The organism is Streptomyces sp. NBC_00210 (assembly GCF_045160975.1).
GTDB lineage: Bacteria > Actinomycetota > Actinomycetes > Streptomycetales > Streptomycetaceae > Streptomyces.
This window is the reverse complement of record NZ_CP108120.1, coordinates 6,031,821-6,086,073: the sequence shown is the minus strand read 5'-3', so window position 1 is coordinate 6,086,073 and position 54,253 is coordinate 6,031,821. Positions and strand designations below refer to the sequence as shown.

63 protein-coding genes, 1 tRNA gene and 1 pseudogene (2 of these 65 only partly in view) are annotated in these 54,253 nt (G+C 69.1%); 41 read left to right on the top strand and 24 right to left on the bottom strand.

What is annotated here, in order from left to right:
- The 5 genes from OG729_RS27555 to OG729_RS27535 all read left to right on the top strand — a co-directional run.
- Positions 1–268, top strand: partial view of an HNH endonuclease family protein gene (locus tag OG729_RS27555; RefSeq protein WP_360874671.1) — the final stretch only. 386 nt of this gene lie to the left of the window's left edge; the window shows 268 of its 654 coding nt (coding positions 387–654); its start codon lies off the left edge, out of view; its stop codon occupies positions 266–268.
- An 83-nt stretch (positions 269–351) separates the two neighbouring features.
- Complete coding sequence (locus OG729_RS27550; RefSeq protein ID WP_405808512.1) at positions 352–2,187, top strand: alkaline phosphatase D family protein; 1,836 nt, start codon at positions 352–354, stop codon at positions 2,185–2,187.
- A 114-nt stretch (positions 2,188–2,301) separates the two neighbouring features.
- On the top strand, positions 2,302–4,380 hold the full coding sequence (locus tag OG729_RS27545) for an FAD/NAD(P)-binding protein (protein WP_405808511.1): 2,079 nt from the start codon (positions 2,302–2,304) through the stop codon (positions 4,378–4,380).
- Positions 4,381–4,454: 74 nt separating this feature from the next.
- Entirely contained in the window at positions 4,455–4,916 is a 462-nt protein-coding gene (locus OG729_RS27540) for a DoxX family protein (protein ID WP_405811312.1), read from the top strand.
- Positions 4,917–5,235: 319 nt separating this feature from the next.
- Positions 5,236–5,895, top strand: a complete 660-nt coding sequence (locus tag OG729_RS27535; protein WP_405808509.1) for a DedA family protein — start codon at positions 5,236–5,238, stop codon at positions 5,893–5,895.
- Here OG729_RS27535 and OG729_RS27530 read toward each other — a convergent pair.
- Complete coding sequence (locus OG729_RS27530) at positions 5,849–6,115, bottom strand: DUF2277 domain-containing protein (RefSeq protein WP_405808507.1); 267 nt, start codon at positions 6,113–6,115, stop codon at positions 5,849–5,851. The genes OG729_RS27535 and OG729_RS27530 overlap by 47 nt on opposite strands.
- A 199-nt stretch (positions 6,116–6,314) precedes the next feature.
- Positions 6,315–7,469, bottom strand: coding sequence for a serine hydrolase domain-containing protein (locus OG729_RS27525; protein ID WP_405808505.1), 1,155 nt, complete (start codon positions 7,467–7,469; stop codon positions 6,315–6,317).
- Between the two features lie 78 nt (positions 7,470–7,547).
- Between OG729_RS27525 and OG729_RS27520 the strand changes: the two are divergent.
- Positions 7,548–7,640 (top strand): annotated as a pseudogene (locus tag OG729_RS27520) (LysR family transcriptional regulator); the annotation flags it as partial.
- 209 nt (positions 7,641–7,849) lie between these two features.
- Positions 7,850–8,428, top strand: coding sequence for a hypothetical protein (locus OG729_RS27515; RefSeq protein ID WP_360874651.1), 579 nt, complete (start codon positions 7,850–7,852; stop codon positions 8,426–8,428).
- Between the two features lie 95 nt (positions 8,429–8,523).
- Here the strand turns inward: OG729_RS27515 and OG729_RS27510 are convergent, their stop codons facing one another.
- Complete coding sequence (locus OG729_RS27510; protein WP_405808503.1) at positions 8,524–9,234, bottom strand: glycoside hydrolase family 75 protein; 711 nt, start codon at positions 9,232–9,234, stop codon at positions 8,524–8,526.
- 172 nt (positions 9,235–9,406) lie between these two features.
- Here OG729_RS27510 and OG729_RS27505 point away from each other — a divergent pair, with 172 nt between their 5' ends.
- The 5 genes from OG729_RS27505 (at position 9,407) to bla (ending at position 12,639) form a co-directional block, all read left to right on the top strand.
- Positions 9,407–9,757, top strand: a complete 351-nt coding sequence (locus tag OG729_RS27505) for an ArsR/SmtB family transcription factor (RefSeq protein WP_405808501.1) — start codon at positions 9,407–9,409, stop codon at positions 9,755–9,757.
- Positions 9,741–10,244, top strand: coding sequence for an SRPBCC family protein (locus OG729_RS27500; RefSeq protein WP_405808499.1), 504 nt, complete (start codon positions 9,741–9,743; stop codon positions 10,242–10,244). The genes OG729_RS27505 and OG729_RS27500 overlap by 17 nt, the downstream gene beginning before the upstream one ends.
- Positions 10,245–10,275: 31 nt before the next feature.
- On the top strand, positions 10,276–10,659 hold the full coding sequence (locus OG729_RS27495; protein ID WP_405811310.1) for a winged helix-turn-helix transcriptional regulator: 384 nt from the start codon (positions 10,276–10,278) through the stop codon (positions 10,657–10,659).
- Between the two features lie 51 nt (positions 10,660–10,710).
- A complete protein-coding gene (locus OG729_RS27490; protein WP_405808498.1) occupies positions 10,711–11,658 on the top strand; it encodes a ketopantoate reductase family protein in 948 nt (315 codons plus the stop codon).
- Positions 11,659–11,805: 147 nt separating this feature from the next.
- Complete coding sequence (bla, locus tag OG729_RS27485) at positions 11,806–12,639, top strand: class A beta-lactamase (protein ID WP_405808496.1); 834 nt, start codon at positions 11,806–11,808, stop codon at positions 12,637–12,639.
- A gap of 53 nt (positions 12,640–12,692) precedes the next feature.
- Here bla and OG729_RS27480 read toward each other — a convergent pair whose 3' ends face one another.
- Entirely contained in the window at positions 12,693–14,060 is a 1,368-nt protein-coding gene (locus OG729_RS27480) for a pyridoxal phosphate-dependent decarboxylase family protein (protein WP_405808495.1), read from the bottom strand.
- A gap of 160 nt (positions 14,061–14,220) precedes the next feature.
- Between OG729_RS27480 and OG729_RS27475 the strand changes: the two genes are divergently transcribed.
- Complete coding sequence (locus OG729_RS27475; protein ID WP_360874631.1) at positions 14,221–15,078, top strand: endonuclease/exonuclease/phosphatase family protein; 858 nt, start codon at positions 14,221–14,223, stop codon at positions 15,076–15,078.
- A 1-nt stretch (position 15,079) separates the two neighbouring features.
- Here OG729_RS27475 and OG729_RS27470 read toward each other — a convergent pair whose 3' ends face one another.
- From OG729_RS27470 to OG729_RS27460, 3 genes are all read right to left on the bottom strand, one after another.
- On the bottom strand, positions 15,080–15,337 hold the full coding sequence (locus OG729_RS27470) for a hypothetical protein (RefSeq protein ID WP_405808493.1): 258 nt from the start codon (positions 15,335–15,337) through the stop codon (positions 15,080–15,082).
- A gap of 66 nt (positions 15,338–15,403) precedes the next feature.
- Entirely contained in the window at positions 15,404–15,805 is a 402-nt protein-coding gene (locus OG729_RS27465; protein ID WP_405808492.1) for a hypothetical protein, read from the bottom strand.
- Between the two features lie 187 nt (positions 15,806–15,992).
- Positions 15,993–16,217 carry a cold shock domain-containing protein gene (locus OG729_RS27460; protein WP_360874624.1) on the bottom strand — a complete coding sequence of 75 codons (225 nt, stop codon included), beginning with the start codon at positions 16,215–16,217 and terminating at the stop codon, positions 15,993–15,995.
- A gap of 210 nt (positions 16,218–16,427) precedes the next feature.
- Between OG729_RS27460 and OG729_RS27455 the strand changes: the two genes are divergently transcribed.
- Positions 16,428–16,943, top strand: a complete 516-nt coding sequence (locus tag OG729_RS27455) for a hypothetical protein (protein ID WP_405808490.1) — start codon at positions 16,428–16,430, stop codon at positions 16,941–16,943.
- 112 nt (positions 16,944–17,055) lie between these two features.
- Here the strand turns inward: OG729_RS27455 and OG729_RS27450 are convergent, their stop codons facing one another.
- Complete coding sequence (locus OG729_RS27450) at positions 17,056–17,403, bottom strand: DUF4145 domain-containing protein (protein WP_405808489.1); 348 nt, start codon at positions 17,401–17,403, stop codon at positions 17,056–17,058.
- Positions 17,404–18,161: 758 nt separating this feature from the next.
- Between OG729_RS27450 and OG729_RS27445 the strand changes: the two genes are divergently transcribed.
- Positions 18,162–18,953 carry an NUDIX domain-containing protein gene (locus OG729_RS27445; RefSeq protein WP_405808488.1) on the top strand — a complete coding sequence of 264 codons (792 nt, stop codon included), beginning with the start codon at positions 18,162–18,164 and terminating at the stop codon, positions 18,951–18,953.
- Here the strand turns inward: OG729_RS27445 and OG729_RS27440 are convergent.
- A complete protein-coding gene (locus OG729_RS27440) occupies positions 18,937–20,070 on the bottom strand; it encodes an XRE family transcriptional regulator (RefSeq protein WP_405808486.1) in 1,134 nt (377 codons plus the stop codon). The two genes, OG729_RS27445 and OG729_RS27440, sit on opposite strands and share 17 nt — an antisense overlap.
- Positions 20,071–20,421: 351 nt before the next feature.
- Between OG729_RS27440 and OG729_RS27435 the strand changes: the two genes are divergently transcribed.
- The 13 genes from OG729_RS27435 (at position 20,422) to OG729_RS27375 (ending at position 27,331) form a co-directional block, all read left to right on the top strand.
- On the top strand, positions 20,422–20,763 hold the full coding sequence (locus tag OG729_RS27435) for a hypothetical protein (RefSeq protein ID WP_405808484.1): 342 nt from the start codon (positions 20,422–20,424) through the stop codon (positions 20,761–20,763).
- A gap of 5 nt (positions 20,764–20,768) precedes the next feature.
- Complete coding sequence (locus OG729_RS27430; RefSeq protein WP_405808482.1) at positions 20,769–22,130, top strand: FtsK/SpoIIIE domain-containing protein; 1,362 nt, start codon at positions 20,769–20,771, stop codon at positions 22,128–22,130.
- Between the two features lie 81 nt (positions 22,131–22,211).
- Complete coding sequence (locus OG729_RS27425; protein ID WP_405808480.1) at positions 22,212–22,406, top strand: hypothetical protein; 195 nt, start codon at positions 22,212–22,214, stop codon at positions 22,404–22,406.
- Between the two features lie 2 nt (positions 22,407–22,408).
- On the top strand, positions 22,409–23,080 hold the full coding sequence (locus OG729_RS27420; RefSeq protein WP_405808479.1) for a DUF2637 domain-containing protein: 672 nt from the start codon (positions 22,409–22,411) through the stop codon (positions 23,078–23,080).
- Between the two features lie 19 nt (positions 23,081–23,099).
- A complete protein-coding gene (locus OG729_RS27415; RefSeq protein WP_405808477.1) occupies positions 23,100–23,291 on the top strand; it encodes a mobile element transfer protein in 192 nt (63 codons plus the stop codon).
- Positions 23,292–23,304: 13 nt separating this feature from the next.
- Complete coding sequence (locus OG729_RS27410; RefSeq protein WP_405808475.1) at positions 23,305–23,460, top strand: hypothetical protein; 156 nt, start codon at positions 23,305–23,307, stop codon at positions 23,458–23,460.
- A gap of 18 nt (positions 23,461–23,478) precedes the next feature.
- Positions 23,479–23,805 carry a SpdD-like protein gene (locus tag OG729_RS27405; RefSeq protein WP_405808474.1) on the top strand — a complete coding sequence of 109 codons (327 nt, stop codon included), beginning with the start codon at positions 23,479–23,481 and terminating at the stop codon, positions 23,803–23,805.
- A 93-nt stretch (positions 23,806–23,898) separates the two neighbouring features.
- Positions 23,899–24,099: a hypothetical protein gene (locus tag OG729_RS27400; protein WP_405808473.1), complete on the top strand. Its 201-nt coding sequence runs from the start codon at positions 23,899–23,901 to the stop codon at positions 24,097–24,099.
- Positions 24,096–24,305 (top strand): hypothetical protein, encoded by a 210-nt coding sequence (locus tag OG729_RS27395; protein WP_405808471.1) that lies wholly within the window; start codon positions 24,096–24,098, stop codon positions 24,303–24,305. Before OG729_RS27400 ends, OG729_RS27395 begins: the two co-directional genes overlap by 4 nt.
- On the top strand, positions 24,302–24,517 hold the full coding sequence (locus OG729_RS27390) for a hypothetical protein (RefSeq protein WP_405808470.1): 216 nt from the start codon (positions 24,302–24,304) through the stop codon (positions 24,515–24,517). The genes OG729_RS27395 and OG729_RS27390 overlap by 4 nt, the downstream gene beginning before the upstream one ends.
- Before the next feature lie 143 nt (positions 24,518–24,660).
- Positions 24,661–25,980 carry a replication initiator gene (locus OG729_RS27385; RefSeq protein ID WP_405811308.1) on the top strand — a complete coding sequence of 440 codons (1,320 nt, stop codon included), beginning with the start codon at positions 24,661–24,663 and terminating at the stop codon, positions 25,978–25,980.
- Positions 25,977–26,165: a helix-turn-helix domain-containing protein gene (locus OG729_RS27380; protein WP_405808468.1), complete on the top strand. Its 189-nt coding sequence runs from the start codon at positions 25,977–25,979 to the stop codon at positions 26,163–26,165. Before OG729_RS27385 ends, OG729_RS27380 begins: the two co-directional genes overlap by 4 nt.
- Positions 26,165–27,331 carry a tyrosine-type recombinase/integrase gene (locus OG729_RS27375; RefSeq protein WP_405808466.1) on the top strand — a complete coding sequence of 389 codons (1,167 nt, stop codon included), beginning with the start codon at positions 26,165–26,167 and terminating at the stop codon, positions 27,329–27,331. The genes OG729_RS27380 and OG729_RS27375 overlap by 1 nt, the downstream gene beginning before the upstream one ends.
- A 55-nt stretch (positions 27,332–27,386) precedes the next feature.
- Here the strand turns inward: OG729_RS27375 and OG729_RS27370 are convergent.
- A tRNA-Val gene (locus OG729_RS27370) sits at positions 27,387–27,461 on the bottom strand.
- A 210-nt stretch (positions 27,462–27,671) separates the two neighbouring features.
- Here OG729_RS27370 and OG729_RS27365 point away from each other — a divergent pair.
- The 4 genes from OG729_RS27365 to OG729_RS27350 all read left to right on the top strand — a co-directional run bounded on the left by OG729_RS27365 (position 27,672) and on the right by OG729_RS27350 (position 30,979).
- Positions 27,672–28,454, top strand: coding sequence for a DUF4097 family beta strand repeat-containing protein (locus OG729_RS27365; RefSeq protein WP_405808465.1), 783 nt, complete (start codon positions 27,672–27,674; stop codon positions 28,452–28,454).
- A gap of 71 nt (positions 28,455–28,525) precedes the next feature.
- Positions 28,526–29,917 carry a hypothetical protein gene (locus OG729_RS27360; protein WP_405808463.1) on the top strand — a complete coding sequence of 464 codons (1,392 nt, stop codon included), beginning with the start codon at positions 28,526–28,528 and terminating at the stop codon, positions 29,915–29,917.
- Between the two features lie 243 nt (positions 29,918–30,160).
- Positions 30,161–30,745, top strand: coding sequence for a DUF4383 domain-containing protein (locus OG729_RS27355; RefSeq protein ID WP_360874558.1), 585 nt, complete (start codon positions 30,161–30,163; stop codon positions 30,743–30,745).
- Between the two features lie 9 nt (positions 30,746–30,754).
- A complete protein-coding gene (locus OG729_RS27350) occupies positions 30,755–30,979 on the top strand; it encodes a zinc ribbon domain-containing protein (protein ID WP_360874554.1) in 225 nt (74 codons plus the stop codon).
- A gap of 86 nt (positions 30,980–31,065) precedes the next feature.
- On the opposite strand, the gene OG729_RS27345 is transcribed toward OG729_RS27350, so the two are convergent.
- From OG729_RS27345 to OG729_RS27335, 3 genes are all read right to left on the bottom strand, one after another.
- Complete coding sequence (locus tag OG729_RS27345; RefSeq protein ID WP_360874551.1) at positions 31,066–31,965, bottom strand: HAD family hydrolase; 900 nt, start codon at positions 31,963–31,965, stop codon at positions 31,066–31,068.
- On the bottom strand, positions 31,962–34,394 hold the full coding sequence (locus OG729_RS27340) for a phosphoribosyltransferase (protein WP_405808461.1): 2,433 nt from the start codon (positions 34,392–34,394) through the stop codon (positions 31,962–31,964). The genes OG729_RS27345 and OG729_RS27340 overlap by 4 nt, the downstream gene beginning before the upstream one ends.
- A gap of 61 nt (positions 34,395–34,455) precedes the next feature.
- Positions 34,456–35,619: an HpcH/HpaI aldolase/citrate lyase family protein gene (locus OG729_RS27335; protein WP_405808459.1), complete on the bottom strand. Its 1,164-nt coding sequence runs from the start codon at positions 35,617–35,619 to the stop codon at positions 34,456–34,458.
- A gap of 187 nt (positions 35,620–35,806) precedes the next feature.
- Here OG729_RS27335 and OG729_RS27330 point away from each other — a divergent pair, with 187 nt between their 5' ends.
- A complete protein-coding gene (locus OG729_RS27330; protein ID WP_405808457.1) occupies positions 35,807–36,688 on the top strand; it encodes a TerD family protein in 882 nt (293 codons plus the stop codon).
- Positions 36,689–36,693: 5 nt separating this feature from the next.
- Here the strand turns inward: OG729_RS27330 and OG729_RS27325 are convergent, their stop codons facing one another.
- The 6 genes from OG729_RS27325 to OG729_RS27300 form a co-directional block, all read right to left on the bottom strand.
- A complete protein-coding gene (locus OG729_RS27325; protein WP_360874540.1) occupies positions 36,694–37,431 on the bottom strand; it encodes a Tellurium resistance in 738 nt (245 codons plus the stop codon).
- A gap of 97 nt (positions 37,432–37,528) precedes the next feature.
- Positions 37,529–38,671 carry a DUF475 domain-containing protein gene (locus OG729_RS27320; RefSeq protein WP_360874538.1) on the bottom strand — a complete coding sequence of 381 codons (1,143 nt, stop codon included), beginning with the start codon at positions 38,669–38,671 and terminating at the stop codon, positions 37,529–37,531.
- 132 nt (positions 38,672–38,803) lie between these two features.
- On the bottom strand, positions 38,804–39,379 hold the full coding sequence (locus OG729_RS27315) for a TerD family protein (protein ID WP_360874535.1): 576 nt from the start codon (positions 39,377–39,379) through the stop codon (positions 38,804–38,806).
- Positions 39,380–39,467: 88 nt separating this feature from the next.
- Entirely contained in the window at positions 39,468–40,043 is a 576-nt protein-coding gene (locus OG729_RS27310) for a TerD family protein (protein ID WP_360874532.1), read from the bottom strand.
- A gap of 139 nt (positions 40,044–40,182) precedes the next feature.
- Positions 40,183–40,641 carry a peroxiredoxin gene (locus OG729_RS27305; protein WP_360874529.1) on the bottom strand — a complete coding sequence of 153 codons (459 nt, stop codon included), beginning with the start codon at positions 40,639–40,641 and terminating at the stop codon, positions 40,183–40,185.
- A 114-nt stretch (positions 40,642–40,755) separates the two neighbouring features.
- The gene (locus OG729_RS27300) at positions 40,756–41,184 is read right to left on the bottom strand and encodes a DUF3052 domain-containing protein (RefSeq protein ID WP_360874526.1); all 429 of its coding nucleotides are present in this window, start codon (positions 41,182–41,184) and stop codon (positions 40,756–40,758) included.
- 446 nt (positions 41,185–41,630) lie between these two features.
- On the opposite strand from OG729_RS27300, the gene aceE reads away from it, so the two are divergent.
- Together aceE and OG729_RS27290 are read left to right on the top strand one after the other, a co-directional pair.
- Positions 41,631–44,378, top strand: a complete 2,748-nt coding sequence (aceE, locus tag OG729_RS27295) for a pyruvate dehydrogenase (acetyl-transferring), homodimeric type (protein WP_405808453.1) — start codon at positions 41,631–41,633, stop codon at positions 44,376–44,378.
- 80 nt (positions 44,379–44,458) lie between these two features.
- Positions 44,459–45,250 carry a potassium channel family protein gene (locus tag OG729_RS27290; protein WP_405808452.1) on the top strand — a complete coding sequence of 264 codons (792 nt, stop codon included), beginning with the start codon at positions 44,459–44,461 and terminating at the stop codon, positions 45,248–45,250.
- A 90-nt stretch (positions 45,251–45,340) separates the two neighbouring features.
- Here OG729_RS27290 and OG729_RS27285 read toward each other — a convergent pair whose 3' ends face one another.
- Both OG729_RS27285 and OG729_RS27280 read right to left on the bottom strand, forming a co-directional pair.
- Positions 45,341–45,649 (bottom strand): small hydrophobic protein, encoded by a 309-nt coding sequence (locus OG729_RS27285; protein ID WP_405808450.1) that lies wholly within the window; start codon positions 45,647–45,649, stop codon positions 45,341–45,343.
- 49 nt (positions 45,650–45,698) lie between these two features.
- Complete coding sequence (locus OG729_RS27280; RefSeq protein WP_360874861.1) at positions 45,699–46,067, bottom strand: peptidase inhibitor family I36 protein; 369 nt, start codon at positions 46,065–46,067, stop codon at positions 45,699–45,701.
- 559 nt (positions 46,068–46,626) lie between these two features.
- Here OG729_RS27280 and OG729_RS27275 point away from each other — a divergent pair.
- Together OG729_RS27275 and OG729_RS27270 are read left to right on the top strand one after the other, a co-directional pair.
- Entirely contained in the window at positions 46,627–47,841 is a 1,215-nt protein-coding gene (locus OG729_RS27275) for an alpha/beta hydrolase (RefSeq protein WP_405808449.1), read from the top strand.
- 75 nt (positions 47,842–47,916) lie between these two features.
- A complete protein-coding gene (locus tag OG729_RS27270) occupies positions 47,917–48,786 on the top strand; it encodes a DUF4429 domain-containing protein (RefSeq protein WP_360874511.1) in 870 nt (289 codons plus the stop codon).
- Between the two features lie 94 nt (positions 48,787–48,880).
- On the opposite strand, the gene OG729_RS27265 is transcribed toward OG729_RS27270, so the two are convergent.
- Complete coding sequence (locus OG729_RS27265; protein WP_405808447.1) at positions 48,881–49,897, bottom strand: aldo/keto reductase; 1,017 nt, start codon at positions 49,895–49,897, stop codon at positions 48,881–48,883.
- A 6-nt stretch (positions 49,898–49,903) separates the two neighbouring features.
- Positions 49,904–50,359: a MerR family transcriptional regulator gene (locus OG729_RS27260; protein WP_405808445.1), complete on the bottom strand. Its 456-nt coding sequence runs from the start codon at positions 50,357–50,359 to the stop codon at positions 49,904–49,906.
- Positions 50,360–50,445: 86 nt separating this feature from the next.
- On the opposite strand from OG729_RS27260, the gene OG729_RS27255 reads away from it, so the two are divergent.
- Both OG729_RS27255 and OG729_RS27250 read left to right on the top strand, forming a co-directional pair.
- Complete coding sequence (locus tag OG729_RS27255; protein ID WP_405808443.1) at positions 50,446–50,937, top strand: GNAT family N-acetyltransferase; 492 nt, start codon at positions 50,446–50,448, stop codon at positions 50,935–50,937.
- A gap of 3 nt (positions 50,938–50,940) precedes the next feature.
- Entirely contained in the window at positions 50,941–51,753 is an 813-nt protein-coding gene (locus tag OG729_RS27250) for a serine hydrolase domain-containing protein (RefSeq protein WP_360884734.1), read from the top strand.
- Between the two features lie 89 nt (positions 51,754–51,842).
- Here OG729_RS27250 and OG729_RS27245 read toward each other — a convergent pair whose 3' ends face one another.
- On the bottom strand, positions 51,843–52,496 hold the full coding sequence (locus OG729_RS27245) for a pirin family protein (protein WP_405808441.1): 654 nt from the start codon (positions 52,494–52,496) through the stop codon (positions 51,843–51,845).
- Positions 52,497–52,795: 299 nt separating this feature from the next.
- Between OG729_RS27245 and OG729_RS27240 the strand changes: the two genes are divergently transcribed.
- Complete coding sequence (locus tag OG729_RS27240) at positions 52,796–53,980, top strand: helix-turn-helix domain-containing protein (protein WP_360884728.1); 1,185 nt, start codon at positions 52,796–52,798, stop codon at positions 53,978–53,980.
- Positions 53,981–54,069: 89 nt separating this feature from the next.
- Positions 54,070–54,253, top strand: the start of a protein-coding gene (locus OG729_RS27235) for an ACP S-malonyltransferase (protein WP_405811305.1). Its footprint extends 728 nt past the window's final position; the window shows 184 of its 912 coding nt (coding positions 1–184); it begins with the start codon at positions 54,070–54,072; its stop codon lies off the right edge, out of view.

Genomic DNA, 54,253 nt, shown 5'->3' with positions numbered 1-54,253 from the left:
CTCCGAGGCCTGGAAGTCCGGCGCGAGCAGCTGGACCACCGCCAAGCGGCAGTCCTTCGCCAACGACCTCACCCGTCCGCAGCTGATCGCCGTCACCGACAACGTCAACCAGGCCAAGGGCGACAAGGACCCGGCGGAGTGGCTGCCCTCGCGCACCTCGTACCGCTGCATGTACGCGCGCATGTGGGTGGACGTGAAGCACTACTACGCGCTGACCGTGGACTCGGCCGAGAAGAGTGCCCTCCAGGGCATCCTGAACGGCTGCTGACCAGCGGCTGACGGTTCCTGCAGGAACCTGGTGGCCCTCCCCTGTCGTTCCGTACCGTACGGGGCGACAGAGGAGGGCAACACATGGCCGGGCTGCGCGTGGGACCACTGCTGCGGTACGTCGACTGGGAGTCCGGCGGGAGCGCGACCGTCTGGGTCGAGGCCGACCGGCCGTGCACGGCCGAGGTGCGCTGCGAGGACGGCGCGCAGGGCACGGCGCGTACGTTCCAGATCGCCGGCCACCACTATGCGCTGGTCCAGGTCACCGGCCTGACACCCGGGACGACGACCGCGTACGAGGTGCTGCTCGACGGCCGGCGGGTCTGGCCGCTGGAAGGAAGCCCGTTCCCGGCGAGCACGATCCGTACTCCCGACGTCCCCTCCGACGGCGTCACCGTCTCCTTCGGCTCGTGCCGCTGGTCGGCCGCGCCACGCGGTGGGCACGACCCGGTGGGACCGGACGCGCTCGACACCCTCGCCGCGAAGCTCGCCGCCGACCCCACGGCCGTACGCCCCGATGTGCTGCTTCTGCTGGGCGACCAGGTGTACGCGGACGAGACGTCCACAGCGACCAGGACCTGGCTCGCCGCGCGCCGCGATCTGCGCGAGCCCCCCGGCGCGGAGGTCGCGGACTACGAGGAGTACACCCGGCTCTACGACGAGTCCTGGCTGGACCCCGAGGTCCGCTGGCTGCTCTCCACCGTGCCCAGCTGCATGATCTTCGACGACCACGATGTGATCGACGACTGGAACACCTCCGCTTCCTGGCTGGCGGAGATGCGCGAGACGGCGTGGTGGCAGGAGCGGATCCTCAGCGGGCTGATGTCGTACTGGGTCTATCAGCACCTGGGCAACCTCTCCCCGGCGGAGCTGGAGTCGGACAAGCTGTACGCGGCGGTGCAGGCGTCGCCCGACGGGACGGATGCGCTGCGGCGGTTCGCCGCCGAGGCGGACTTGGACCCGGCGTGTGTGCGCTGGAGTTACCGCCGCGACTTCGGGCGGACCCGGCTGCTGATGGTGGACACACGCGCCGGCCGGGTCCTGGAGGAGCAGCGGCGGGCGATGCTGGACGCGGACGAGGCGCGCTGGCTGCGCGACCAGGTGCGGGACGGGCGGGGGTCCGCGACGGGATCCGGACACGGGTCCGCCGCGGGGTCCGGGCACGGGTCCGCGACGGGGTCCGGGCACGGGTCCGGGAAGTTGCCAGGGACAGGGACAGGGCCGGCGGCAGATTCGCTGCCCGGATCCGGTTCGGGGCCGTACGACCATCTCCTGATCGGAACCTCGCTGCCCTGGCTGCTGCCGCCGCTCATCCATGACGCGGAGAGCTGGAACGCCGCGCTCTGCCGCGGCGAGCGCGGCGACCGCTGGGCCCGCTTCGGCGAGGATCTGCGCAGACGGGCCGACTTGGAGCACTGGGCGGCCTTCCCCGATTCCTTCGCGAAGCTGGCCGCGCTGATCGCGGAGGCGGGCAGCGGGGACGACGCTCCGGCGACGGTGTGTGTGCTGTCGGGCGATGTACACCATGCGTACGTCGCCGAGCCCGAGTGGCCCGGCCCGGCACCGGAGGCCAGGGTGCTCCAGCTGACCTGCTCGCCCGTGCACAACTCCATTCCCCGCCCCATACAGCTGGGCTTCCGCTTCGGCTGGAGCCGCGCCGGACGGCGGCTCGGGCACGCCCTGGCTCGCCACGGCAGGACGGGCAGACCGCCCGTCCACTGGGAGCGGACGGGCGGCCCGTGGTTCGGCAATCAGCTGATGACATTGGCGCTGCGAGGCCGTTCGGCGGTGCTGCGGCTGGACCAGGCGCAGACGGTGGCGGGCGCGGCCCGGTCCGCGAGCGGCGCGGGTACGCGGCTGGTGACGGCGGATGAGCGGGAGTTGACTGCGAACGGTGATCCATCCCACAGCGGAGGGTGATCCTCGCCCCCTGGGGTTCGACTCCGGCGCCTCCCCCGGCATGATGAGCCGAACATTCCGCTGCCAAGCACCCCACATGCCCCGGGAGTTCCCGTTTTGTCCGACGTAGGCGATGTGCGATCAGCAGTAGCCCCCCACTCCCACGCCGTCGCAGTCGTCGGGGCAGGCCCCCGCGGCACCTCTGTCCTCGAAAGACTCTGCGCCTCGGTCCCTGAGCTGATCCCCGGCACGTCGCTGACGGTCCACCTCGTCGACCCGGCGCCGCCGGGCCCGGGCCGGGTCTGGCGGACCGACCAGCCGGCCGAGCTGCTGATGAACACGGTGGCCTCACAGGTCACTTTGTTCACGGACGGCAGCGTTGTCTGCGAAGGTCCGATACGTCCGGGGCCGAGCCTGTACGAGTGGGCGGCAGCGCACACCGACGAGCGGCTCGGCCCCGACGACTATCCGACGCGGGCCTGCTACGGGCGCTATCTGGAGTGGGTTTTCCGGCAGACGGTGGACGCCGCGCCGGACACGGTGACGGTGCGGGTCCACCAGGCGCGGGCGATACGGCTGGAGGACGAACTGGACACGCCCCCGCAGGCCGGACCGGTGGCCGGCCCCCTCAGCGGCGCGGCGGCACTCACCGGCGCCCTCAGGTCCACCGCGGCACGGACCGGGGCCCTGACCGGCTCGGTGCCGCGGGCCCGCGTGGCGCTCGACGACTCCCTCGGCAGGGCGCCCGTCTCCCCGACGCAGAGCCTCACCCTCGACGACGGCACCACGATCGCCGGACTCTGCGCGGTGATCCTCGCGCAGGGCCATCTGCCCGCGGTCTCGCGCCAGACGCAGGCGCATCTCGCCGAGTACGCGGCCCGCCACCCCCCGCTGCGTTTCTTCCGGCCCGCGAACCCGGCCGACCTCGACCTCTCGGCCGTAGCCCCCGGCGAATCGGTCCTGCTCCGCGGCCTCGGCCTCAACTTCTTCGACCATATGGCGCTGTTGACGACCGGCCGCGGCGGAACGTTCGTACCCGACGGCAACGGCGCCCTCGTCTACCGCCCCTCCGGCCGCGAACCGCGGCTCCACGCGGGCTCGCGGCGCGGCATCCCGTACCAGGCGCGCGGCGACAACGCGAAGGGCGCCTCGGGCCGGCACGAGCCCCTCGTACTCACCCCGGACGCGATCGCCGTCTTCCGCAAACGCGCGGACGACGGCGATCCGCCGGACTTCCTCACGGAGATCTGGCCCCTGGTGGCCAAGGAAGTGGAGACGGTCCACTACAAGGCACTGCTGTCACATCCGGCCGGCTTCCAAGACCGCTATCTCGCGGCGCCCCACGGCAGCCCCCAAGAGGCCGCCGTACTGGACGAGTTCGGCGTCGCGCAGGCGGATCGCTGGTCCTGGGACCGGATTTCGCGCCCGTACGGCGGCGAGAGCTTCGGCTCGCCCGCCGAGCACCGCGCCTGGCTTCTCGCCCATCTGCGCCAGGACGCCGCGCAGGCCGCGCTCGGCAATGTCGCGGGTCCCCTGAAGGCCGCGCTCGACGTGCTGCGCGATCTCCGCAACGAACTGCGTCTGATCGTGGACCATGCCGGGCTCTCCGGCACCTCCCGGCGCGACCATCTGGACCGCTGGTACACCCCGCTGAACGCCTTCCTCTCCATCGGCCCGCCGCGCCGCCGGATAGAGGAGATGACGGCGCTGATCGAGGCGGGCGTCCTGGAGGTGGTCGGCCCGCGCACGAGCGTCGGGATGGCGGACGGGGTGTTCACCGCCGAGTCGCCCGACGTGCCCGGCTCCTTCGTCACGGCGACGACGCTGATCGAGGCGCGGCTGCCGGAGCCGGACCTCAGGCGGACCTGTGACGAACTGCTCGGTCGGCTGCTGAAGACGGGCCAGTGCCGACCGCACACGATCGACGGTTACGAAACCGGAGGACTGGACGTAACGCAGCGCCCTTACCGTCTGATCAACCGTCAAGGGCGCCCACACCCACGGCGCTTCGCGATCGGCGTGCCCACCGAAGGCGTCCACTGGGTGACCGCGGCCGGGGCCAGGCCCGGTGTCGACTCGGTGACGCTCGCAGACGCGGACGCGGTGGCGCGCGCCGCGCTGCGCACGGTGGGCACGCTCGGACCGGAATCCACGGCGAATACCGGGGCAAAGGCCGACCGTTGGTCAAATGTTGAACTTGCAAGCATCGATTAGGTCTGCCTAACCTAGGGCCCCCCTCGTCGGTTCACGTCCCCAGACCGAAGGAGTCCCCCATGGCCAATCCCTCGCTGTCCACCCGTCTGAACAAGGCCCAGCCCTATGCGCTCGGCCTGTTCCGCATCGTCGTCGGCCTGCTCTTCACCTGCCACGGCGCCGCCTCGCTCTTCGGCGTACTCGGCGGCACGGGAGGCAGCGGCGGCACCATCCCGGCCGGCGCCTGGCCCGGCTGGTACGCGGCGGTGATCGAGCTGGTCGCCGGCGCACTCGTACTGGTCGGCCTCGGCACGCGCAGTGCAGCCTTCATCGCCTCGGGCTCGATGGCGTACGCATACTTCACCGTTCACCAGCCGGAGGGCCTCTTCCCCCTGCAGAACAGCGGCGAGGGATCCGCGCTGTACTGCTGGGCCTTCCTGCTGCTGGTCTTCACCGGCCCGGGCGCACTGGCGCTGGACCGGGTGTTCGGCCCTCGTAGTGAGAACTGGACCGCGCAGGACGAGCGCAAGGAGCAGACCGCGGCGGTAACCGCCTAGCCCTGTCCTGGTTCATTCAGCTGCCGCCGGAGCTTTCGGAGCGCCCGGGCCCTCGTTCACAAAAGAGGACCTGGGCGCTCCGCTTTTTCGCCTGCCACCCACTTCGCCGCCCCCCACTCCGTTTTTCACTTCGCCCACTCCCAAATCCCGTCCCTATTCCCGCCCGTATTCCCAAATCCCGCCAGACGTGAGGCTTACTACATCAACGCCCCCTGGCGATCTCGAGGTATACGCCAGGCGTACGCTGTACAGCTGTAGTGCCGCCCCTGCCGCTCCCCTGCGACGTCGCGGCGTTATTCACGAAACCGGGGAGTTAAGGGTGCTAGAGAGTGTGGGGTCGCTGACCGGCAGCCCATGGATTTACGCCGTCGTGGCGCTTTCCGTACTTCTCGATGTATTTCTGCCCGTACTGCCGAGCGGCGTGCTGGTGATCACGGCGGCGACCGCGGCCGCGGCCGGCTCGACCACTGCCACCGCCGCGCCCGTCGAGACCGCGGCCGGTGGCGTCCCGCACCAAGTGCCCTCGCTGCTCGTCCTGGTGCTGTGCGCGGCCACCGCCTCCGTACTCGGCGACCTCGTCGCGTACCGGCTGGCCTGGCGCGGCGGCGACCGCCTGGACCGGGCGATCGCCCGCTCGCGCAGACTGACCCGCGCGCAGGAACGTCTCGGCACGGCCCTAAGCCGGGGCGGCGGCGCACTTGTCGTGATCGCACGCTTCGCCCCGGCCGGCCGCTCGGTCGTCTCCCTGGGCGCGGGCGCGGCCCACCACAAGGTGAGGGATTTCCTGCCCTGGTCCGCCCTGGCGGGCGTGGCCTGGGCCGGCTACAGCGTGGGCCTCGGCTACTTCGGCGGCCAGTGGCTGGGCGCGACCTGGATCGGCGCGGCGGTCTCGGTGCTTGCGCTGTTCGCGGCGGGCGCGCTGGCGGCATACGTCATGCGGCGCCCGACACAGTCACCGGCTCCCGAACCGGCTGCTTAGCGCCCCCACCGGACCCGCGCACCTCAAGCCCTTCGAGCAGCTTGCGGGTCGCCTCGGCAATCTCGTCGACGGCCTGCTCGAAGACCTCGCGATTGTGCGCGGCGGGGGCACGGAAGCCGGACACCTTGCGCACGTACTGCAGGGCGGCGGCACGGATGTCGTCCTCGGTGGCCTCTTCGGGGAGGGCGGGCGGGCGGAGAGTCTTGATACTGCGGCACATGTCTTCAGTGTGCCTCGCAGGTCTGACAAACGTCCGCCGGAGCGGGCGGCCTTACGGGCAGGGGCCGCAGCCGTCACCGCGGGTGCGGCTCTCGTCACCAGCCCCCATCAAGGCCGGATGAGGACCCGGTCAAGGCACGATGAGGCCCCTCGATGAGGGCTCGATCAGGCCCGAGGCTCGATCAAGCCCCGAGGCTCGATCAGGCCGCAGTCGCCGCCCTCACCACTGACGCCGCCAGCCGGTCGTTCTCCGGCGCGGCGCCGCCGGGGAACGCGAACCGGCGGCGCACATAGCCGTACGCAACACCGCTGCGCGGATCGGCAAAGCTGTCCGCGCCCGCAGCACCGCTGTGGCCGAACGCGTCCGCACCCAGGAACGGGTACCCCACACCCTTTGCCTGGAAGCCGAGGCCGAAGTTGTCCACGTCCCCGGTGACCACGTCCGTGCCCACGGTGTAGAGCGGGGCGAACTCGGCGATCGTCTCCGGCTTGAGCAGCGGGGCCCTGCCGTCGACCTCACCGATCGCCGCCGCGTACATCCCCGCCACCCCGCGCGCGTTTGCGACGCCGCCCGCCGAGGCCTGGCCCTGCGCCCGAACGGCACGCGTGTTGGCGAAGTCCACCAGGTCCATGGGCGGCTCGGCGTTCGCGTTGAAAGCGATCCCCATCAGACTCTTCGGGTCGATCGGATTGGCCTGCAGCTCCGCGAGCTGATCCGGCGTGGGCCGCATCGGCAGTACGTCGAGGTAGCGCGCCTCGAGTGCTTCGGGCAGCCCGAGATGGAAGTCAAGACCGTACGGAGCCCTGATCCGCTCCTCGAACAGCTCCTGTATGGAACGCCCGGTGGCCCGGCGCACCACCTCGCCGGTGAGGGCGCCGATCACAAAGGCGTGGTAGCCGTACGCCGTGCCCGGCTCCCAGAACGGCCGCTGTCCCGCCAGCCGTCCGGCGAGCAGGCGGTCGTCGGCCATCTCCTCCATGCTGAACCCGCCGTCGACCCCGATCACTCCGGCGCGGTGGCCGAGCAACTCCCGCAGCGTGAGCGCGCCCTTCCCCTCGGCGGCGAACTCCGGCCAGTAATGGGTGACTTCGCCGTTCAGATCGAGCACACCGTCCTGCACGAGCAGGGCGACAACAAGGTGCGCCGCGCCCTTGGTGACGGAGTAGACACCGGTCAGCGAGTCGCCCGCCATGCCGTCCCCGGCCCACAGGTCGACGACCTGCCGCCCGTTCACGTACGCCGCAAGCTGTGCACCTGACTCGGTGACCCCTTCGTCGAGCAGTGCGGCGAACTCCTCCCGTACGCTCTCGAAGCCCTCTGCGACAGTGCCCTGCACACCGACTTCGGCTGCCATGCGTCCTCCCCAACGATCATCAAGCGGTCACCGGACGCCAACCAGCAAAAGGGCGCAGATAATTCCCCGGGACGCATCGTCTCCCGGCGGGGCCGTATGCAGGGCCCGATCGACACCGCGCTCGCCGAACTGGGTCTGACGCGGCGGGTGGTGGGGAGCGTGGGCACCTGGTGGGTCTGGTGACGACGCGGGCGCGGCCGCTGACGGACACAACACCAGGCACATTCCGGTCAGTTGACATCTGTCCGGCAGCTTGGCGACTTCTGGACATCTATGGAGGAAGCGCTGTCCGGCCCTCCGGCCCGCTTGGAGACTCGGTGACATGCCCGCCGCAAGAGGCGGCCGGGTATCAGCGCAGAATTCAGCAGGGGGAAACCCGAATGGCACTACGCAAGCTGATCGCTTCGTTACTCACGGCCCTGGCGCTCGTCGCCGCGGCGGTCATCGGACTCACCGGCCCGGCCACCGCCGCGTCCGGCACCGGCAGCGGCACCGGCCAGGGCTTCACGGCCCAGGCGAAGCAGGCCGGACTGACCACCGCCGAGGCGCGGCAGCTCCAGCAGACGGTCGACGGCTACCTCACCACGGTGGGCGGCAAGCAGGTCGCACCCAACAGGATCGAACTGGCGGGCCAGGGCGAGATCGTGGTCGCCATGCCCGGCGAGCGCTACGCCCGCGCCCTCTCGAGCCCGGCGGGCACCAGGGCGGCGTGTCCGTACGAGAACTTCTGCATGTGGACCGGCACCGGCTTCACCGGCACGCAGTTCAACCTGTGGAAGTGCGGGACGTACGACCTTTCGAACTGGAACGGTCCCGGCTCCTGGAGCAACAACCAGACCCCGGGCACCAGGGCGAGGTTCCTGGACCGCGGCTACAACACGATCTACACGACGCCCGGCGCGTATGCGAACAGTGCGTACTACGACTGGACTCCGGTCTGGCACGTAGTCCCCTGCTGAGAACCTTGGGGCCTACGTGTCCCTGGGAAAACGGGACGGGGCCCGGCCCCGGCGACCCAGAGTCGCCGGGCCCGGGCCCTCACGCTTGCCCCGCCTCAGTTGTCCTGCAGGAACTTCTTCGCGAGGGAGTCGCCGAGGCTCACCGCGGCACTGTGGCTCTCGATCGGCGAGACCTTGGAGTTCTTGAACAGGATGTACGTGACACCGGACTCGGCACCGCCGGTCTCCGGGTCCGGGTCGATACCCAGCGCCTGGGCGGTGGCGTACGACGCCTCGCCGATGATCTTGTTGGGCCCGGTGTCCCCGACGACGGCGTACTCGACCTTGTTGTTGTAGATGACGGCGACGACGCCGCCACCCTTGATCCCGGCGCTCGAGTAGTTCCAGATGCTGCTGGTGCTCGGTACGACGACGTACGGCAGCTTCTCGGCGTTCAGCGGCTTGCCGTTGGACTGGTGGAACGCGGTGTCGTCCTGGAACCAGGGGTCGGTGTTGGCGTTGCACTTGCTGGTGACCTGGCCGTCGCAGTCGACGTCCATGTCGGCCTTCCAGAACACCGCGCCGTTCTTTCCGCAGACCGGGACGGTCGCCGAAGTCTCGCTGTCCGTCCTGTACTTGCCGTTGGATATCTGCGAACAGCTCTTGACCTTGGCCAGCAGATCGGCCGCACTGACCGACCCTTCCTGCGTCCCGCGCGCGCCCGAACCGGCCGCACGATGTGCGGTGTTGGCGGTGGCGGGCAGTGCGGCGACGGCGAGCAGGGCGGCGCCCGAGGCGGCGGCGAGCGCGAGAGTACGAGTACGCATGTGGGGGCGGCCTCTCTGTTAGGAAAGTTTCCTTACTTGTCCGCCGACAAATGTGATCCCTTTACATGACCGCGTCAACCCCTTCCCGCCGCCGGATTCCAGCGCTTGACATACACCCACTCCGGGCGCATGCTCAACCTATCGGTTAAACAACTGGGTGGTTGATTACGAGATGGCAGACGATCCGCTCAGCAACACCTTCAGCGCTCTCGCCGACCCGACCCGCCGGGCCATCCTGGCGCGGCTCGCCGACGGGGCGGCAACGGTCAACGAGCTGGCAGAGCCGTTCTCCATCAGCCTTCAGGCCATCTCCAAGCACCTGAAGGTGCTCGAACGCGCCGGCCTGATCACCAGAGGGCGCGACGCCCAGTACCGCCCCTGCCAACTGCATGCCGACCCGCTCAAGCAGGCCACCGAGTGGCTGGAGGGCTACCGCCGGTTCTGGGAGGAGAGCTTCGGCCGGCTCGACGACTATCTGATCGAACTTCAGGAAAGGCAGCGGAACAATGACCTCGAAAGCTAGCGAGCACCCGACGACGCTGACCACTCCGTCGGACCTCGAGATCGTCATCACCCGCGACTTCGACGCACCGCGCAGCCTCGTGTGGGAGGCCTGGACCAAGCCCGAACACGTCCGCAGGTGGTACGGCCTGCGCTCGATGACCACGACCGTCATCGAGATCGACCTCCGCCCGGGCGGCGCCTGGCGCTGGGGACAGGCCGAGCCCAACGGGCAGGAAGTGGTGTTCTCCGGTGTCTACAAGGAGATCGTGCCGCCCCAGCGGCTTGTCTACACCGAGGGCTTCGAGCAGATGCCGGGCTCCGGCGAGACCGTAGTGACACTGACCTTCGAGGAGAAGGACGGCCGGACGACCCTGACCAGCACCTCGGTCTGGCCGTCGATGGAGGTCCGTGACATGGCGATGGCTTCCGGCATGGAGTGGGGCGTGATCGAGACGTACGCGCGGCTCGACGAGCTGCTCGACGAGCTGTTGGGAACGAAGGGCTGAGGCGAGGGGAACTGGGGACTTCGCGGCCCATCTGCGCATCCCCCGCGCCGTACTCACCGACCGGCTCACCACACTGACCGAGGCAGGGGTGCTTCGGCGCGTATCGGGCGGCGGGCGGCGGGAGGTCTACGAGCTGACCTCAAAGGGCGTCTCGCTGTGGCCGGTTGTGGGCGCGATCACCGCGTGGGGCGACGAGCACTACGCGCCGGGCGGCCCGCGCCGGATCTTCCGCCACGCCGCGGACAACGCGCCGGTCTCATCCGACGGCCGCTGCACCAACTGCGCTGCCACCGTCGGCGCCGAGGACACCCTCGTCACTCCGGGCCCTGGACTCACCGCGCCCACCGATGACGATGACCTGGTGACCGCCGCCCTGACCCGCCCGCACCGTCTGCTGCAGCCGCTGCGCGACTGACATATCGCCCGCCGGCCCCACTACGAGCCCCACTACGAAAGGTGCACGCTCATGAGGATTCTGGTCGTCGGCGCCGGAGCCACGGGAGGCTACTTCGGCGCCCGCCTCGCCCAGGCGGGCCGGGACGTCACCTTCCTGGTCCGTCCTCGCCGGGCCGCGACGCTGCGTGAGCGGGGGCTCCGCATCACCGGCCTGGGCGAGGAGGAGGTGATAGCACCCCAGCTGGTCACGGCCCCCGAGCTCTCGGCCCCGTACGACCTGGTCCTGCTGTCGGTGAAGGCCACCGCCCTCAAGCAGGCCATCGACGACGTCGCCCCGGCGATCGGCCCGCAGACCGCGATCGTGCCCCTCCTCAACGGCCTGGCCCATCTCGCGGAACTCAACACGCGCTTCGGCACCCAACCGGTCCTGGGCGGCGTAGCCAAAATCATCACCACCCTGAACGACGAGGGCGACATCGTCCGCCTGGCCCCACTCGCCAACCTCACCATCGGCGAACAGGACGGCGGCCCTTCACCACGCGTGGAGGCCATCCACACCCTGCTGGACGACGCGGGCATCGACGCGAACGCCTCGACGGACATCATCGCGGCGATGTGGCACAAGTGGGTCTTCATCACGACGATCGCCGCGGTGACCTGCCTGATGCGCGGCACCATCGGCGACATCAACGCCACCGCCGGCGGCTCCTCCCTCGGCCCCGCCGTCCTGGCGGAGGCCGCCACGGTCTCCGCTGCCGCCGGGTTCCCCGTCCCCGACGCCCAACTCACGGCCACGAGCGCATTGGTGACCCAGGCGGGCTCCCCACTGACTGCCTCCCTGTACCGCGACGTGGTGGCCGGCCGGCCGACGGAGGTCGAGCACGTCTTCGGCGACCTGGTGACGCGGGCTCGCGCGCTCTCTGTCGATACGCCGCTGCTCGACCTGACGACGCTCCACTTGCGGGTCCACCAACACCGCACCGCGAAGCGGGCACTTGAGGAGCTGCAGGTTCGTTGAAACGAACGGTCATGCGGCGCCGTCAATGAATGGGAACAAGGGCGCCGCCGAGCGGAGGAGAACAAGATCTTAGGTTCCTCGGAGTCCAACCCGACACGTCGCGCACTTCTCACGGCCGGTGCCGCAGCCGGTTCGGCCGCGGCGCTCATGCTCGCCACCGGGCCTGCCCACGCGGCCACCCGTCACCGGGACACCACCGCACGACTGCGTGAACTCGAACGACAGCACGCGGCTCGCGTCGGAGTGTTCGCACGCAACCTGGCGACAAAGACGACGGTGCTCCATCGGGCGCAAGAGCGCTTCCCCATCTGCTCCGTCTTCAAGCCGCTCGCCGCGGCAGCCGTACTGAGAGACCTCGACCGCCATGGTGAGACGCTTGCCAAACGCATCCGCTACACCAAGGCGGACCTGGTCGAAAACTCACCGATCACGGGCACGGCCGACCACCTCGCCCATGGCATGACCATCGCCGAACTGTGCGGGGCCGCCATCTGCTACAGCGACAACACCGCAGGCAATCTGCTGCTCCGCGAACTCGGCGGACCCACCGCGATCACCCGCTTCTGCCGGTCCATCCAGGACACGACGACACGGCTCGACCGCTGGGAGCCGAAGCTCAACACCGCCGAGCCATGGCGCGTCGAGGACACGACAAGCCCGAGGGCCATCGCACGCAGCTATGCGCGACTCACTCTCGGAGACTCGCTGGATCCCCGGGACCGCAGACGGCTGACCGGATGGCTGCTGAACAACACGACCAGCGGGGACCGATTCCGTGCGGGGCTGCCCAAGGACTGGACCGTCGCGGACAAGACCGGCGGCGGGTCGTACGGCACCTGCAACGACGTGGGCATCGCCCGGACACCGGACGGGACACCGATCGTGCTGGCGGTGCTGACGACCAAGCACGAGGCGGACGCGGCTCCGGACAACCGGCTCATTGAGCGAACAGCCGCACTTTTGGCACAAGCGGTGACGTAGAGCCTGGGAAAACACGGGACTCAGGCTGCCGACTCGGAATGGCGGCTTCCGTATCAGGCATTCATGGATGCGCGCCGGATCGCGTCGAGCGCGCGCGTCACGTCATCCTCGGTCGTCGACCAGTTGCTCACCGAGATCCGCATGACGCGACGGCCGTGCCAGGTGGAGCCGCTGAACCACGCCGTGCCGTCGTCGAGCAGCCGGGTCAGTACCCGTTCCGTGCGTTCGTCGTTGCCGAACTCGGCGCAGACCTGAGTGAATACCACCTCGTTGAGGACTGTCGCGCCGTCGATCCCGGCGATGCCGGTGGCGAACGCGGAGGCGTGTCGGCACAGCCGCTCGACGAGGTCGGCCACACCTGACCGGCCGAGGGTCCTGAGCGCCGCCCACACGGTGAAGGCTCTGCCGCGCCGGGAGAGCTCCGGGACCTTGTCGATGGGGTCACCGTGTTCGTCCTGGATGAGGTAGTCGCCCTGCAGGCCCATCGCGGCCCGGACCGCGAACGGGTCGCGCACGATGGCGAGGCCGCAGTCGTAGGGGACGTTCAGCGTCTTGTGCGCATCCGTCGCCCAGGAGTCGGCGAATGCGCAGCCCTCCGTCAGGTGTGCGTACACCGGGGAGGCGGCCGCCCACAGTCCGAAGGCGCCGTCGATGTGCACCCATGCGTCGGCCTCGCGGGCGGCACGAATCGTTTCGACGAAGGGATCGAAGGCGCCGGAGTGGATGTCTCCGGCCTGAAGGATCACGATCGTGGGGCTCTGCCCGCCGGCCGCCAGGCTGTGCCGCACGGCTTCGGGCTCGATGCGTCCCTGATCGTCCGCCTTCACGAGTTGGGGTTTGCCGAGCCCCAGGTAGCGCAGCGCCAGGTCAATGGCCATGTGGCGGTCCTCGCCGACGATGACGCGTACGGCCGGCGCACCTGCGAGTCCGTCGTGGGCGACGTTCCAGCCGGCGCGCCGCAGCACCGCGTCGCGCCCGGCGGCGAGGCAGGTGAAGTTCGCCATCGTGGCACCTGTGGTGAAGCCGACGGCGCTGTCGCTCGGCAGCCCGAGCAGATCGAGCAGCCACGCGCCGGCGATGTCTTCCGCCGCCGTGTACGCGGGCGAGACGGCGCGCATCACGCAGTTCTGGTCCCAGGCACTGACCAGCCAGTCTGCGGCCAGCGCGGCCGGTTCGGTGCCACCGACCACGAACCCGTAGAAGCGGCCGCTGGGAAACGCGGTGAGCCCCGGCTCACAGGCCGTGGCCATCAGGTCGACGACATCGGCGGGGGTGCTCGGGCCGTCGGGCAGTTCGACACCGAGCGCGCGCACGATCTCGTCGACCGAAGCGCGGGCGGGAACCTTGCGATCGGACAGGCTCGCCAGCCAGCGGACAGCATGGCCGTATGCCTGTCGGAGCGCCGCCTCGCGCGCGTCCATACCTCGGACTATGAGACAGTCGCCGCCGCCACGCAAGCCACGACCGGCACGGTCACGCCCACGCCTTGATCACCGTGCAGCGGAAAGAATGAATCACCCCCGGGCGGGCCCCGGAGCCAGCAGGATGCACCTACGGACTCAGGGAAGGGTGAGGCGGCAGATGCGCGTCCTGACGTGGAATGTGTGGTGGCGGTTCGGCCCGTGGGAGCAGCGGCAGAAAGCGATCCTGACCGTGCTGCGCGACCTGCAACCCGATGTCATCGGGTTGCAGGAGGTGTGGGCCCGCGGCGGGGAGAACTTCGCGCAGTGGCTCGCGGAAGAGCTCGGCATGCAGTGGACCTGGGCCGCCTCGCACGCCCCCGAGCGCTGGCAGAGACGACTCGGGGACTCGACGGTCGATTTCGGCAACGCCGTGCTGAGCCGCTGGCCCATCGTGGACCGCGCCGTGACGCGGCTGCCCGCCGCCGAGGGAAATGACGACGGCCGTCTGGCTCTGCATGCGCGACTGGCCGCGCCCACACACGAGGTGCCCTTCTTCACCACCCATTTGACTTCGGAGATCCACGCTTCGGCCGTGCGCTGCGAACAGGTCGCGGCGCTCGGCGAATTCATAGCGGCTCACCGCGGCGGCACTCTCTTTCCGCCGGTGGTCACCGGCGATTTCAACGCCTGGCCCGATTCAGACGAGATCCGCCTGCTCGGTGGCTACAAGACGGCCCCCGCGGTCCCCGGCCAAGTCCTCGTCGACGCTTGGGAGTACGCCGCCCCGTCGGCACCGTCGGCCACATGGGACGCGGCAAACCCCTACGTAGCGGCGGCCGGTGCCCTGAGCGTCCGCATCGACTACATCCACGTCGGCCCACCCGGCCCCGGCGGCCTCGGCCGCGTCCGCTCCATCCACCGCGCGGGCGACGGCCCGGTCGACGGCATATGGCCGTCCGATCATGCGGCGGTGATCGTGGACTTGGCGGATGCCGATCCTGGAAACCACTGGGCAGAACCCCGCCACTCTCAATGACTCAGGCTGGGTCCTCGCGCCTTTCCCCGCCGACCACGACATCCCTGTAGAGAATTCGGGAGTCCCCCGCCGCCCGCAGCAGGGCGTACGCCACCTGCTTGGCGCCCTCTGGGGACAGGTGGATCTCATCCGTCCAGAGCACCGACAGCCTGATCGTGCCGTCCAGCAGATTCCGTGCGACGTCGATCTCGACGCCGTTGCCGCTCACATCGCTGACGTCGAGGTCGGGGTCGCTGCTGTATGCCGTGCAGGCTGACACCGCCGCTACCCCCGACTGACCGCTACTGCCCGGCCGTTCCGGCACGGCATGGCACGCCGCGGGTGCCTACCAGTCGCGCCACTTGTCGGTGATCTCGTACCGGCCCAGCCCATGGCGCGCGGTGAGCGCAGAAACGTCCACGCCGCACTCTGTGAGCGCCTGGTCGATGTAGTCGCCGAGTTCTTCGCGTTCGCCGGTCTCGTAGGCGGCCCCGTCGTGCTGATCATTGATGACGTTCAGGGCGAGCACCACCCGTTCAACTGCTTCGAAGACCTCATCGTCGGAGGGGCTGCGGAGCGTCCGCAGTTGGCTCTCGAACGCGCCCAGGGCTGCGTCGGTCGCGTCGAGGAGCGGCACAGGGTAGAGGTCTGCCATGAACGCGTCCTCAGCGTTCAACGTGCCGGCGGCCACCTTGCCGGCCTCATCAGCCACTCCGTCGCGCCAGTGCTTCGAGGGTCTCTCAGTCATGAGCCGGACGGTACAGACGGACACCGACAACTTCTCCCGTGAGGGCAGAGAGCTTCCCGTCATGCTGGGACAGGCGCTTAGAAGGCGCCTGGCTGTTGATACAGTCCGCGGCACCTGACCTGGTTGTCCTGGCTCCTGCGCCTTGGGCTTTGAGGCTTCTTCGACACGCATTCGACAGGCGTGATTGTCAGGCAGGCCGAGGCACGATGCTCACGGCGCGGTAGTCGTACCCGTCCTGTTTGAAGCCGGGGGCATCCCACTTGAGGTCTACCTGCTGCCCGGGCGACAGCGCGCGGAAACCAGCCATTTGGATGTGGGAATAGTGGCCCCAGCACCCGCCGGGAGTCTCGGGAGAGTCGAGCACGCCCCACCCTTCCTCCTCGCGCCACTCGCGGACGGTCGCAGTCACCATGGTGGAACCTTATGGGGCCTGGAGGCTCCGACGGGACGCTGAGGAGCTGAGCAGTGACCTCTGCTTCGCCTCCGCTGGTCAGTAGGTGTGGAGCGGCAGCAGGCCGGCGGCCGCGGGTCTGCACGCCCAGTTGGCCGAGGTTGACCCGGCAATCTGACACGGACCTGGCACGGAGGCCAAGTGCCTCTGCGGGTCAGTAACTTGATCAGCATGACGAGTCAGATCATCACCCTAGTCGGCGTACTCGTGGGTGCACTCACGTCCTTCTTCGCCACGAGCATGGCGGAGCGGGCCAGGTTCCATCGGACACTGGCTACGCGATGGGATGAGCGCAAGCTCGATGCATACATTGAGTACATATCTTGCGTGAAGGAGGAGGTTCGGGCCTCCCGGCAGGCCATCGAAGCCGGCGAGCGGGGAGAAGACAACTCTCAGGCTCTCTCAGAGATGGCGGCTGCGGAAGCCAGGCGCTCTGTCCTCTTTGAAGGCCTCGTTCTGTTGAGTAACGAGGCGGCCGCTGATGCTGCCAGATCGGTCAATCAGCGAACCTGGGATCTCTTGGAGTGGACGCTTGACCCGGGCGCCGAGGCTTCCGCCCGGCGGAGCGAGTTGAGCATTCTGGTCATTGAAGCCCTGAACACCCTCCACCGGGCAGCTCGCTCGGACCTCGCGATGGGGGACCCAAGGCGCGCCACCGGACGGAGGCGGGCGACACCTGCCTTGTAAGTTCGATCTGAGCTCGCTCCGGCTGCGGCCGTCGACTGGTGCGGCGGCCGGACAGAGACGCTGACGTACGCCTCTGTCTGGCGTCGTTGATGTCAGCTGTGGATGTCAGACCTCAGTTTCCTGACGTCTGTCTGCGTTTCTGAAATTCCTCGTACTTGGCTGTGAAGACGTAGATGTAGTTCAGTAGAGCCTCGGCAAGAGACAACGCATCCGCTGCGTCTTCCCGGCTCACCGATTCCTCGCTGAAGTGCGCGCCTTGGTTGCCTAGCACTCGCAACGCCTGTGCCCAGTCGAAGAGGCGGCCCTCGATCTTCCCGTTATCGCGGAGGGCCTGGAGTGCCTGGAAGAGGGCTTTCTTCTGCGTGCCCTGCTCGATGCACATGCCTTCCAGCGTACGGCGGACCATGACGGCAGCTGCCGTGTACAGGTTGGCATCGAAGCATGCACGCGCTTCCACCATCTCGCGCGCTATCGATGCTGGGATGCCCGGAGCAAGTGCGGTGACCTGGGGCCACAATCGTTGAGGCCCGTTCGAGTCGTCAGAATCTACGGGCTCGTGCCAGAGCTGGGGTTGTCCGCACGCCAGGCAACGCCAGAGCTTGAAGTCAGCTGGGCGGCCAGCTATCTCGGGTGTCCAGTCGCGGCGTATGACCCATTCGTCAAAGAGGGACTTTTCCTCGCATTGTGGACACTCAAGTAACCGCATTTCTTCGCTCATGCGTACCCCCGGATTCGGTGTGGCCGACCGCCGAGCCTAGCGTGCACGAGGTCGGTGGAGCGGCTTTGGGCGGGAGCTGCCATGGGGCGAGAGATCGGGGCCCGTAAGCTTTCCGCGACTCGGGCAGTCTCCTGACCTGCCCGCTAAAGCCCGATGTGGGCCCCGATCTTCGAGGCTCGCCCCATGGTGGCTGCGTAAAGCCGTGGAGTCGACCGCCCCAGCCCCGTGCCGGCCGTTTTCGCCTCGGCCAAGTCGTCTCGCTCTAGCCGCGCGACCGGCGGAGCCGGGGACGGAGCGGGGCGGAGACAGGAGCGTCGGTCCCCGGCGGTTGAGCCGGGGAGCGCGCGGCGAGCGGAGCGAGCCGCCTTGAACCCGTAGAGAAGATTTCTACTCACCAGCCCTGCGTCGGCCGTCGGGCCGTGATCGTCACCTGTTGGGGGTCAGTCCTGACGGCTACGCTGGTGCGGGCCAGCTGATGACTCAGGGAGTGGGCTCAAGGGATGGGACCGAAGTCGGCGCGGGTCTACCGCACGATTCGCGAGTGGGTTGCGTCGGGGAAGTTGAAGCCCGGAGAGAAGCTGCCCTCTGAGCGCACCTTGGAGAAAGAGCTAGAGATCGGCCGTACCCAGCTGCGCACTGTACTGGCGAAGCTCGTTGCCGAGAAGGTGATCGAGTCGTACGCCCGCAGTTCCTACCGGGTGCCGTCCCGTGCCGTGAGTGTCGAGCGGCCGGACGATCTGGAGTCGTGGCAGATCCACGGTGAGCGCACGGTCTACGACAACCCTTGGGTGAAGCTGGCCCTTGTCGACGTTGAGCCACCGGGCGTTGAGCGTTTCGAGCATCACGTGGTGCGGCTGCACCATGTCTCGATCGCGGCCGTGCTCGATGACCAAGACCGCGTGCTCATGCTCTGGCGCTATCGCTTCGTGCCCGACAAGTGGGGCTGGGAGCTCCCTGGCGGCATCGTGGACGAGGGCGAGGATCCCCACGCGACCGCGCTCCGCGAGGTTGAGGAAGAGACCGGATGGCGGCCGAAGTCTCTGGATCACGTGGTCACCTATCAACCCATGGTCGGCATGGTCGACTCGCCGCATGAGATCTACGTCGGCAAGGGCGCCCAGCATGTCGGCGACCCCACGGACGTTGAGGAAGCAGGGCACGTTGCCTGGGTGCCGCTCTCGGACATCCCGGGCCTGCTGACCAGAGATGAGCTGATGGGTTCAGGCACCCTCGTTGCGCTCCTGCACGTGCTGGCCTCGCGCGGTGAGGGCGCTCCTACAGCTTCTGCGTGAGCTGTTCGATACGTCGCCGATGACGGACAGAACCTGTCCGGTTGGCCAACAAGCGTGCCTGCTGTAGATGCTCTTGCGCCTGGGCGTGCTCCTCGCGTGCAAGGTGGGCTTGGGCAAGGTCGCACCGCAGACCTGACGTAGCGCGGATGAACGTCGGGTCGGCTCCATCGAGCGCGGTGTAGAGGCTGCCGAGTGCATCATCGTCGCCGAGCATCGCGAGTGCGTTCCCACGCCATCGGGCCAGATGACCGCCGTTGAGGAAGATGCTCAGCATGTCCGCGTCCCGGGCCTCGATGCCTGCGGGCAGGACGGCGTCAGCCTTGTCGAGGGCACGACGGCAGTCATCCGCAAGCCCGGCCTTGGCGCAGAGCTCCGCCTCGGCCGCGTACAGCCACGCCTGCAACCGCGGCGACATCTGGCTACCGCCCAAACGCTGAGCCTCGCGTACGAGATCGACCGCCATCTCCGGTCGCCCGGCATCGTTGAGCACATACGCCTGCTCGGCCGTGGCGTGCGCGAGATACATCGGCTCGCCTGCCTCCTGCGCAGCCCGCTTGCCCAACTCGTAGTGCCGCCATGCCCTTTCGACGCCTCCGGCATCAAGGGCTTGCCAGGCTGCGAGGGTGGCGGCTCCGGCGAGAGCAAGAGCAACAGGACGGCGTGTCTCAGGGAGTACGGCGAAGGTGAGCGCGTCCTCGAGTGTCGCCAGGTGTCCCGTCATCTGGTCGACGAGTGCTGCCGCGCCCATCTGGCGGTCGACCGTGCGCAGCAGCTCGGTCTGATCCATGAAGGTCTTCACCATCGTCAGACTGACGCTGCGGGCGGAGTCGATGCGGCTGATCAATTCGTCGTAGCCGCCGACTGCTGGGGGCGGGGCAGCAGGACTGTGCCGGCCGAATAGCTCCTCGTCGGTGACACCCAAGACCGGCCGCAGGATCTGGGCGTAGCGCTCGCTGATCGAACGCTTGCCGTTCTCCCACTCCGAGACGTAGACGCGCAGGCTGGCGGTCGAACCGACGTCAAGCACATGCCGTCTCGCGTACTTCTCGATCTCGTGGATAAGGCGCGCTTGCGACCACTCGCGCGCGGTCCTCACCTCTCGCAGCCGGTTGAGCACCTGTACCGCCCCCGCTGGTTCCGACAGCTCCTCAAAGAAGCATGCCTCACATCGCAGCAGGTCGGCAGGGGTTAACAGGTCGGGTTAACGGTGCAGCAGTGAACCTCTGTTGGCTACCGGGTCGTTGAGCGGCGCGGTTCTCTAGAAGCGTCGCAGAAAGGCGAGTTGAGAAAGCCGGACAGCGACATCGCTTGACAGCTGGTGCGCACCAGATGCAACCTACTGGTGCGCACCAGATGGGAACGCAGAAGCCCTGCGGCGCTGCCACAGGGCTCCAACGACTCAATGCAGGAAGCGACGCCCTACCGCCAAGCAAGTCGCCGCTTCCGCCCCTACAAGGGAGCTTCCATCATGTCATCGTTCAAGATCGACACCTCGACCGCTGTCGTGTTCGTTGCGGTTGAGCCGAAGATGAAGATCATCAACAAGCAGACCGAAGAGATCGCCATCGACCGGGAGACCGGAGCAAAGATGATGACGGTCGGTCTGACCATCGCGGACGAGGGCGAGGCGAACCTCTACAACGTCTCGATCCCGGAGACGGGTGTTCCGGCAGGACTCACGCTCGGCATGCCGGTCAAGGTCGTCGGCCTGAAGGCCCGTGACTGGGAGAACACGTTCAACGGTGAGAAGCGCTTCGGCATCGCGTTCCGCGCGGTCGCGCTGGTCACTCCCTCCCAGGCCAAGGGCTGAGCACCGTGTCAGGGAACTGGGTTCTCGTCATAGCGCTGGTGGTCATCGCCACGGCTCTGGTGCTGCGGAAGGTCCGCCCGGCTTGGTACTGGCTGACCTTCGGGGTCATCTTCGCCATGGCACGGGTGACCTTCCGGTACGCCTCGGTCATGGAGGCCTGCGGGCTGACGGTTCCGCCGTCCCGGCTACGCCTCGCGCTGGCTCGGATGGCCAACCGTCCGGCTCCTGAGTCCCGGGTGCCGCGCATTGTGCGGATGCGGCCGACGCGCACCGGGCTGGTGCTACGGGTGAAGCTGCGGCCCGGTCAGGACGCGTTCGACTTCGCCGCCTCCACGGACCGGCTGCGCCACTCGTTCTCGATGCACGGCATCACCTCGCGTGAGATCAAGTCCGGTGTCATCGAGCTGCGGATGACCGGTTACGACGTGCTGGCGCGGGTGCAGATGCCCGCGAAGATCGAGCGTGAGGGGCTGCGCATCCCGGTCGCGCTGCGGGAAGACGGAGAGGTCCACTACCGCGACTACCAGGAGGTGCCGCACGCGCTGAACCTCGGCGCGACCAAGTCCGGAAAGTCCGTGTATCAGCGCCAGTTGGTCAAGGAACTCGCCCCGCAGCACGTCGCCCTCGTCGGCATCGACTGCAAGCAAGGCGTTGAACTCGCCCCACTGGCACGCCGGTTCACCGCGCTGGCCGACAACCCGGACGATGCGGCCGATCTGCTCGAAGCGCTCGTAGAGCAGATGGCGGACACCTATCAGGTAATCCGGCGCGATCAGCGGATCAGCGCAGACACGGCGGATGCGGAGATCACTGCCGACATCTGGGGCCTGCCCGAGCATCTGCGACCGGTGCCCGTCGTCCTCCTGGTCGACGAGGTCGCGGAGCTGGCGCTGTTCTCCAACACGGCGGAGAAGAAGCGTCGCGAGCGGATCGTCACCGCTCTGGTGCGCCTGGTCCAGCTCGGTCGCGCCGCGGGCATCTATGTGGAGATCTGCGGGCAGCGCTTCGGCGCGGAGCTCGGGGACGGGATCACCATGCTCCGTGCCCAGCTGACCGGCCGCGTCTCGCACCGGGTCAACGATGAGGCCTCCGCCAAGATGGCATTCGGCGACATCTCCCCGGATGCCGTGCTGGCGACCACACAGATCCCCGTCGAACGGCCCGGCATGGCTGTTGCCGGTGACTCCACGGGCGGCTGGGTCCGCATCCGTACGCCGTTCACCTCGATGCGGCAGGCCGTGACCGCCTGCAACGCGCACACGCACCGCACCCCGGCGATCAAGGGCCTGGAGCCCTTCCGCCCGGAGCTGCCGGACCTGAAGGGCCTGGACTTCCCTGCCCCGGCCGTAGAGCCCGCCACAGCCTGATCCACCCAGTTCCACTCCGGTCGGCGTGACCGTCTCGCGCCACGTCCCTACCCCTTCCATGCCTGAAACAGGAGAAGCCCCATGGACGACCGCGAGGACTTCGACCGCACCGTGGCCCTGCTCTGCGGGCTGGCCCTGTACACCCACACCTCTGGCGCTGACGACGGGTTCGTCGCCGCCATCGGCCCGTCGCTGGCCGCCTCGCTGCCGAGCGGTGTACTGCCGCCGGGCTACGACCCCAACAGCGGGCCTGAGTACCCGGGTCAGGGGCTGTGAACATGGCTGCCTCCAAGTGGGCGATCCGCCTGGACGCCGTGCTCGTACAGGCCGTGATCGCGGGAGCCTTGTCCTTCGCCCACCTGCACGATCTGGCCGCAGCCGCCGGACAGGACGGCTGGAAGGCATGGGCCTACCCGGTCAGCGTGGACCTGCTCATGGTCGCCGCCTGGCGACGGCTGAGCGTGCTCCGCAAGGTCGGCGGGCCCGTCGGTGCCGCATGGTTCTGGTTCGCGGTGGCGCTGGTCGCCTCGCTCGGGGCGAACGTCGCCACCGCGGGCCTGCTCGACCTGGCGAACGTACCGGCCTGGCTGCGGATCCTGGTCGCCGGATGGCCCGCGCTGGCCTTCCTCGGCGGCACGCTCCTCGTCCACACACCCGCAGACCACGAAACAGCGGAGCCTGAGCCCCTGCGCCCGGTCGTCGAGCCGGTGAGTGTGCCGGCCGATTCGGCGCCCGAACCCGAGCCGGATGCCGTCGAGGCTGGCGAGCCGGTCCCGGCTCTGCCTGCACCGCCGTCTGTGGATGTGCCGCCCGCGCTCGTCGACCACGCCCGCAAGCTCGCCGACGCCCACCGCACGGCGACCGGCAACCCGATCGACGCCGACACCCTGCGCGACCGGCTCGGTCTGCCCGGCCCGATGGCCGCCCAGCTCGCCACCCAACTCACCTGACCAGAAAGGACAACACACCATGCCTGCCCGCGACTTCTTCCACTCCGTGATGCGGATCGGCCCCGTGCAGATCGGCACCCACCGCGACCGGCACGGCCGCACCAAGCACGCCGCGGTCTGCTCGCGGGACCGCTGCGGCTGGTCCGCCGACTTCTCCAACCAGTCCGCCGCGCAGCTGGCTGCCCGCACCCACCGCTGCACGCCCCACTGAGGAGACACCCGTCATGGACGTTCCGCTCTGGCTCGCGCTGATCGTCATCGGCTGGCTCGGCATCAAGCACATCCGCCCGCCCTGGTGGCTCGTCGCCGTGCTGATGCTCGGCGGCTACCTCCTCGCAGACAGCCTGCTCGCCCCCGTCATCGACACCGCCGTCAAGTAGCCCGAAGGGAGATCAACCATGTTCCGCCCGAAGATCCCCACCATGCCCACACCGACCGGCACCGTCGCCCCGATCGTCCACGCGGCCCCGGTCGAGCAGCACCAGCACGCCAAGACGTGCACCTGCCAGCACCCCGCCCCCACCCCGGCTCCGATGCGCTCGGCTCCCGCGGTCCGGCTCTCCCCTACTGGCCTCCTGACCGCCATCGCCGGGGGTGCCGGAGTCGTGCTCGTCGTCGGCGCGGTCCTGGTCTCGCTCCTGCTCGCCGTCGCCGTCACCGCCACCTCGGTCGCGGTCTGCGCCGTCGTACTGCGCTCCATGGTCAACAACCCGCGCCATCGCTGACCAGCCCTCCGGGCGGCACCGAAACCGCCAAGTCTCCGCCGCCCGGACAGGCCCAGCCCCTACCCGACTTCTCAACCGGAAGGAAGCCCCATCATGCCCCAGCACAACCATGCCCAAGTCCGTGTCTGCCCCGCCTGCGACGGTTTCGCATCCGTCGCCATCACCCTCGGCGGCCGCAACCTCGACGGCAACCGGCGCACTGTCACCGCCCACTGCCGCACCTGCCACGGAACCGGAACCGTCCCGCCCCTGCGCCACCTGGTCGCTACTGCGGGTTCGGAGGTGACGGCATGAGGATCCCCTTTCACCGCCTCCTGTCCGATCCCTTGGACTCCCCGATCGACGAGGCAAAGAAGATCGCATCCGCCCACCAGCGCCACGACGCCTCACGCAGCAAGGCAGCGCAGGCACGCAAAAACTCCTACGGGCGTACTTCGGATGACGTCTCCGGCCCGTCCAGCGCTTCGGCCAGCACCCCCAAGAAGCGGCGCTGGTTGTGACCCACCTACGCGAGTCTTTGGCCGCCGCGACCGATCTTGCACCAACCCCCGACCGCCCCGGCGTGCACGTCGCCAAACCGGCCAAGGACTACCCCGCCCGCGGCTCCTACGCCTGCTGCTGCGGTGCCTCCGGCCGCGCCCAGGGCGACGACAACGTACGCGACCTCGTCGCCCGGTGGATCGACCACCGCAACACCTGCCCCCACCGCTGATCCCGCCTGCCGGGGCACCGCCCGCCCTTCCCGCGGCCGGTGCCCCGGCACTGCCAACCCCCTCTGAGAGGAGGACTCTCCCCTTGACCGCGACTGCACCGCCCCCAGTACGTGACCTCGCTTTCCTCGCCTCGCTCGGCACCATGCCCGGACTCATGCGGCAACTGCGGGGCCTGGGCGGCTGCGCTACTCCGATCCGCCTCGACGGCCACCGCACCGAACACGCCCTTAACACCACGACCGGTGAGATCGGCCCGGTCGTGCACCACTTGAACTCCGCCGACCTGCCCGCCGGGAACCTTCTGATCCGCTGCAACAACCGGCGCGCCACCCGCTGCCCGGCCTGCGCCGAGACCTACCGCCGCGACACCTACCAACTGATCACCGCAGGCCTGCGCGGCGGCAAAGGCACACCTGAGCGGGTCGCCACCCATCCACGGGTGTTCGCCACTTTCACCGCCCCCAGCTTCGGGCCCGTGCACAACCGCCCCACGACCAAGCCCGGCACTGTTCTCCGCTGCCGTTGCGGTACCCGGCACCCCAAGGACGCAGCCGAGTTGGGCAGCCCGCTCAACCCCGATACCTACGACTACGAAACGGCTGTCCTGTGGAACGCACACGCCTCCAAGATCTGGGCTCGCTTCTCCATCTACCTGCGCCGCGAAGTCGCCAAGCGCGCAGGCCTGACCCAACGAGCCTTCGCCCAGTACGCCCGGGTCTCCTTCGCCAAGGTCGCCGAATACCAGCGCCGCGGAGCGATCCACTTCCATGCCGTGATCCGCCTCGACGGCCCCGAAGGTGGCACCACCACTCCCCCGGCATGGGCCACCGCCGAACTCCTCGCCGACGCCATCCGCGCCGCCGCTGATGCCGCCGAAGTGCCCGGCCCCATCCTCGACGGCCGCGCCCACCACTTCGCCTTCGGCACCGAGCTCGACATCCGCCCCATCCGCTCGGCCGACCTCGACGGCGGCACCCAGCTCACTGAACGCGCCGTCGCCGCCTACATCGCCAAGTACGCAACCAAAGGAGCAGAGACCGCGACCGGCACCCTCGACCGCCCCATCAAGTTCCTCGCCGAACTCGGCCGCAAGTCCATCCCCGAACACGCCCGCCGACTGATCCGCACCGCCTGGACCCTCGGCGCACGCAAAGACCTGGAAGACCTCCGGCTCCGGGCCTGGGCTCACATGCTCGGCTTCCGCGGCCACTTCTCCACCAAGACCCGCCGCTACTCCACCACCCTCGGCGCACTCCGCACCGCCCGCGCCGAATGGCGACGCCTCCAAGCCGCCATCGCACACGGTGACGAAATCCCCGTGCCGGCCAACTCGGACAGTGACGACACCACTCTCGTCCTCGCGCACTGGGCATTCGCCGGAACCGGACTCACCCGCGGCGAGGAATGGCTCGCCGCCTCCATCACCCCAGACACCACCGACATGGAAGGAGCCGCAGCATGACCACCGCCACTGCCGAACTGCTGACCGTGCCCGAGGTTATGGCGCGGCTCAAGTTCGGACGCTCGAAGGTCTATGACCTGATCCGCTCGAAGCGCCTCGTCTCGATCACTGAGGGGCGCGCCCGCCGAATCCCCGAGATCGCGCTACAGGATTACATCCGCGATCGGATCGAGGAGGCTGCCTGATGGTCTCCCAGCGCAAGCGCAACCCCAACGGCGCAGGCACGATCACCAAACGCAAGGACGGCCGCTACCAGGCCGCTGTCTACGTGCTTCAGCCGGACGGCACCCGGGCCCGCAAGTTCGCCTACGGCAAGACCTGGGCCGAGTGCGACGCCAAGCGCCGCGAGCTGCTCGACAAGGTGGACCAGGGCGTGCCCGTGCCCACCCGCTCGGCCAAGCTCTCCGAGTGGCTGCCGTACTGGCTGGACAACATCATCAAGCCGCGTCGAAAGCGCACCACCTACGCCAAGTACGAGGTTCACGTCCGGCTGTACCTGGTGCCGATGCTTGGTTCCAAGCGGCTGGAGTCGCTGAGCGTCGCCGATGTCCGGCGCTTCCTCAACCAACTGGAAAAGAAGAGCACCGCGGCAACCACCAAGGAATCCCACCGCGTGCTCCGTACCGCGCTGACGGCTGCGTGCCGGGAAGAGCTGGTCATGCGGAATGTGGCAACGCTGGTGGAGCCGCCCTCGGTCGACGCTCGTGATCTGTCGCCGTGGTCCCTGGACGAGACGCTGACCTTTCTGACGGCCGCGCGAAAGGACCCGCTCTATGCGGCCTTCGTGCTCGCCATCGCGCTCGGATTCCGCCGCGGTGAGGTCGTCGGGCTTCGCTGGGAAAACCTCGATCTCGACAAGCGGGAGATCCGTGTCCGTACTCAGCGGCAGCGTGTCCGCGGTGAGGCGTACGAGGACGATCCCAAGGGCCGCCGCCGTCGGCAGACCTTGCCTCTTCCCGCTCTCTGCGTCGCTCCCCTGCGGTGGCAGCGGATGCGGCAAGCCGCCCTGCGCGAGAGCGCCGGGGACCGGTGGGAGGAGACCGGTTACGTCTTCACCACGCGCACGGGACGACCGATCGAGCCGCGCAACCTGTACCGCTCGTTCACTCGCGTCGCCAAAGATGCGGGCCTGCGAGTGATCCGGCTGCACGATGCCCGGCATGGCTGCGCGACTCTGCTGACCGCCGCGGGCGTTGCTCCCCGCGTCGTGATGGAGATCCTTGGTCACAGTCAGATCGCCGTGACGATGAACGTCTACACGCACGTCGTGCAGGACACGCAGCGCGAAGCAGTGAGCCACCTGGACCGGATGCTCAAGCGGCGGCCGGTCGTGAATGACCGCCCCGGTTGATGTCAAAAGTGGATGTCAAAGGCCCCCAGCCATGATCGGCTGGGGGCCTTTGCACTGGTGGGCGCGGACGGTTTCGAACCGCCGACATCTGCTTTGTAAGAGCAGCGCTCTACCCCTGAGCTACGCACCCGTGGATGAAGGAACAGCGTACATGGCAGATGGGGCCGCTCTGCAAACCCGTTCCCGGCCACCGGGCCCGCACCCCTCAGTACTGGAGATAGCCACATCGGTACTGGGGATAGCCCCACCCCACACACGGTGGTCGCCCGGATCGCTCCCCACTCCCCCGCGCTCATACCGTGAGGGCACATCGGCAGAACCACCTGGGGGAACGATCACCATGGCCGTACTGACCACCCGACGCAATCGCGCCCGCGCGTTCATCGCACTCGGAGGCACCGTCCTCGGTGCTCTCGCGCTCACCGGGTGCGGTAGTGCCGACGCCGGCGACGCGCCCGTCGAGAAGCGGTCTTTTCCGCTGGAGGGGAAGGCGCTCACCATCGATTCCGACAACTCCGCCATCGAGATCGTGCCCGCCGATGTGAAGGATGTGCAGGTCACCCGGCAGGTCGACGGGTGGGTGTTCATGGGGAGCGGGCCCGGGGCCTCCTGGATGATGAAGGACGGGAAGCTCACCCTCCGGGTGGAGTGCGATGCCGTCGCGAGCAGCTGCGAGGCCCGGCACACGGTGAAGGTGCCGCGAGGTGTGGCCGTGACCGTGGAGGACGACAACGGGAGCGTGACCGCCAGTGGGTTCGACACCGCGCTCAAGATCCGGACCGACAATGGCGCCGTGACCGTACGGGACGCCAGCGGGCCGCTGCGGCTCGACACGGACAACGGGGAGATCGTCGCTGAGCGGGTCAGCTCCAAGGCCGTGACTGTCGGGGCGGAGAACGGGTCAGTGCGGCTCGGGCTCAGTGCCGTGCCCGATCGGGTCGAGACCGTCAGTGACAACGGCGCCATCACCGTCGAGCTGCCGCGCGCGGGCGCTCCGTACGCCGTGACGGCCAAGAGCGACAACGGCGATGTGGACGTCGACGTGCCCACCGACGACGGCAGCTCACATGTCGTGAAGGCCCGCACCGACAACGGCAACGTCACCGTGCGAAGCGCGAACTAACCAGCCCGTGTGTTCGTCACTACCTGGTGGGACAATGAACCGGGCAGGGCGACACAGCACGGGAGAGGGATGTGACGGCGACACACGCGCAGCCGCACGCAAAAAGAGGTGCGAGAGCGAGTGCGAGTGCCGTCCGCGACGTCCTCGCGCTGATGCTGTTGCCTCTGCCGCTGGTCGTCGCGGCGCTGCCGGGTGCCTTTGCCGGCGGGGGCGGGGGTGGCCGGCGTTGGTTCGGCGGGCGGGGCGAGAGTGAGCGGGCCGATGCGCAGGCCGCGAAGGACGCTGCTGCTGCCGCCTTCTACGAGCTGGACACCGCCCAGCGCGATCTGCGGATCTCGATCGAGACGATCACGGCGGTGGACAGTTCGCCGGGGGCGCGTCGGGCGGTCGACGACTTCGCCGCGCTTGGGCAGCGGATCGACGAGGCGAGTCATCGGTACATCACCGCCGTCGACGCGCACGACCTCGACCGGCACGATCTCGAAGCACACGTCGCCTCGCAGGCGCGCGGGGAGTTGAACCGGGCCAAGGACGAGCTCGTACGGGTCAAGGGCGATCTCGACCGGTTCGCCCAGGGGCTCGGGCCGCTGCTCGACAAGGCGGAGACGCAGCTCGCCCGGCTCGCCCCCGCCGTGGAGCGGGCGCGACAGGCGCTCCTTTCCGCGAGCAATGCTCTCGATTCGGTGCGGGGCTCCGGTCTGCGAGCGGATGATCTCGCGGCCCGGCTCGCCGCGCTCGGGCCCGAGCTGACCAAGCTCAATCAGGGCGCAGGGCGGCACGGTGTCGCCGAGACCTTGCAGCGTGCCGACCGCGTGCTGCGGGACGCCGAAGGGGTGCGGGCCGAGGCCGAGCGGCTGCCCGAGCGGGCGGCCGAGACCGACAAGCGTTTGGTCTCCCTCCGTACCCGCGCACAGGCCCTGACCACCCGCGCCGGGTCCGTCGAGCCCGTTCTGAGCGAGCTGCGGCGGCGTTTCTCCGCCGCCTGCTGGCAGGATCTCCAGCCGGTGCCCGAGCAGGCTGCGATCAGCGTCCGCCAGGCCGAGGAGAAGCTCAGGGAGGCAGCCAAGGCGCGTGACGAGCAGCGGTGGGCGGATGCGACAGCCCTGCTCAGTACGGTACGGGCGCTGCTGAACAGCACCGACGAGGCGGTCTCCGCGGCCGGTGACCGGCTGCAGCGGCTCAATGCCGTGGCCAAGGATCCGCAGCAGGAGATCGAGCGCACCCGGTTCGCGGTACGGGACGCGCAGCGCCTCGCCATGGCCGGGCGCAACACCCCGGACCCGCGGCATGCACAGCCGCTGGACGACGCGGTGGGGCGGCTGGAGCGGGCCATCGCCGGGCTGGAGGGCCGGCACCCCGACTACTGGCACTTCTTGACCGAGACGGAAGCGGTACGGCGTACGGCAGCGCGCGTCGTGGAGCAGATCCGCGAGGACCGCGGCGCGGGCGCCGGGCGGGGCTGAATCCGCCCCCGGCGGCACGGAACGGGCGGCACGGACTCGCACGCGGGCCATGCCCGGCCGTCCGGGGCTCGTCGGGTCCTGTGAGCTCACGGCCCACACGCCCCGGGCCGCCCAGGCCGCTCACGCCCCGGAACGCCGCCCGCCCCGCCCCAACCTTGTCCAGTTTTCGCCAATGATTTGAACCACATCCCACTCGGGCGGATCCTGGAAGCCGTACATGAGTACGTACGAAGGAGGCCGGACATGGCCGCACACGTACTGCCGTCCAAAACCAAGCGCAATCCCAGCCACCGCAACCGTCCCCGTCTCGACGAGCATCTGCCCGTCGATCACCGGCTCAGCCAGGTCTACCGCGTCGGCGCGGGGCTGACCGGGCTGGTGCTGCTCGCCTTCGGCATTCTCGGGCTGATCAACAAGGTCGGCTTCTTCGACACCGACGGCGACACCATCGCGGGCCTCAACACCAACGGCACGCTGAGCGTCCTCTCCATCTGCGTCGGGGTGCTGCTCTTCGTCGGCATGGTCATCGGCGGCAACTTCGCCTCCACCCTGAACATGGTCCTCGGCATACTTTTCATAGCCAGCGGCTTCATCAACCTCGGCCTGCTGGACAAGAGCTTCAACCCGCTCGCCTTCCACATACAGAACGTCCTGTTCAGCTTTGTGGTCGGCGTGATGCTGATGTTCTTCGGGATGTACGGGAGGGTCAGTTCGACGCTGCCCCACGACAACCCCTACTACAGGGCCCGCCACTCGGGCGGGGCCGAACCAGCGGAGAAGTCGGAGCAGGCCGAACCGACGGGACAGGCGGAACAGGAGCAGCGCTAGCCTTACGGCATGCCTCGTTACGAATACCGCTGCCGCAGCTGCGGCGACACCTTCGAAGTGAACCGGCCGATGGCCCAGTCCTCCGACCCGGCGAGCTGCCCTGCGGGGCACGAGGACACCGTCAAGCTGCTCTCGGCCGTCGCCGTCGGCGGTACGAAGTCCGCGCCCGCGCCGAGCGGCGGCGCGGGCGGAGGCGGGGGCGGCGGCTGCTGCGGAGGCGGCTGCTGCGGCTGACGCCACCGCGCCGAGCCGCCGCCCTGCCGTCAGGTTTCAGCTGCGATCGGTCACGACAACCCGCGGCGGCCTTCCCGCGTCGGCCTTCAGGGTGCCGTCGGCGCGGTCACGGCCTGGTGCGGGATCGCGGCGCCGCTGATGCTGTCGCCGGAGCGGCTGCCGGAACTGTCGCCGAAGCCACTGCCGTTGCTGAAGCCGTGGAACCGGCGCAGGATCTCCTCGCCCGCCGCGACGCCCGACTGTGGCAGTGCGTCGACGTGCGGGGCGCTCCAGCCGCTGTCGGCCAGTTCGCCGTGGCCCGGCCGCCAGCCGCGGTCCGCGGCGAGCAGCAGATCGGCGTCGAGGAGGGAGTCCCCGGCCGCCAGGATGTGCTCCGCGCCGGTGCGGCGGGCGACTTCGCGCACGGCCGCGCTCTTGGTGAGCGGCTTCGGCACGGCGTAGATCTTGCGGCCCTGGAGGGAGACGGTCCAGCCGCGCGGCCCGGCCCATTCCGCGAGCTCCCCGACCCAGTCCTCCGGCAGCAGGGCGCGCTCGACGACCAGATAGGCGAAGAGGTCCTCCGCGATCCGCTCCTTGCGCAGCCAGGCCGGGTCGGCGGTGGCGCTCAGATGGGCGCGGATCTCCGCCAGCGGGGCGCACTTGTCGGCGAGGGTCCCGGCCACGCGGTCCCGCCAGTCGCGGTCCGACACGCCGTCGACGAGCAGATGTCCGCCGTTGGCGCAGATCGCGAACTGCGGCGCGGCACCGGGAAGCCGGATGCGCTGGTACTGCTTGCGCGTGCGTGTCGTCGTCGGTACGAAGACGGTGTCGGCGGTGAGCTGCGTCAGCAGCCCCGCCGCGCTCTCCGTCATGTACGACAGCGGCTTGCGCTCGTGGACCTCGACGCACAGCAGGCGCGGGGCCTCTGCATCGGGCATGGTCAGCCCGAGGGCCGCCGACGAATAGATCAGCGTACGGTCGAGATCGCTGGCGATGAGGAGGCTCACTTGGCGGCCACCGCCTTGCCGTCGGCACCGGTCGCGCCCCGTGTGTAGCGGGGGTGGATCAGCCCCACGCAGGTGAACGGGAGTTCGTCGACCTCCTCGACCGGTACGCCGCGCTGCTCGGCGAGCAGCCGTACATGGTCGAGGTCGGCACCCGCGCCGCGCTTGGCGAGGATCTTCCAGGGGACGCGGCGCAGCAGGACTCGCGTGGTCTCGCCGACGCCCGGCTTGACGAGGTTGACGTCGTCGATGCCGTACTCCTGGCTGATCCGCTCGACGGCGGCCCAGCCCTCCCAGGTGGGCGCGCGGTCCGCCGAGAGCAGTTCCTTGACCTCGGCGTCGACGGCGGTGGCGACCTCGTCGAAGCGGGCGGCGACGGTGTCGACGAAGTGGTTGGAGACATCGGCGCCGGCGAGCTCGCGGTAGAACTTCCCGCCGTGGAAGTCGTGCGGCCCGACGAGGTCGGCGCGCAGGACCGTACGCGAGATCAGGCCGGAGACGGTGGAGTTGAGGCAGGCGGAGGGGATGAGGAAGTCCTCGCGGGTGCCGTAGGTGCGTACGCAGCCGCCGGGGTCGGCGAGGACCGCGATCTCGGGGTCGAAGCCGTCGAACTCCTCGAGCGCCTCGGCCAGTTCACGGGTGATCGCGCCCTTGCCGGTCCAGCCGTCGACGAACACGACGTCGGCCGGGTCGTGGTGCTCCTGGAGCCAGCGCAGGGCGTTGGTGTCGATGCCGCGGCCGCGGACGATGGAGACGGCGTAGTGCGGCAGGTCCAGACCGTGCCGGTGCTGGGCCCAGCGGCGCATGAGTACGCCGACGGGGGTGCCGGCCCGGGCCAGCGACACGAGTACGGGGCGCGGGGACCGTTCGGCGATGACGGTCTCGGTGACCGTGCCGACGGCGCGGGCGATTCTGGCGGCGGAGGTCGCCAGCGCGGCCTTGAAGAGCTCCTGGTACTGGGCGCTCGGCTGGTACTCGACGGGCAGCGACTCGGCGTAGTGGGCGCCGCCGCTCTGGATAGCCTCCTCGCGCTCCTCGGTCGGCGCCTCGAGCTCGACGTCCGAGAGGTCCTGGAGCAGCCAGCCGACCTCTTCTGGGGCGTAGGAGGAGAAGGCTGGGCCGCGGAGGGGCTCGGGCAGCATGGAGGCCCTTTCAGGTGCTTCGGGTACATAGCTGGGGACAACGGCCAGAACCACGTGCGGTATGTGCGCTGCGAGCTGGGCCAGCAGGCCGTCGGGGGCGTGCAGTTGGGGCGTGTCGGCGGCCGAGTCGACGACGGCGACGACGGCGTCGAACCCGGCGCCGGCGACGTTGTAGGCGTACCGCTGGCCGGGGCCGTCGGCGGGGTCGTCGTGGGCGGGGAAGACGAGGCGGCTGCGGATGGCGTAGCCGGGATCGTCGACGGCGAGGACGGGCGAGCGGGTGGTGGTGGAGTACCGGACGTCGGCGTCGACGACCTGCTCCAGCGCGGTACCGAGCCGGAGGGGCGCGTACATCAACTCCTCGAAGCCGAGGACGAGTACGCGGCGCGCGGCGCCGAGCGCGTCGGCTATTCGCCCGGCCATGCGGGGCAGGGCAGCCTCCAGCTCGACGCGGTGGGCGGGAGTGAAGCCGTGCCGCCCACCGTCGGGCAGCCCGCCGGGCCAGCCCAGCTCGACACGCACGGCGCCGTGGGTGGCGCTGCCGCGTGCCGTGGACGAGTCCGTCTTCGCCTCGTGTTCCGCCACCAGCGCCTGGCCCTTCTCCAGGACTCCCTCCGGCAGCCGGACCGTCCCCGAGGCAAGCGCCACGAGGTCGACCCGCGCGCCCATCTCGTCGGCGAAGGCGGACAGCCGCTCCCGGTCCCGCTCCGAGCGCATGTCGACCAGCGCCACGATCACATACCGGTCGCGCGGGTACCGCCCGTGCAGCTCACGGATCGTATTGAGCACGGTGTTGCCCGTGGAGAACTCGTCGTCCACGAGGATCAGCGGGCCGTCGCCCGCCAGGAGCGCCGGATCCTCGGGCAGCAGCAGGTGCGAGGTCGCATGCGAGTGCGACTCCTCGAAGCCGCCCGCCTGGGCCACTGACTCGACCGGGCGGCGCGTGGAGTGCAGATACGGCGCGCGGCCCACCCCGTCCGCCACCGAGTGGCCAAGACCGGTGGCGGTCTCCGCGTAGCCGAGGACCACCGCGCGGGCGGCCTGCTCCTCACCCAGCAGCTCCCGCACCCGCTCGCCCAGGCCGTACCCCGCGCCGTACACCACCGCGGGCGACTGCGGGACATGCTTGCCCAGCACGTTCGACACGAGCAGATGCGCCCGCTTGGGGTTACGGCGCAGGGCAAGCCCCAGCAGGCCGTCCAGCTTCTCGTCTCCGACGAGCCCGACGCCCAGCCGCTCAGCGACCCACGTTCCCGACCACACCACGCTTACAGTCTCTTCCTTCGTCATCTCAGCCGAAATCTCAGCACAAATCTCAACACGAACACTGGCTCGAATATCAGCTCGAATTTCAGCCGGAGAGCCCGGCCGTGAGCAGCTCCACGAAGCCGACCTCTTCCCTGGCAACGCCGAAGACCTCCGCCCGCAGCAGCGTGCGCTCGGCCCAGGCCCGGTGCGGCTTCACTTCGTTCATCTTGTTCGTGTACGAGGAACGCATCACGCCTCCGCCGCCCCGCTCCGGCCGCAGAATGTCCTGCGCATCGCTGAACTCCTCGTGGCTGACCACGGACAGCGCGTGCACGGGCAGCACATGCGAGGGGTGGATGCAGGTCTTGCCCTGCAGACCGTTGGCCCGGTCCAGCTCGATCTCGCGCAGCAGACCGTCCAGGTCGTGCTCGATGAGCGTGGTGCGCAGCTCCTCCGCGCGGCCCTCCATGAAGGGGCTCCGGCGCAGCTGGGGCTTGAACATGCGCTCCCCCAGCCGGAAGTACTCCCAGACCGGCCCGGTCACCGTGTACCCGGTGCCGTCCGCCCGCCCCAGCACATTCACCACGTCTGCGATGACGCCCGCGACGATCTGGACGTCGTACGCCGTCATGTCGGGCGACCGGCGCAGCCCGTACGCGGAGCAGAAGTCCGTGACACCGAGCCGCAGCGCCAGGACCCGCTCGCGGTACTTGTCGACGGTGCGGGCTATCCCGGCGAGCGTCTCGGCGCGGGTTTCGAGGTGCAGCAGTCCCGGAGATTCGAGTACGGGCATCGCAAAAAGCCGCTGTGCGCTCGCGGTCTCCGCGACGGCAAGCGCCTCCAGGAACGGGACGCCACGCTCCTCCGTGAACTTGGGAAGTACGAATCCGGACAATCTCCGGACCGAGGGGCCGAGCCGGTGCACCAGGTCCGGAATCTGGCCCGGTTCACGGACCCGGATGAACAGCAGCGGCAGCTCCACGCCACGCGAGTCGAGGTCGGCGAACTGCCGGACCAGATTCTCCTCCGCCGCGGCCACGTCGGCGTCGTCGATGGAATCCTCCAGGCAGAGCACCATGGAGACGACCCCGCGGTCGACCTGCTTGAGCACGTCGTCGGCAAGCTTCGGCCGGGTGGCAGGGCTGTAGAGGGTGGCGCCGAGCGCGGCGGCGAGCACGCGGGCGGGCGAGGCGCCGGTGAACTCACACGGCTCCTGGTGGAACAGACCCTCGCGGACAGCAGGCGAAAGATGCCCGAAATGACGCATTGATTTCCCCCGTACTGCCTTGGCGGCCCAAATGAGGTGGCCGGTAATAGTACGTACGAATGTGTGTCAAGAGTTCCCCAAGTCCATGAATTCCAGGTAACCCGCTTGCACCATGCCCATGTCCTGGCCGCAGAACAAGGGGGCCCCGCGTTGTCCGCGCGGGTACGGGGAAGGCAGGATTACGGGCATGACGCACGCGATGGTGAAGGGCTCGAACGTCCCTCTCGACGCCACGGCCGTACGGGCCGTGTTGCGCTGGACCCCGGGCACCGGTGTCCCCGACGTGGACGCCTCCGCCCTGCTGCTCGGCCCGGACGGTCGTGTGCGCGACGACGAGGACTTCGTCTTCTACAACCAGCCGCGCCACCCCTCGGGCCTGGTGCGACGGCTGCCCAAGAAGCGCGTCGCCGAACATCTGACGGACACCGTCGAGGCCGATCTGACCTCTCTCGACTCCTCGGTCGACCAGGTGGTGCTCGCCGCGTCCTCGGACGGGGGCACCTTCCAGCACGTCCGCGACCTGCGAATATCGCTCTACGACGCGGGCGTGGCCGACGGCGAGCCGCTGGCCGTCTTCGATGTGAAGCCGGAGACCGGCGAGGAGACGGCGATCATCTGCGGCGAGCTCTACCGGCGCGGCGACGGCTGGAAGTTCCGCGCGGTGGCGCAGGGCTACCCGACCGGTCTGGTCGGTCTGGCCACGGCGTTCGGTATCTCGGTGGACGAGGCGGAGGCGGCCGCGGAGCCGTCCGCCCAGCCCGATGCCCAGCACCAGCCCGCGCAGCCCGAGGCACAGCCCGCACCGCCTGCCTACGGCTACCCGCAGCCGGCCACCACGCAGCCCGCGTACGGATATCCGCAGCCCGGCGTCACGCAGCCCGCGTACGGATATCCGCAGCCCGGCGTCACTCAACCTGCGTACGGATACCCGCAGCCCGCCACGCCGCAGCCGGCCGCGCCTGCGGCCCAGTCGGGGTACGGCTACCCGCAGCCGGCCGCCGCGGCCGCGTACGCGCCCGACCCGAACTTCAAGCTGCCGCCGATGGGTCCCCAGTTCGTCCGCCCGTAAGACGGCTACACCCGGCTCTTGTAGCCGCGGCCCCACTGCAGCCCCCACCCATAGAGCCGGTCGAGCTCCGCCTGGAAGCCGTACACGAACTTCACCTCGCGCCGCACGACCAGCTCGCCCTTGACGTTCTCCAGGGCGAACACCGCGCAGGAACGGGCCTGCGGGGCCCGTTCGTCGAGCTCGATCTCCACCCGCGGGCCGTTGCTCGGATAGAGCGTCACATGCGCGTGCGTACGGTCGAAGGCCGGCGTCTGGTCGTAGATGTAGACGAAGAACAGCAGCCGCTTGATCGACTCCTGGTGATCGAGATTGACGAAGATCGTCTCGCCCGACGGGGAGCCGAACCGGTCGTCGCCGCTGAGCTTCACATAGGGCGGGCCGTTCAGAGAGCCGAAGAAGCCGCCCAGCGGCTGTACCACGCCCTTGCTGCCGTCGGTCAGCTCATAGAGACAGCCGAGGTCGAGGTCCACATTGACCACACCCTGGGTGTGGGCCTGGACCACATCGGGCTGGAAGAGCTTGAAGGGGTGCCGCAGCAGTCTGCCGCTCTGCTTGGACCTGCCCTCGATGTCGGACGTGCGCATCCGCCAGGAGAGGTTGACGCGCAGATTGCCGGTGGCCGCGCCCTGCTTGCTGAGCGAGACCGTCGGGTGCCGCCTGGTCAGTTCTATGGAGTTCGTCGCGGCACTGCCCGAGTCGAACTGCCTTGACCTGCCCTGCCACAGCCTGTCCCAGAAGGCCATGCCCCACCCCCACATCTCTCGGTGAACCCCGCGGGGCGGCGCCGAGGCCGGTGCCTCAGTGCCGCCCCGCTCAGAGCGTTCCGCAATCGCCTCCGGGTCACACCCCGGAACTGACTTCCTGCTTCTCGTCGGAGTTGTCCCCGCCCTCGGCCGCGAGCGCCCTGTTGCGGCGCACCGAGGACCAGAAGGACCAGGCGATCAGCACCACGCCGACGAGACCGGTGATGACCTCGTTGATCTCGTGCTGGATGGTGACGAGCAGGATCACGGCCAGGGCGCCGATCGCGTAGTGCGCGCCGTGCTCCAGGTAGACGTAGTCGTCGAGGGTGCCCTGGCGGACCAGGTAGACGGTGAGCGACCGGACATACATGGCGCCGATGCCGAGGCCCAGCGCGATGACCACCGGGTCGTTGCTGACCGCGAAGGCGCCGATGACGCCGTCGAACGAGAAGGACGCGTCCAGCACCTCGAGGTAGAGGAACATGAAGAACGCGGCCCGGCCGACCAGCTTGGCGGCCGTGACCTGCTTGCCGGCCTTTCTGGCCTCTTCCTCGGCCTCGTGCTCGCGCTCCTCGTCTTCCTCGAGCTTGTTCTCGAAGTAGCCGGAGAGGCCGCCGACGACCATGTACGTGATGAGTCCCGCGATGCCCGCGGTGAGCACCGTCGCCGACTTGTCGGCGTGGTGGCCGCCGTACTGGTGGGCGTTGACCGCGAAGGTGGCCGCGGTGATCAGCAGCACGATCAGCGCGATGCAGGCCGAGAGCATGTCGACCTTGCCGAGCTTGGCCAGCGGGCGCTCGATCCAGCTCAGCCACTTGATGTCCCGGTCCTCGAAGATGAAGTCCAGGAAGATCATCAGCAGGAATATCCCACCGAAGGCGGCGATGGCCGGGTGGGCGTCGGTGACCAGCTGCTCGTACTTGTCATGGTTGTTCAGCGCAAGGTCGACGGCCTCGATGGGCCCGATCTTCGCGGTGATCGCGACGATGACGACGGGGAAGATCAGCCGCATACCGAAGACGGCGATCAGGACACCAATGGTGAGGAAGATCTTCTGCCAGAACTCGCTCATCTTCTTGAGCACGCCGGCGTTGACCACCGCGTTGTCGAAGGACAGCGAGATCTCAAGAATCGACAGGATGGCGACGAGCCCGAAGGCCGGCCATCCGCCGTAGAACACCGCCGCGACCAGGCCGAGCGCAGTAACTGCGAACGACCAGCCGAAGGTTTTCAGGACCACTGGCTACCCAATCGTTGTGTACGGGTCTCCCCCGCGCCGCTTTCCGCATGCATCGCCCCGGGGGTCGACCCCGGACCCCCAGCAGAGACTCCCGGGGGCCGGCCGGGTCTTTGATCAACCCGGACACGCGCTTTAGGAAACATTGACCCCGAAGTCTAGAGCGATGCCGCGCAGCCCCGACGCGTACCCCTGTCCCACGGCCCTGAACTTCCACTCGCCGCCATAGCGGTAGAGCTCACCGAAGATCATCGCGGTCTCGGTGGACGCGTCCTCGCTGAGGTCGTAGCGGGCGAGCTCCTGGCCGTCCGACTGGTTGACCACGCGGATGAAGGCGTTGCTGACCTGGCCGAAGGTCTGGCCGCGGTTGTCGGCCTCATGGATGGAGACCGGGAATATGACCTTGTCGACATTGGCCGGCACCTTGGAGAGGTCCACCAGCAGCGACTCGTCGTCGCCCTCACCCTCGCCGGTGAGGTTGTCACCGGTGTGCTCGACGGACCCCTCCGGGCTCTTCAGGTTGTTGTAGAAGACGAAGTACTCGTCGCCCAGGACGCGGCCATCGCTGCACAGCAGCGCGCTCGCGTCGAGATCGAAGTCGGCTCCCGTGGTGGAGCGCGCGTCCCAACCGAGCCCTACCAACACCTGAGTGAGGTTCGGTGCGGCCTTGGAGAGGGAGACATTGCCTCCCTTGGCGAGCGTGACGCCCATGATCGTGGTCCTCCCCAGCTGACGATTGATTGCACAGGCACGTCCGGCGCCGCACTGTGGGTGCGGCGCCGGACGGTATGCGGCCTGCTCAGACGTTGACGCCGAAGTCCTGCGCGATGCCGCGCAGGCCCGAGGCGTAACCCTGGCCGATGGCGCGGAACTTCCACTCCGCGCCATTGCGGTAGAGCTCACCGAAGACCATGGCCGTCTCGGTCGAGGCGTCCTCGCTCAGGTCATAGCGGGCGAGCTCGTTGTTGTCGGCCTGGTTCACCACGCGGATGAAGGCGTTGCGCACCTGGCCGAAGGACTGCTGGCGGCTCTCGGCCTCGTAGATCGAGACCGGGAAGACGATCTTCTCGACATCGGCCGGAACCGAGGCGAGGTTGACCTTGATCTGCTCGTCGTCACCCTCGCCCTCGCCCGTCAGGTTGTCACCGGTGTGCTCGACGGACCCGTCCGTGCTCTTCAGGTTGTTGAAGAAGACGAAGTTGCCGTCGCTGGCGACCTTGCCCTCGGCGTTGGTCAGCAGGGCGCTGGCGTCGAGGTCGAAGTCGGTGCCGGTGGTGGTCCGGACGTCCCAGCCCAGACCGACGGTGACCGCGGTCAGATTGGGCGCGGCCTTGGTCAGCGAGACGTTGCCGCCCTTGCTGAGGCTGACTCCCACGAGTCCCTCCATTGGTTGTCAGGGGCGGTGCCCCCGTCGTGCGTCGGTGTATCGGATCAACGAATGGATCCTAGTGACCGGTTCCCGCTCAAAACAGACTTTGGCGCGGGGGGTCGCCCGTTGAGCCGGGGACGCCGGATCAGAGGGTGTCCAGCGCCTTGATGTAGTCGTTCAGGTCACGGGCTTGAGGCAGACCGTTGACGACGGTCCAGCGCACGAAGCCCTCCTTGTCGATGATGAAGGTGCCGCGTACGGCGCAGCCCTTCTCCTCGTCGAAGATCTCGTACGCACGCGAGGTCTCGCCGTGCGGCCAGAAGTCCGAGAGCAGCGGGTACTCCAGGCCCTCCTGCTCGGCGAAGACGCGCAGGGTGTGGATGGAGTCGGTGGAGACGGCGAGCAGCTGGGTGTCGTCGTTGACGAACTTGGGCAGCTCGTCCCGGAGCGCGCAGAGCTCGCCCGTGCACACGCCGGTGAAGGCGAAGGGATAGAAGAGGAGCACCACGTTCTTCTCGCCACGGAATTCGGCGAGGCTCACGGTGCGGCCGTGGTTGTCCTTCAGCTCGAAGTCCGGGGCCTTGGTGCCGACCTCGATCGCCATGACGTGCATCCCTTCGCCGGTTGAGCCGGACTGCTCCGTACGGGTGGTGGGTCCAGCCTACGCAGCGGGCCCCCGCCGACGTATGCCGGTGGGGGCCCTTGGGGCGATCGGAGCTCAGCGCTTGGACTTGGGGGCGCTCAGTCGGGTGCCCGACCAGTCCTTGCCCGCATTGATGCTCTTGGTCTGGGAGAGACCGGCGGTCTGCGCGGCTTCGTTGATGTCGCTGGGCTCGATGTAACCGTCCCGGCCGGTCTTCGGCGTCAGCAGCCAGATGTCGCCGCCCTCGTCGAGCAGGCCGATGGAGTCCACCAGCGCGTCCGTAAGGTCGCCGTCGTCGTCCCGGAACCACAGCACCACGACGTCAGCGACGTCGTCGTAGTCCTCATCGACGAGTTCCTGGCCTGTGACAGCCTCGATGCCCTCACGGAGCTCGTGCTCGACGTCGTCGTCGTAGCCGATCTCCTGGACCACCTGTCCGGGCTCGAACCCCAGCCTTCCGGCCGGGTTGGTCCGCTCCTCCGCGTGGTCCGCGGTCGCGCTCACGGCTTGCCTCCTGATCATGTTCGGTAAATGCTGCAGCCGCGCGCGTACGCGTGGCGTTGGCCGTAGTCCACACGGGCGGGGCGGATCGCGCAAGTACCCGGCCGCCCAGACCGCCGAAACGGTGACGTTTACGGCCGTCTCGACGCAACTCCAGGCACGCTCGACCCTGTCCCGTGCTGGGTGGCACACCATTCGGCCATCTTTGCGGCATTCTGCCCCTTCAGTACGCCAATCGGAACCGAACACTGAAACGAAACGCATTGACGCCTTGGGCGTAAGGTTGCGATTTGACCGGACCCGGAACAGGGGTTCGGGCGGGATGTCCGCGAGAACCGGGGTTACCCCCCAGTAGAGGTGACGTTTTCCTCCCCGCGGTACACGATGGAGGCGGTGCGACACCGCTCAGACATCCCAGTGCAGAACCCACCGAACAGCGAAGGAACAGCGTGGCTTCCGGATCCGATCGCAACCCGATCATCATTGGCGGCCTTCCCAGCCAGGTCCCGGACTTCGATCCCGAAGAGACCCAGGAGTGGCTGGACTCACTCGACGCCGCCGTCGACGAGCGGGGCCGGGAGCGGGCCCGCTACCTGATGCTCCGCCTGATCGAGCGGGCGCGCGAGAGGCGCGTGGCCGTGCCCGAGATGCGCAGCTCGGACTACGTCAACACCATCGCCACCAAGGACGAGCCGTTCTTCCCCGGCAACGAGGAGATCGAGCGCAAGATCCTCAACGCGACCCGCTGGAACGCCGCGGTGATGGTCTCCCGTGCGCAGCGCCCCGGCATCGGCGTCGGCGGCCACATCGCCACCTTCGCCTCCTCCGCCTCGCTGTACGACGTGGGCTTCAACCACTTCTTCCGTGGCAAGGACGAGGGCGACGGCGGCGACCAGATCTTCTTCCAGGGCCATGCCTCGCCCGGCATCTACGCCCGCGCCTTCCTGCTCGACCGGCTGAGCGAGTCGCAGCTCGACGCCTTCCGCCAGGAGAAGTCGAAGTTCCCGAACGGTCTGTCGTCGTATCCGCACCCGCGGCTGATGCCCGATTTCTGGGAGTTCCCGACCGTCTCCATGGGCCTCGGCCCCCTCGGCGCGATCTTCCAGGCGCGGATGAACCGCTACATGGCGGCGCGCGGCATCGCCGACACCTCCCCGTCGCACGTCTGGGCGTTCCTCGGTGACGGCGAGATGGACGAGCCCGAGTCGCTCGGCCAGCTCTCCATCGCCGCCCGCGAGGGCCTGGACAACCTGACCTTCGTCGTCAACTGCAATCTGCAGCGCCTCGACGGCCCGGTGCGCGGCAATGGCAAGATCATCCAGGAGCTGGAGTCGCAGTTCCGCGGCGCCGGCTGGAACGTCATCAAGGTGGTCTGGGACCGCTCCTGGGACCCGCTGCTCGCGCAGGACCGCGACGGCATCCTGGTCAACAAGCTGAACACCACGCCGGACGGTCAGTTCCAGACGTACGCGACCGAGACCGGCGCGTACATCCGTCAGCACTTCTTCGGCGACGACCACCGGCTGCGCGCCATGGTCGAGAACATGACCGACGAGCAGATCCTGCACCTGGGCCGCGGCGGTCACGACCACAAGAAGGTCTACGCGGCCTTCGCGGCGGCCAAGGCGCACAAGGGCCAGCCGACCGTGGTCCTCGCCCAGACCGTCAAGGGCTGGACGCTCGGCCCGAACTTCGAGGGCCGTAACGCGACCCACCAGATGAAGAAGCTGACGGTCGACGACCTCAAGGGCTTCCGCGACCGGCTGCACATTCCGATCACGGACCAGCAGCTGGAGAGCGGCGCGCCGCCGTACTACCACCCGGGGCGCGACTCCGAGGAGATCCAGTACATGCACGACCGCCGCAAGTCGCTGGGCGGGTACGTCCCGACCCGCGTCGTGCGGTCCAAGCCGCTGGCCCTGCCGGACGAGAAGACCTACGCCCCGGTCAAGAAGGGCTCCGGCCAGCAGTCGATCGCCACGACCATGGCGTTCGTGCGGCTGCTCAAGGATCTGATGCGGGACAAGGAGATCGGCAAGCGCTTTGTGCTGATCGCACCGGACGAGTACCGCACCTTCGGAATGGACTCGTTCTTCCCGAGCGCCAAGATCTACAACCCGCTGGGCCAGCAGTACGAGTCCGTCGACCGCGATCTGCTGCTCGCGTACAAGGAGTCGCCGACCGGTCAGATGCTGCACGACGGCATCTCCGAGGCGGGCTGTACGGCTTCGCTGATCGCGGCTGGTTCCGCGTACGCGACGCACGGCGAGCCGCTGATTCCGGTCTACGTCTTCTACTCGATGTTCGGTTTCCAGCGCACCGGCGACCAGTTCTGGCAGATGGCCGACCAGCTTGCGCGCGGTTTTGTGCTGGGTGCGACCGCAGGACGTACGACTCTGACCGGTGAGGGTCTGCAGCACGCGGACGGCCACTCGCAGCTGCTCGCCTCGACCAACCCGGGCTGTGTCGCGTACGACCCGGCCTTCGGCTTCGAGATCGCGCACATCGTCGAGGACGGCCTGAGGCGGATGTACGGCTCGTCCGGGGAGCACCCGCACGGCGAGGACGTCTTCTACTACCTCACCGTCTACAACGAGCCGATCCAGCACCCGGCCGAGCCCGAGAACGTGGACGTCGAGGGCATCCTCAAGGGCATCTACCGCTACAAGGCGGGCGAGGCCGGTGCGATCCCCGCGCAGATCATGGCTTCCGGTGTCGCCGTGCCGTGGGCGCTCGAGGCGCAGAAGATCCTCGCCGAGGAGTGGAACGTCAAGGCCGACGTCTGGTCGGCGACGTCGTGGAACGAGCTGCGCCGCGAGGCCGTCGAGGTGGAGGAGCACAACCTGCTCCACCCGGAGGAGGAGCAGCGCGTCCCGTATGTGACGCAGAAGCTGTCCGCCGCCGAGGGCCCGTTCGTGGCGGTCTCGGACTGGATGCGCTCGGTCCCGGACCAGATCTCGCGCTGGGTGCCCGGCACCTACCAGTCGCTGGGCGCGGACGGCTTCGGCTTCGCGGACACGCGCGGCGCGGCACGGCGCTTCTTCCACATCGACGCGCAGTCGATCGTGCTCGGAGTGCTCACCGAGCTCGCGCGTGAGGGCAAGGTCGACCGCTCGGTGCTGAAGCAGGCGGTGGACCGCTACCAGCTGCTGGATGTGACGGCTGCGGCCCCGGGCGCTGCGGGCGGCGACGCATAGTCGTTCATCCGTCGTGTGACGGCGTAGATGTGTGAGGGCGGCGGATCCGATGGGGTCCGCCGCCCTTGTGCATCCTTACGATGCTGGGCATGAAGCAGCGAACAGCGCAGGTCCGGTGGGAACAGCGCATGCAGACACCCCTGCTGACGCTCGCCGTGGTGTTCGCCGTCGCGTACGCCGTGCCGATCGTGGCACCCGACGCGGACAGCTGGATGCTCACCGTCTGCACGGTCGCCGAGTGGACGGTCTGGGGCACCTTCGCCGTCGACTATCTCGTACGGCTGGCGCTCGCCCCGGACAAGTGGCTTTTCGTACGCAGCCATCCGCTGGACCTGGTCGCCGTGGTGCTGCCGCTGGTACAGCCCCTGCGGCTGCTGCGGGTCGTCTCCACACTGCTGCTGGTGGGCCGTCGGGCCCGGATGGCGCCGCAGATCACCCTGACGACGTACGTCGGGGGCGCGGTTGTGGGGCTGATGATGTTCGGCTCGCTCGCCGTGCTCCATGTGGAGCGGGACGCGCCGCACGGGAACATCAAGACCCTTGGCGACGCGGTGTGGTGGTCGTTCACGACGATGACGACGGTCGGGTACGGCGATCATGCACCGACGACGGGCCTCGGCCGGGTGCTCGCGGTCGGGCTGATGCTCGCCGGGATCGCGCTGCTCGGTGTCGTGACCGCCAATATCGCGGCGTGGTTCATCTCCCGCTTCGAGCGGGACGACGCGGAGGAACGGCGGCAGACGGCGCTTCTTGAGGCGCTGACCGCCGAGGTGAAGGCGCTGCGGGAGCAGGTGACGGCGCTCTCGGTGACCGGGGCGGGCACGGTGCCCACCCCGGTCAGTCCACCCGAGGAACCCGCAGTGCGGGGCTGACGAAGCAGCGCTGTACGGAGCCGACGGACCGCTGTACGGGGCCGCGGGACCGCTGTGCGCGCTCCGCCAGCCTCTGTACGCGGCCGGCCGTCACCACATCCCGCTCGCGGGAACCGTGGCTCCCGCCAGCCAGATGATCGCCAGCAGGGTGTCAATACCGCCGAGCACGACGGCGGCCAGCGCCGGGACCGGCTGTGCGCCGTTCCATCGGCGGCCCATGCCGAGCCAGCCGCAGGCGATCGCTGTCGGGCCGAGGATTATCCCCAGCACGAAGAAGCCCGCGATCGCACAGATCAGCCCGATGATTCCGAGTGCCGCGCGGTCCGGCCCGCTCCGTGACCACGTGCGGCCACGTGAACGAGGGTGCTTGCGCGTGGTGTGTCCGAAGCCCGCCATCATCACTCCCTGAGGTTGTCGAATCGGGGCTCGGACAAGCGGGTACCCCGGTTCAGCGCTCCCAGACCTTGAACGCTCTGACCCGGTACGGGGATTGGGGCACCCAGGTGCCGCCGCCCGGGTAGGTCTCGAACTCGCCCGTCTCCTCGCACTGGGCCGACTGGTAGGTGGTGACGGGCCGTCCGGTCCGGTTCGCGAGCGCCTCGGCCGTGGTGCCGGGCGGCAGCGGCACACAGCTCTCGATGTCGGTGCCGGACAGCTCATGGACCTGGCGTACGCCCTTGAAGTCGCCCTTCTCCCACAGGCAGAGCTCGCCGGCCGCGCACTCCCCGAGGCGGGGCGGCGCGGCGGCCGCCGCCGGGGGCGCCAGTACTGCTGTGGCCAGGACCCCGGCCACAGCCCCGGGCAGGACTCCGGCCATGACGATCTTCCGCAGTTCACGCATTTCGGTCAACCCCCGTGTCGTACTGATCACTTGACCGCACCCTGACCTGCGGTCGTCGCAGCGGGCAAGGGTGCTCGGGGCAGATCACCCGGATAGGCGACAGCCCCGCCGGGCCGGCCGGCGGGGCTGTCGCACGCACGCGGTTGACGTCAGATGTGGGCCGCCGAGGATGGGGCCGCCCGCGGTCGATGCGCCGATGACCACGCCCCGGATGCCGATCGCCATGTTCAGCTTCTCGGCGTGGAAGGTGGCGCCGAGGTCCTTCTGGATCGCGGAGGCGCGGGACTTGGGGCCGAGCCCCAAAAACCAGCCTCGTGGGGGTCCCCCCGGACGAAGTCTGGGGGAGATTGAGGCGCAGGGTCCGGGGCGGAGCCCCGGGTATCGCCGGCCCCTCCTCCGCGGGACGCCGTACGCGCCGGAGCGTGCGACCCGTGCGCACTCAATGTGACGACTTTCCCCCTCGCACCCTCCCGGACACGTGATCTACCTCACGGTCTGCACGAGCCCCCTCGCGCGTCTCCTAGGGTGTCCCGCAGTGACTTCCTTCGACTCCTCCCCCACCACCCTCACCGCCTGGCGCGCCCTCCTCGCCCTCGCGGTCGTGTTCATCATGCTGGCGACCACCGGCTGGACCGCCATACGACATCAGAGCGGTCCCCGCGACGCTCTCGAGGCCGAGCTGGCCGGCTGGACGAAGGCCCGGATCGGGGCGCGCGCGCTGCCCGCCACGACGGCGCCCCCGCAGCGGGTCGCCGCCTTCTTCGGCTCGCTCGGCAGCGCCCAGCGGGCCCGTCTCGCCGACCGGTACCCCCTCGTCGTCGGCAATCTCAACGGCGCGCCGGTCACCCTGCGCTACCGCGCCAACCGCACGGCTCTCGCGCACTCGCTCGACCAGGAGCGCAAGCGCGTCAGCGACCCCAACCTCACCGCGGACGGCCACCACGAGGCGGTCCGCCGCATGCACCGCTTCCAGGCGCTCATGAGCGCCGACCGGCAGATCCTCGCGTTCGACCCGTCCGGGCCCGGCAAGGTCGCCGAGGTACTCGGCGACCTCGACCGCGCCGAGCGCGTATCGGTGATCGTCCCCGGCGTCGACACCAATCTGCTCACCTTCCAGCGGACCACCCGCAAATACTCCGCGCCCCTCGGCATGGCGCAGTCGCTGTACTCCGCCGAGCGGGCCGCGTCCCCTGGTACGCGTACTGCCGTCATCGCCTGGGCCGACTACACCGCACCTGTCGGCGTCGGCATGGACTCGGCCATCGGCCGGCTCGCCGAGGCCGGCGCGGTACGGCTGACCGCGCTCACCGGCGCGCTGCCCGGCGACTCCAAGGTCGCGCTGTTCTGCCACAGTTACGGCTCCGTGGTGTGCGGCGTGGCGGCCCGTCGGCTGCCCACCCGCGTCGGCGACATCGCGGTGGCCGGCAGCCCCGGCATGCGCGCCCCGAACGTGGCCGGACTGGGAACTCACGCCCGTGTCTGGGCGATGCGGGACGGCGACGACTGGATCCAGGACGTCCCGCATCTGGCGGTCGGCGGGCTCGGACACGGCGAGGACCCGGTGACTCCGGCGTTCGGAGCGCGGGTCATGTCGGCCGCGGGCGCCGTCGGTCACACCGGCTATTTCGAGCCGGGTACGGACAGCCTCAGCAACTTCGCGGAGATAGGCGTCGGTTCGTACGACGGCGTGAGCTGCGCGAGCGAGGACGACACGTGCCGCAGTGGTATTTACGGCGACGAGGCGGCCTGACGCGCGTAGAGCATCGTGGATCGGGCTGGGCACCGAGGGGCGACGCGCAGACGCACGCCATATACGGTGAGGCGTATGGGTGATGTGCTGGCCGGAATTCAAGCCACCTGGGAGTTCGAGACCGACTCCGTGCTCATCCGCTTCGAACGGGGGCTCCGCACGCCGAAGCTGTTCCAGACGCTTCGCGAACGGCGCATCCCCCACGAGGCGTTGGCGGCGGTGACGCTCTCCCCTGGCAAGCGCGGCACGGTGGTGCTGCACGCGGTGCCGAGACCCGGCGCGGATCCGCTGATGGAGGCGGCGGCCGGGCAGTTGAGAGAGGGCTGCGACCCGTACCGCCTGGTGCTGCCCGCGGAGCGCGAGACGCTGGCGGAGTACTACGCGGACGAGTTGCGCGCGCTGCTGCCGGCGGACGCGGACCGGCCGGCCGAGCAGTACTCCGTGGCCGCGCCCGAGGCCCCGATGCACTTCAAGGCGTACGACGGAAAGGCCTCCTTCGACGGCTCGCAGGTCTCTTTCCGCTGGTCGTGGACGGGCGCGTCGTCCGCCAAGTGGAAGGCGGGCGACCAGAGTTTCCCGGTGGGTGAGCTGAGCGGGGTGGAGTGGCGCTCGCCGGAGGCCTTCGACGGCTATCTGCGCCTGCTGCGGCGCGGCGAGGAGCCCGGGAAGGACGGGGCCGGGCCGGCACAGGTGGACCAGGACCCGGCGGCGGTGCTTTTCGGGCTCAGATACGGTCCGGTGCACGAGTCGCTGCCGTTCGCGGCCGCGGTGCTCGAGTCCGTACGGAACACGGGCTCTGCGCCGGTCCCGGCACTGCGGCCGGGCCGACGCGACCCGGCGGACATCGCGGAGCGGATACGGCACCTGGGGGAGCTGCACCAGGCGGGTCTGGTGACGGACGAAGAATTCAGTTCGAAGAAGGCGGAGCTGCTGTCGGAGCTGTAGACGTGGCCGGCCGGGGGCGACGTACCCACTGAACTGCATGGGGGACCCCAGCGGCAGCGCTCGCGGCCGCCTCGCAGTCTTCGCCCGGTCGGGCTCAGCCCTCGCGCGCCGCCGACGTCGAGGACATGTCCGGGTAGCGGTCCCCCGCCACAAGCCCGGCGATCGGCTCCAGGACCGCCAACTCGTCCGCGGTCAGCTTCAGCCGGGTCGCCCCGACGTTCTCCAGCAGCCTGCTCGTCTTACGAGTGCCGGGGATCGGGACCACCGCGAGCGAGTGCACCTCTGCCTGCTGCTGCACCCAGGCCAGCGCCACCTGCCCGACCGTCGCCCCGTGCGCTGCCGCGATCTTGTGCACGGGTTCGAGCAGCGCGGCGTTCGTCTTGGCGTTGTCGCCGGTGAAGCGCGGCTGGTACTGGCGGAAGTCGCCCGCCGACAGCTCCTTGCCCGCGTCCGCGAACGCCCCGGTCAAAAATCCGCGTCCGAGCGGCGAATACGGCACAAAGGCGACGCCGAGCTCGGCCGCCGCGCCCACCGCGCTGCGTTCCACATCCCTGCTGAAGAGGGACCACTCCGACTGCAGGGCGGCGATCGGGTGCACGGCGTGCGCCTCGCGCAGCTCCGCGCCGGTGACCTCGCTCAGCCCCAGGTGCTTGACCTTGCCCTCCTCGACCAGCTCGGCCATCGCGCCGACGGACTCGGAAAGCGGCACGGCCGGGTCGCGGCGGTGCATGTAGTACACGTCGATGACGTCGGTCTTCAGCCGCGTGAGGCTCGCCTCGACGGCCTGCCGGATGTACGCGGGGTCGTTACGGATGCCCCGGTAGTGCGGGTCGTCGGTCCGCTCGATGGAGAACTTGGTTGCCAGCGTTATCTCGTCGCGGTGCGCCCCGAAGAACGGCGCGAGGAACTCCTCGTTGGCTCCTCGCCCGTACACGTCCGCGGTGTCGAAGAGCGTGACACCCGCCTCCAGCGCCGCCTCCAGGGTGTCCCGGGCAGCCACCGGGTCGGTGTCTCCGTAGAACTCGCTCATGCCCATGCACCCCAGGCCCTGCACGCCGACCAGCGGTCCGTTGGTCCCGAGCCGTACCTGTGCGATCTTGCTGTTGCTCATCAGGGTTCAGACCCTCTCCGACGCCCGGTGGGCGCCCGCGTAAAACTCGATCTTGTGGTCGAGGACGGCAAGCGTGTCCTGGAGTTCCGCGATCCGCGTAAGAACGTCGCGCCGCGTCTGCTCCAGCAGCTCCTGCCGTGCCTCGAAGGTGTGCTCGCCCTCCCGCACCAGCTCCGCGTAGCGGACCATGTCCGCGACCGGCATCCCGGTCAGCCGCAGCTTGCCGACGAAGGCGAGCCAGTCCAGGTCGCGGTTGCTGAAGCGCCGCTGCCCGGTGTGCGAGCGGTCGACATGCGGCATCAGCCCGATCCGCTCGTACCAGCGCAGGGTGTGCGCGGTGAGTCCGGTGAAGGCGACGACTTCGCTGATCGTGTAGCTGTCCTGCCCCTCGGGGCGCGGATACGCGCGGGGAGCCGACATGCACAGGTCCGTTGGTACCGCCGTGCTCTCGATCAGCGTCATGCCTCAACGCTAGGACCTTCGAGTGCACTCCAAGCAAGCGGAAACCTGTGGCAGTTTCCGGACGACGCCGAATAGCCTCCGGAACCATGAGCCTCGCACGCCGCGCCACCCCTGAGGACGCCGAAGAACTGGTACGCCTGCGCAAGGTCATGCAGGACTCGTATCTCGGCCCCGATCCGGACGTCAGCTGGCAGAGCGCCGCCGTCGCGACGCTGCGCAAGAAGCTGGCCGACCCGGACGCCGACCTGACCGCGTTCGTCGTCGAGCGGCCCGGGGGCCTGGCGGCATGCGCGGTCGGCACCATCGAGTACCGGCTCGGCGGCCCCGGCAATCCGCACGGCACCAGCGGTTACGTCTTCAGCGTCGCCACCGACCCGGACCGCCGCCGCCGGGGCCATTCCCGCGCCTGTATGGAGGCGCTGCTGGCCTGGTTCCGCGAGCGCGGCGTACGCAGGATCGACCTGCGCGCCTCTCCCGACGGCGAGCCGCTGTACGCCTCGCTCGGCTTCGTCCGCACCCCCGATCCCGCGATGCGGCTCACCCTTGAGGACGGTCCAGTAGGACCGTCTAGGCTCTGACGCATGCAGAGCGTGGCGATGATCGAGAACTGGCCGGTACCGACCGCGGCGGCCGCCGTCGTACGAGCGGACGGCACCGTCGCCGGATCTCATGGACCGACGTCGCACCGCTTTCCCCTTGCTTCGGTCACCAAGCCGCTCGCGGCGTACGCGGCGCTCGTGGCGTACGAGGAGGGGGCGATCGAACTCGACGAACCGGCAGGTCCTGAAGGCTCCACGGTCCGGCATCTGCTGGCCCACACCTCGGGCCTGGCCTTCGACGAGCATCGTGTGACGGCGCCGCCCGGCACCCGTCGGCTCTACTCCAACGCGGGCTTCGAGGTGCTCGGAGACCATATGGCCAAGGCGACCGAGATCCCGTTCGCCGAGTATCTGCACCAGGCGGTGCTCGAGCCGCTGGGCATGACGGCGACAACGCTGGAGGGCTCCCCCGCGAAGGACGGCGTCTCGACGGTCGACGACCTCGTCCGCTTCGCCGCCGAGGTCCAGGCCCCGCGGCTGCTTGACGCCCGCACGGTGCTGGAGGCGATGACGGTCACGTATCCGGGACTGTCCGGGATCCTCCCCGGCTACGGGCACCAGAAGCCGAACGACTGGGGTCTCGGCTTCGAGATCCGGGACGCCAAGTCCCCCCACTGGACTGGCAGTTCGTCATCGCCGCGCACCTTCGGCCACTTCGGGCAGTCCGGTACGTTCCTGTGGATCGACCCGGACGCGGGCGCGGCCTGCGTGGCGCTCACGGACCGGCACTTCGGGCCGTGGGCGATCGAGGCCTGGCCGGCGTTCACGGACGCGGTACTCGCCGAGCTGCGCTGAGACGGGACCAGTCGGAGCCGGTCGCGTCGACGGCCTGGATCTCGTGCTGGAAGGTCCCGCCCCAACTGGGTCGGCGCACGAGTCCCGGCTCACATCTCCCAGATCAGGACCTCGGCACGACCGGTGGCCGCGGCCAGTTCGACTCCCTGGGCGTCGCTGATCCGCGCCGAGTCGCCAGGACCCAACTCGTCCTGTGCCAGCCGCACTTCACCGCGTACGACGTGGACGTACACCGCAGGCGCGTCCGGCACCGCCGTGCGCTGCCTCGGGGCCAGACGGCGCACGTGCAGCATCGAGCCCGCCTCGGGGAGTGCGTACGGCGTCGAGTCGGCGATGCCGTGCACGATCTCGTACGAGGGATCACCGCCCGGCGACAGCGGCGCCAGCCACATCTGCACGAAGGTCAGCGGCACGTCCGCGTCGTTGCGCTCCACATGCCGCACGCCGTCCGCCGAGCTGAGCCGCTGGACGTCACCGGGGCGCACCACTGTGGCGTGGCCCGCCGAGTCGCGGTGGGTCAGCTCGCCCTCGACGACCCAGGTGACGATCTCGGTGTGACTGTGCGGATGCTCGTCGAATCCCGCGCCGGGCTCCAGTCGCTCCTCGTTGCAGGCGAGGATCGCGCCGAAGCGGAGGTTGTCGGGGTCGTAGTGACGCCCGAAGGAGAACGCGTGCAGGGACTCGATGCCCGAGGCGGGGTCGCCGCCGCGGTAGCGGTCGGCGGAGCGCCGTACGTCAATCACGGGTCCACGGTAGCCCCGCGACGACCGTCCGTTCGCCGGACGCACCTCGCGCGGCGAACGGTGTCACCGCGGCCGGGGCTCACGCGGCGAGCAAGGTCCCCCGCGGCCCGGGCGCTCGCGGTGACACGAGCCGGTGCGCGGCTGCTTCCGGCGCCGGGCGACACGGCACGTTCTGCGTGCCACGAGCCGCTGCACGGCGCGACCGCGAGGCCCCCCGGCGCCGCGCCGTCCGGCGCCCGTACCAGGACAAAGGACCCCGCCACTCCGTTCTCCCGTCCCGATAAGGCACTCTTGTCCCCGTGCCCGAACCTGCAGCAAACGACGCCCACCAGCATTCCGCGACCCTGCGCCGCCTGGAACAGTCCTCCGGCCGGCTCGCCGCGAACGCCATCGCACGCATGGACGCGACGCTGCCGTGGTACCGGGCGATGCCTCCGGAGAACCGGTCGTGGATCGGCCTGGTCGCCCAGGCCGGCATCGCCGCGTTCACCGAGTGGTTCCGGCATCCGGAGACCCCGCAGGCGATCTCGACCGATGTCTTCGGCACGGCTCCGCGCGAGCTGACCCGGGCGATCACCCTGCGCCAGACCGTCGAGATGGTGCGTACGACCATCGAGGTCATGGAGTCGGCGATCGAGGAGGTCGCCGCCCCCGGCGACGAGTCGGTGCTGCGCGAGGCCCTGCTCGTCTACGCCCGCGAGATCGCCTTCGCCACCGCCCAGGTGTACGCGCAGGCCGCCGAGGCCCGCGGCGCCTGGGACGCCCGCCTGGAGTCCCTCGTGGTCAACGCCGTGCTGTCCGGCGAGGCCGACGAAGGTGCGGTCTCCCGCGCCGCCGCGCTCGGCTGGAACTCCCCCGAACATGTCTGCGTCATCCTCGGCACCGCTCCCGACGGTGACAGCGAACTCACCGTCGAGGCGATCCGCCGTGCCGCCCGGCACGCCAAGCTCCAGGTCCTCACCGGAGTCCTCGGCGACCGACTCGTCGTCATCGCGGGCGGCAGCGACAATCCGCTGCATGTCGCCAAGGCTCTGATCGGGCCTTATGCGGCCGGACCGGTGGTCGCAGGGCCCGTAGTGCCCGATCTGCTGGCCGCGACCAGGTCGGCACAGGCCGCAGCCGCCGGGCTCAAGGCGTGTTTGGCCTGGCAGGACGCCCCGCGCCCGGTACTCGCCGACGATCTGCTCCCCGAGCGCGCCATCGCCGCGGACCCCGCCGCGCGCGAGCAGTTGGTGGAGGAGATCTACAGACCACTGGAAGAAGCAGGGTCGGCGCTGCTGGAAACTCTGAGCGTATATCTGGAGCAGGCGAGCAGTCTCGAAGGCGCGGCCCGGATGCTCTTCGTCCATCCCAACACCGTGCGCTACCGGCTGCGACGTGTGACCGACGTCACCGGTTGGTCACCCTCCGATGTCCGATCCGCGTTCACTCTGCGCATCGCACTCATCTTGGGGCGTCTGGCCGACGCAGATTCGCAGCCCTAGACTTTTGTCGAACACCAACAATTCCCCTGACGGTTCTTCGTCCCTGTCCCCACGGGCGGTTGGAGCCGTCCACAAGAGAGAGTGTGAGGGTGCTCGTACTCGTCGCTCCCGGCCAAGGCGCTCAGACGCCCGGCTTCTTGACTCCCTGGCTCGACCTCCCCGGCGCTGCCGACCGCATTGCGGCCTGGTCCGACGCCATCGGGCTCGACCTTGCCCACTACGGCACGAAGGCCGATGCGGACGAGATCCGCGACACGGCCGTGGCGCAGCCGC

Excerpts from the sequence above, each read along its gene's own strand:
- OG729_RS27350 (WP_360874554.1), top strand. The coding sequence starts at position 30,755 with ATGCCTCGTTACGAATACCGCTGCCGCAGCTGCGGCGACACCTTCGAA.
- OG729_RS27260 (WP_405808445.1), bottom strand. The coding sequence starts at position 50,359 with ATGACGCTGATCGAGAGCACGGCGGTACCAACGGACCTGTGCATGTCG.
- OG729_RS27405 (WP_405808474.1), top strand. The coding sequence starts at position 23,479 with ATGTTCCGCCCGAAGATCCCCACCATGCCCACACCGACCGGCACCGTC.
- OG729_RS27480 (WP_405808495.1), bottom strand. The coding sequence starts at position 14,060 with ATGGACGCGCGCGAGGCGGCGCTCCGACAGGCATACGGCCATGCTGTC.
- OG729_RS27400 (WP_405808473.1), top strand. The coding sequence starts at position 23,899 with ATGCCCCAGCACAACCATGCCCAAGTCCGTGTCTGCCCCGCCTGCGAC.
- OG729_RS27415 (WP_405808477.1), top strand. The coding sequence starts at position 23,100 with ATGCCTGCCCGCGACTTCTTCCACTCCGTGATGCGGATCGGCCCCGTG.
- OG729_RS27445 (WP_405808488.1), top strand. The coding sequence starts at position 18,162 with ATGGGACCGAAGTCGGCGCGGGTCTACCGCACGATTCGCGAGTGGGTT.
- OG729_RS27285 (WP_405808450.1), bottom strand. The coding sequence starts at position 45,649 with ATGATGGCGGGCTTCGGACACACCACGCGCAAGCACCCTCGTTCACGT.
- OG729_RS27460 (WP_360874624.1), bottom strand. The coding sequence starts at position 16,217 with ATGGTGACTGCGACCGTCCGCGAGTGGCGCGAGGAGGAAGGGTGGGGC.
- OG729_RS27475 (WP_360874631.1), top strand. The coding sequence starts at position 14,221 with ATGCGCGTCCTGACGTGGAATGTGTGGTGGCGGTTCGGCCCGTGGGAG.
- OG729_RS27355 (WP_360874558.1), top strand. The coding sequence starts at position 30,161 with ATGGCCGCACACGTACTGCCGTCCAAAACCAAGCGCAATCCCAGCCAC.
- OG729_RS27330 (WP_405808457.1), top strand. The coding sequence starts at position 35,807 with ATGACGCACGCGATGGTGAAGGGCTCGAACGTCCCTCTCGACGCCACG.
- OG729_RS27340 (WP_405808461.1), bottom strand. The coding sequence starts at position 34,394 with ATGACGAAGGAAGAGACTGTAAGCGTGGTGTGGTCGGGAACGTGGGTC.
- OG729_RS27290 (WP_405808452.1), top strand. The coding sequence starts at position 44,459 with ATGCTGGGCATGAAGCAGCGAACAGCGCAGGTCCGGTGGGAACAGCGC.
- bla (WP_405808496.1), top strand. The coding sequence starts at position 11,806 with ATGCTCGCCACCGGGCCTGCCCACGCGGCCACCCGTCACCGGGACACC.
- OG729_RS27550 (WP_405808512.1), top strand. The coding sequence starts at position 352 with ATGGCCGGGCTGCGCGTGGGACCACTGCTGCGGTACGTCGACTGGGAG.
- OG729_RS27265 (WP_405808447.1), bottom strand. The coding sequence starts at position 49,897 with ATGAGCAACAGCAAGATCGCACAGGTACGGCTCGGGACCAACGGACCG.
- OG729_RS27490 (WP_405808498.1), top strand. The coding sequence starts at position 10,711 with ATGAGGATTCTGGTCGTCGGCGCCGGAGCCACGGGAGGCTACTTCGGC.
- OG729_RS27280 (WP_360874861.1), bottom strand. The coding sequence starts at position 46,067 with ATGGCCGGAGTCCTGCCCGGGGCTGTGGCCGGGGTCCTGGCCACAGCA.
- OG729_RS27525 (WP_405808505.1), bottom strand. The coding sequence starts at position 7,469 with ATGGCAGCCGAAGTCGGTGTGCAGGGCACTGTCGCAGAGGGCTTCGAG.
- OG729_RS27410 (WP_405808475.1), top strand. The coding sequence starts at position 23,305 with ATGGACGTTCCGCTCTGGCTCGCGCTGATCGTCATCGGCTGGCTCGGC.
- OG729_RS27455 (WP_405808490.1), top strand. The coding sequence starts at position 16,428 with ATGACGAGTCAGATCATCACCCTAGTCGGCGTACTCGTGGGTGCACTC.
- OG729_RS27500 (WP_405808499.1), top strand. The coding sequence starts at position 9,741 with ATGACCTCGAAAGCTAGCGAGCACCCGACGACGCTGACCACTCCGTCG.
- OG729_RS27465 (WP_405808492.1), bottom strand. The coding sequence starts at position 15,805 with ATGACTGAGAGACCCTCGAAGCACTGGCGCGACGGAGTGGCTGATGAG.
- OG729_RS27250 (WP_360884734.1), top strand. The coding sequence starts at position 50,941 with ATGCAGAGCGTGGCGATGATCGAGAACTGGCCGGTACCGACCGCGGCG.
- OG729_RS27435 (WP_405808484.1), top strand. The coding sequence starts at position 20,422 with ATGTCATCGTTCAAGATCGACACCTCGACCGCTGTCGTGTTCGTTGCG.
- OG729_RS27325 (WP_360874540.1), bottom strand. The coding sequence starts at position 37,431 with ATGGCCTTCTGGGACAGGCTGTGGCAGGGCAGGTCAAGGCAGTTCGAC.
- OG729_RS27510 (WP_405808503.1), bottom strand. The coding sequence starts at position 9,234 with ATGCGTACTCGTACTCTCGCGCTCGCCGCCGCCTCGGGCGCCGCCCTG.
- OG729_RS27515 (WP_360874651.1), top strand. The coding sequence starts at position 7,850 with ATGGCACTACGCAAGCTGATCGCTTCGTTACTCACGGCCCTGGCGCTC.
- OG729_RS27380 (WP_405808468.1), top strand. The coding sequence starts at position 25,977 with ATGACCACCGCCACTGCCGAACTGCTGACCGTGCCCGAGGTTATGGCG.
- OG729_RS27315 (WP_360874535.1), bottom strand. The coding sequence starts at position 39,379 with ATGGGCGTCACGCTCGCCAAGGGAGGCAATGTCTCCCTCTCCAAGGCC.
- OG729_RS27395 (WP_405808471.1), top strand. The coding sequence starts at position 24,096 with ATGAGGATCCCCTTTCACCGCCTCCTGTCCGATCCCTTGGACTCCCCG.
- OG729_RS27385 (WP_405811308.1), top strand. The coding sequence starts at position 24,661 with ATGCCCGGACTCATGCGGCAACTGCGGGGCCTGGGCGGCTGCGCTACT.
- OG729_RS27305 (WP_360874529.1), bottom strand. The coding sequence starts at position 40,641 with ATGGCGATCGAGGTCGGCACCAAGGCCCCGGACTTCGAGCTGAAGGAC.
- OG729_RS27450 (WP_405808489.1), bottom strand. The coding sequence starts at position 17,403 with ATGGTGGAAGCGCGTGCATGCTTCGATGCCAACCTGTACACGGCAGCT.
- OG729_RS27505 (WP_405808501.1), top strand. The coding sequence starts at position 9,407 with ATGGCAGACGATCCGCTCAGCAACACCTTCAGCGCTCTCGCCGACCCG.
- OG729_RS27375 (WP_405808466.1), top strand. The coding sequence starts at position 26,165 with ATGGTCTCCCAGCGCAAGCGCAACCCCAACGGCGCAGGCACGATCACC.
- OG729_RS27255 (WP_405808443.1), top strand. The coding sequence starts at position 50,446 with ATGAGCCTCGCACGCCGCGCCACCCCTGAGGACGCCGAAGAACTGGTA.
- OG729_RS27420 (WP_405808479.1), top strand. The coding sequence starts at position 22,409 with ATGGCTGCCTCCAAGTGGGCGATCCGCCTGGACGCCGTGCTCGTACAG.
- OG729_RS27530 (WP_405808507.1), bottom strand. The coding sequence starts at position 6,115 with ATGTGCCGCAGTATCAAGACTCTCCGCCCGCCCGCCCTCCCCGAAGAG.
- OG729_RS27335 (WP_405808459.1), bottom strand. The coding sequence starts at position 35,619 with ATGCGTCATTTCGGGCATCTTTCGCCTGCTGTCCGCGAGGGTCTGTTC.
- OG729_RS27365 (WP_405808465.1), top strand. The coding sequence starts at position 27,672 with ATGGCCGTACTGACCACCCGACGCAATCGCGCCCGCGCGTTCATCGCA.
- OG729_RS27270 (WP_360874511.1), top strand. The coding sequence starts at position 47,917 with ATGGGTGATGTGCTGGCCGGAATTCAAGCCACCTGGGAGTTCGAGACC.
- OG729_RS27425 (WP_405808480.1), top strand. The coding sequence starts at position 22,212 with ATGGACGACCGCGAGGACTTCGACCGCACCGTGGCCCTGCTCTGCGGG.